The following is a 56,643-nucleotide window of genomic DNA, read 5'->3' as shown; positions in this document are numbered from 1 at the left end:
CGACTGCGCCGGGTGCTCGTCGCCTCGATGCGCGAGGCCGTGCGGATCGCGCACGACTCAGGCATTCGCTTCGGCGGCGCGCAGGGGCTCGACGACAGCATGCTGACCGTGCTGGCCGAGGCACCGGCGGTCACGGCCGAATTCGTTCCGCTGCTGCTGGCTCAGCGCATGGGCGACGTGCCGAACACCGGCTCGACGCTGCAGTCAGTCGTCAGCGGCCGCCCCACCGAGATCGATCACCTGCACGGAGCGGTGGTGCGCGCAGCCGAGCAGATCGGCCGACGTGCGCCCGTCAACGCGCTGTTGGTGCGGCTCGTGCACGAAGTCGAGAACGCCGCCCGGAGCGTTGACGGCAGGCCGGCGTTCCGCACGATCGACCAAGTCTGGGCCGAGGTCGAAGACCTGCTCTGACCGAGGCTTGTTCAGGCCTGACCTGCCGATTCGTCCTCAGACTCTTCGCCCGGCTTGCGGTAGGGATCGGCCTCGCCTGCGAAGCTCGACCCCTCTGAGGCCTTGCGTGCCGCATCGTCGCGCTCGTGCGCCGTCTGCAGCAGCGCCTCGATGTGTGCGGCGTTCTCGGGAATGGCGTCGAGGATGAACTCGATCGACGGGGTCAGTCGCAGCTTGATGTTGCGCCCGATCTCAGTGCGGATCATGCCGGTCGCGCTGCGCAGCGCGGCCTCGGTGTCAGCGCGCTCCTCGTCTGTGCCGAGCACCGTGTAGAAGATGCTCGCGTGCTGCAGATCGCCGGTCACCTTCACGTCGGTCACCGTCACGAAGCCGAGTCGAGGGTCTTTGACGCCGCGATCAAGCGTCTGAGCGACGACGACCTTGATGCGGTCGGCGACTCGTTCTGCGCGGCCAGCGGTCTGAGCCATGATGTTCTCCTCAGTTCGGTCTGTCGGGGCGATGGTGTCGGCCCCGTGTCGATGGTAGTTCACTCCCGGTCTCGCCGTGAACTGTGCGCAGAACGGTGGTCGCGGGGTGCGGCCGGTGACAGAGAAGCGCCCGCACCGCCGGGTTCCGGTGGTGCGGGCGCTTCGGTCAGAGCCTCAGCCGCTCAGGCTGGGTTCAGTCGCGCGGCTTCTCGCGCATCTCGTAGGTCTCGATCTCGTCGCCGACCTGGATGTCGTTGAAGCTGCCGAGCCCGATGCCGCACTCGACGCCCTTGATCACCTCGGTGACGTCGTCTTTGAAACGACGCAGCGATTCGATCGTGAGGTTGTCGCCGTGCACGACGCCGTCGCGCAGCACGCGCGCCTTCGAATTGCGCGTGACCTTGCCGGTCTGCACGAGCGTACCGGCGATGTTGCCGAACTTCGACGAACGGAAGACCTCGCGGATCTCGGCCGTACCGGTGTGCACCTCTTCGAACTCCGGCTTGAGCAGGCCCTTAAGTGCCCCCTCGATGTCGTCGATCGCATCGTAGATGACCGAGTAGAACCGGATGTCGACGCCCTCTTTGTGCGCGGCCTCACGAGCCTTGCCGTCAGGACGCACGTTGAAGCCGATGACGATCGCGTTGTCGACCGTGGCCAGGTTGACGTCGCTCTCGGTGATCGCGCCGACACCACGGTGGATGATGCGCAGCTGCACCGAGTCGTCGACCTCGATCTTGAGCAGCGACTCCTCCAACGCCTCGACGGCACCGGAGACATCGCCCTTGATGATGAGGTTGAGGGTCTCGACCTTGCCTTCTTCGAGAGCCTTGGTGAAGTCTTCCAGGCTGATGCGCTTGCGGCTCTTGGCGAGCAGGGCGTTGCGCTGGGCGGCTTCACGCTTCTCGGCGATCTGACGGGCCGTACGGTCGTCTTCGGTCACCAGGATGTTGTCGCCGGCGCGGGGCACCGAGGTGAGCCCCAGCACCTGCACCGGACGCGATGGCCCGGCATCCTGCATGTTCTCGCCGTTCTCATCGAACATGGCGCGCACACGACCGTAGGCGGTGCCCGCAACGATGGCGTCACCGACGTGCAGGGTGCCGTTCTGCACCAGCACGGTGGCGACCGCACCGCGACCCTTGTCGAGGTTCGCCTCGATCGCCACGCCGCGCGCCTCACGCTCGGGGTTCGCGACCAGATCAAGCCCGGCATCCGCCGTCAGCAGAATCGCGTCGAGCAGATCGTCGATGCCGATGTTGCTCTTGGCCGAGACGTCGACGAACATCGTGTCGCCGCCGTACTCTTCGGCGACCAGGCCGAACTCGGTCAGCTGCTGGCGGATCTTCGCCGGATTCGCATCGGGCTTGTCGATCTTGTTGACGGCGACCACGATCGGCACGTCAGCGGCCTGGGCGTGGTTCAGCGCCTCGACCGTCTGCGGCATCACGCCGTCGTCAGCGGCCACCACCAGCACGGCGATGTCTGTCACCTTGGCACCGCGGGCACGCATGGCGGTGAACGCCTCGTGACCAGGGGTGTCGATGAAGGTGATGGCACGTTCGTGACCCTCATGCTCGGTCTGGACCTGGTAGGCACCGATGTGCTGAGTGATGCCGCCGGCCTCACCGGCGAGCACCTTGGTGTGCCGGATCGCATCGAGCAGTCGCGTCTTACCGTGATCGACGTGCCCCATGACGGTCACCACCGGAGGACGCTCCACGAGATCTTCGGGATCGTCTGCGTCTTCGAGGTCGATGTCGAACTGCTCGAGCAGCTCTTTGTCTTCGTCTTCAGGGCTGACGATCTGGATCTTGAAGCCGAGCTCGGCCCCAAGCAGCTGGAACGTGTCTTCGTCGAGCGACTCGGTGGCCGTGGCCATCTCGCCCAAGTGGAAGAGCACGGTGACCAACGATGCCGGGTTCGCACCGATCTTGTCGGCGAAGTCGGTCAGAGAGGCACCGCGACGCAGACGAATGATCTGCTCGCCGTTGCCGCGTGGCACCTTGACGCCGCCGAGCGTCGGGGCCTCCATCTGCTCGAACTCTTGCCGTTTCGTCCGCTTCGACTTGCGAGACTTGCCCGAGCGGCCTCCGCCGCGTCCGAACGCACCAGCTGTGCCGCCACGACCGCGACCACCGGGGCCGGGACGACCGCCGCCACCGCCGCGATTCGCGAAGCCGGGACCGCCACCCTGACCAGGACGATGCGGCCCACCGCTGAAGCCGCCCTGACCGGGACGCGGCCGAGCGCCGCCGCCCTGGCCGACGCGGTGCGGACCGCTGCCGCTGCCGCTGCCAGCGCCGCGACGCGGACCGAAGCCCTGCCCCGGACGCGGAGCGTGCGGGCGAGGACCGCCGCCGGCACCGGGACGCGGGGCGTGCGGACGAGGACCCGGACGGGGACCGCCGCTGTGCTTGGGCGAGAACGGGTTGTTCGCCGGTCGTGGCGCGCGCGGGCGCGGAATCGAACCGGGCGAAGGCCGCGGGATCGGCGAATGCGGCTTCTGCCCGTCGGAGTCAGACGTGCCTGCCTCTGCGGCCTGCGGTGCCGGACGGGCCGGTGCTGGAGCGGCAGGCGTACGCTTCTCGGCAGCGGGCTTCGGCGCCGCCGGAGATGCCGGTGCCGACGGAGCCGGCTGAGCCGAGCGCCCGGGACGAGCGGCTCTGGGAGCCGGGCTGGGCGTCTTGTCCGGAGCAGATGCCGTATCGGCCTCGGCTGCTGACTTCGCAGCAGTCGTGCGGGCGCCGGGCTTCGGCGCCGAGCTCTTCGCCGCCGTGCTGCGAGCAGCAGGCTTCTTGGCCGCGGCGGGCTTCTTGTCGTCTGCGGATTTCTGCTGCGGGAAGGCAGCCTTCAGTTTGCGCACGACTGGTGGTTCCAGGCTCGAAGAGGGGCCCTTGACGAACTCTCCCATGTCGTTGAGCTTGGCCAGCAGCTCTTTGCTCGTGACGCCGAGTTGCTTCGCAATCTCGTGTACGCGTGGTTTTGCCACAATTCTCCTGTCTCAGGTCTGCACCCGAGAGCGGGAGCAGACAATTACCTCTGACGTCTCATTTCGAGCCGTTCATTATGCGTCCATAAGCCGAATCAGCCTGTTCTGTGTGGATTCCGACATGCACATCGGGCACATGTCCAGTACGTCATCCTAGCGTGTTCTGGCTCAGACGCACAGCACCGGCGTGCCGTCTCGTGAAGACGGACACGCCGGCGCCTCGCGAAACCGAATCAGTTGTCGGCTTGGATGTCGATCTTGGCTCCGGTGAGCTTGGCCGCGAGACGGGCGTTCTGCCCCTCTTTTCCGATGGCCAGGGAAAGCTGGCTCTCTGGCACGAAGGCCCGCACGGCCCGCTGATCGGCGTCGAGCACCTCGGTGCGCGTCACCTTGGCGGGCGAGAGCGCACTGGCCACGAAAGCACCCAGGTCGTCGTTGGAGTCGACGATGTCGATCTTCTCGCCGTTCAGCTCTGCGGTCACCGCGCGCACACGCTGCCCCAGCTCGCCGATGCAGGCGCCTTTGGCGTTGATGCCGGGCTCGGTCGCACGAACCGCGATCTTGGTGCGGTGACCCGCCTCACGTGCGAGCGAGGTGATCTCGACGGCACCGGCGTGGATCTCAGGCACCTCGAGCTCGAAGAGCCCGCGAACCAACCCCGGATGGGTGCGGCTGACGGTGATGGTCGGCCCTTTGGCCGTGCGTGCGACCTGCGCGATGAACACGCGCAGGCGATCACCGTGGCGGTAGTGCTCGCCGGGCACCTGTTCTTCGGGCGGAAGCACACCTTCGGCCGACCCCAGGTCGATCGGTATCAGACGAGGATTCTGTCCCTGCTGCACCACGCCGGCGGCGATGGTGCCCTCGCGATCTTTGTACTCGCCGAGCAGACTGTCGTCGGCCAGCGCGCGCAGGCGCTGGTTGATCTCCTGCCGAGCGGCGAGCGCGGCGACGCGTCCGAAGTCGTGCGGGGTGACATCGGTCTCACCGATGTCGTTGCCGTCTTCATCGGTCTGCCGTTCGAGAACGGCGACCTGCCCGGTCTTGCGATTGATCTCGACTCGGGCCGCAGACGTGTGGCCGGTGTGCTTCTGGTATGCCGTGAGAATCGCCTGCTCGAGAATCTCCAGCAGTTCGTTCAGGGGAATACCCTGTTCGCTCTCGAGAAGACGAAGTGCACTCAGATCGATATTCATACCGCCTCCTCTATTCAGCTGAGATGTTCAGTGTCGAACACTCTATCTTAGCGGGTCGTCAGACCTGCCGCTCCATGTGCGCCGGCAGCTCAGTCGCGACCGAGACGACGACGCAGCTCAGCCACGGCATCCTCGAGCGCGATCGGCTGCTTCGTGCCGGCGCGACGATCCCAGAGCTCGAGCTGACCATCGGCGAGACCTTTGCCCACCACGAGCACGTGCGGCATGCCCAGAAGCTCGGCGTCTTTGAACTTCGCTCCGGGCGAGACCTTGGGCCGATCGTCGAAGAGCACCTCGATGCCGACGCGCTCCAGCTCGTCGGCCAGATCGGAGCCGACGCGGTAGACATCGTCGCCCTTGCCGGTCGAGACAATGTGCACCTGGAACGGAGCGACCGCCTCTGGCCAGACCAGCCCTTTCTCGTCGCGATTCGCCTCGGCGAGAACGGCGAGCAGACGTGTGACCCCGATGCCGTACGACCCCATGGTCACAGTGACGAGCTTGCCGTTGCGATCGAGCACCTGCAGCCCGAGGGCCTCGGCGTACTTACGACCGAGCTGGAAGACATGCCCGATCTCGACGCCGCGCGCAGCCCGCAGCGGGCCTGACCCGTCGGGAGCAGGGTCGCCGTCGCGCACGTTCGCCACATCTGCGATGCCGTCGGCGACGAAGTCGCGACCGGCCACGACGTGCAGCGCATGGCGGCGCTCGGCATTCGCGCCGGTGACCCACTCGGTGCCGGCTGAGACGCGAGGATCGACCAGATAGCGGATGCCGTCGACCGAACGCTCCCCCAGCGCGTAGGTGCCGGTCTCATCGGCCTGCGGACCGATGTAGCCGCGCACCAGGCCCGGATGGTGCTCGAAGTCGGCTTCGACAGCGGGTTCGACCTCTGCCGGAGCGAAGGCGATCTCGGCACGTTTCAGATCGACGTCGCGGTCACCGGGCAGGCCGACGACCACGAGCTCGCGCTTGCCGTCAGGGTGTGTGAGAGCGAGCACGACGTTCTTCAGCGTGTCGCCCGCCTGCCACTGTCCGTCGTGTTCGTCTGCATAGCGGTCGTTCAGCAGTGCGACCAGCGACTCGATCGTCGGGGCGTCAGGGGTGTCGACCGTCTGTGCCTCAGGCACGTGGCTGGCGTCGACCGGGTCTGCCGGATGCACGCTGACGGCCTCGACGTTGGCGGCGTAGCCGGCGTCGGTGTAGACGAAGGTGTCTTCGCCGATCGGCGACGGCGAGAGGAACTCCTCGCTCTTCGAACCGCCCATGGGCCCCGCGTCGGCCTTGACTGCGACGTATTCGACGCCCAGTCGGGTGAAGATGCGCTCGTAGGCGTCGCGCATGATCTGGTAGCTCTCATCGAGCCCCGCGTCGTCGACGTCAAACGAGTAGGCGTCTTTCATGACGAACTCTCGGCCGCGCAGCAGACCGGCGCGAGGGCGCGCCTCATCGCGGTACTTGGTCTGAATCTGGAAGAGGCTGACCGGCAGGTCTTTGTAGGACGAGTAGAGATCTTTCACCAGCAGCGTGAAGACCTCTTCGTGCGTGGGGGCCAGCAGATAGTCGGCCTCTTTGCGGTCTTTGAGCGTGAAGATGTTGTCGCCGTATTCGTCCCAGCGCCCGGTGACCTGGTAGGGCTCACGCGGCAGCAGCCCGGGAAAGTGCACCTCCTGCGAGCCGGCGGCCTCCATCTCGGCGCGCACCACGGCCTCGACCTTGCGCAGCGCGCGCAGCCCCAGCGGCAGCCATGCGAAGATGCCCGGCGCCTCGCGTCGGATGTAGCCGGCGCGCACGAGCAGTTTGTGGCCCGCCACCTCGGCATCGTTGGGGTCTTCGCGCAGGGTGCGCAGGAACAGGTTCGACAGGCGTGTGGGCACTGGGCTGGGTCTTTCTCTGAACGGTCTGGGCTGTTCGCTGTGAGCAGCCAGCTCTCATCGTACAGCGTCGACCCAGCCGTCTCACATGAAGCGGTCGGGCAGGTTCTCCGGGTCTTTCTCAGGAGGCGGCCCTTTGAAACGAATCGCTGCGCCGAGCAGGATCACGATGCAGAGACCGTCGAGAATCCACCACAGCCACATCTGCATCTGCCAGAGCGGCAGGAAGACCAGCGCCACGAAGCTCAGGGCGACGCCCCATGCCCGATGCTGTGTGCGATACATCAGCGAGGCCATGATGATCGACATGACCACCACGGCCATGCCGAAGATGCGGTGCAGCAGCACCGCCTGACCGTCGAGCTGCACGAAGACGAGCACGATGCCGATGGCCGCCGACACGATGCCCATCGGCCGAAAGCCCCGCATGCCGTCGGGAACATGACTCTGATCGCTCATGCCGTCACCACCTCTACTCCGGAACCTTCACTGGGGGTCATGCCCTCGGCGAGACGGTTCGCCTCGGCGATGAGCGTCTCGACGATGTCCGCCTCGGGCACCGTCTTGACGACCTCGCCCTTAACGAAGATCTGCCCCTTGCCGTTGCCGCTGGCCACTCCGAGATCGGCGTCGCGAGCTTCGCCCGGGCCGTTGACCACACAGCCCATGACGGCCACGCGCAGCGGCACCTTCATGCCTTCGAGGCCCTCGGTGACGCGTTCGGCCAGCGTGTAGACGTCGACCTGTGCGCGGCCGCACGACGGGCACGAGACGATCTCGAGCTTGCGCTCTCTGAGGTTCAGCGACTCCAGAATCTTCAGGCCCACGCGCACCTCTTCGATCGGCGGTGCCGAGAGCGACACACGGATCGTGTCGCCGATGCCCTGTGCCAGCAGCACGCCGAACGCGACCGACGACTTGATCGTGCCCTGGAACGCCGGCCCTGCCTCGGTCACACCGAGGTGGAGCGGCCAGTCGCCCTGTTCGGAGAGCATGCGATAGGTCTCGATCATCACGACGGGGTCGTGATGCTTGACCGAGATCGCGAAGTCGTGAAACCCCACTTCTTCGAAGAGCGACGCCTCCCACACGGCAGACTCGACCATGGCCTCCGGAGTGGCCTTGCCGTACTTCTGCATCAGTCGTTTGTCGAGTGAGCCGGCGTTGACGCCGATGCGCAGCGCGACCCCGGCATCCGACGCCGCCTTGGCGATGTCGGCGATCTTGTCGTCGAATTTGCGGATGTTGCCGGGATTCACGCGCACCGCAGCACAGCCCGCCTCGATCGCCTGAAAGACGTAGCGAGGCTGAAAGTGAATGTCGGCGACCACGGGGATGTTCGACTGCTGCGCGATGATCGGCAGCGCGTCGGCGTCGTCCTGGCTGGGCACGGCGACACGCACGATGTCGCAGCCCGCCGCGGTGAGCTCGGCGATCTGCTGAAGTGTGCCTCCGATGTCGGTGGTCTTGGTGGTGCACATCGACTGCACGCTGATCGGAGCGTCACCGCCGACGGCGACCTTTCCGACCTGGATCTGACGGGTCTTGCGTCGGGGCGCCAGCACGCGGGCCGGCCCCTTGGGCATCCCGAGATCGACAGCGGTCACGATGGCCTCCTTCATTCGGCGCGCGATGCGCCGATGCTCTGCAAGTCTAGAACGCCCGACCGATTCGATCTGCTGAGATCAGGCTGATGGGTGTCAGCCTCGTCAGCCGAGCACCTGGATCGGTTTCACGAGGTCGGCGTAGATCAGCAGCACACCCATCAGGGTGAGCGCGCCGAAGACGACCAGGGTGAGCGGCATCAGGCGGGCAGTGTCGAACGGCCCTGGGTCTCGACGCCCGAAGAGTCGCGCGAGGCGGCGACGCAGCCCTTCGTAGAGCGCCCCGACGATGTGCCCGCCGTCGAGCGGCATCAGCGGAATCATGTTGAACGCGAAGAGCGCCACGTTGAGCGATGCGGCCAGACCGACCAGGCTGGCCACCTTGTCGGTCAGGCCGATCTGGTCGCTCGAGGTGAGCTCACCGGCGACCCGGCCGACGCCGACGATGCTCATCGGCCCGTCGGGGTCGCGGGCTTCGCTGCCGAAGGCGGCCTGGGCGGCTCCGACCAGCTTCTGCGGCATCGAGATGATGCCCTCCCACGCCAGCTGCAGGTTGTCCCGCATCGCTGGAACGGCTGCGGTCACCGGCTGACGCACGCGTTCTGACGTGGGTGTGATGCCGATGAAGCCGACCGTCTCGGTCTTCTTCTGCCCATCTGCGTCGCGTTCGACTCGACCGAACTTGTCGTAGACGAATCGCTCAACCGGCTGCGGGGTCAGGCTCACCGTCTGCACCTGCCCGTCTCGAAGCAGGGTCACGCTGACCGTCTGCCCGGCGAGCGGCTGCACGATCGACTGCACGTCGCTCCACCGTTCGACGTCGTCGCCGTTGATGACGAGCAGCTGGTCTCCCGGCTTCAGGCCGGCTTCGGCACCGGGTGCCGCCGGGTCGTCGGGTCGGCAGTCACTGCGCTGCTCGGTCGTCGGCAGCACGCACTGGCTGACGCTCGACAGCGACGTCGTCGACTGCACCGTGCCGAAGGCGCTGACCAGCACGGCGTAACAGACCAGAGCGATGATCAGGTTCATCAGCGGCCCGCCGAACATGATCAGCAGTCGCTTCCAGACCGCCTGTCGGTAGAACGCCCGATGCTCTTCGCCGGGCGGGATGGTCTCTGCGCTGGCACGCCGTGCTCCGCGCACCATCTCGGCCAGTCGCCCCCGGGAGACCCGCACCGGCTCGCCGTCCGGCCGCGCGTCTGGGGCCGGCGGGTACATGCCGATCATCGAGATGTAGCCGCCGAGGGGAATCGCTTTGAAGCCGTACTCGGTCTCGCCGCGCCGCCACGAGAAGAGCGTCGGCCCGAAGCCGATCATGTACTGGTTGACGCGAATGCCGAAACGCTTGGCCCAGAAGAGGTGCCCCAGCTCATGCAGGGCGATCGACGCTGCCACGACGAAGGCGATCGCGACGATGCCGATGATGTACCAGAGAACCTGCATGATGACCGAGCCTAGACCTGATTGCTGTGAGCGAGCTGACGATTCGAGACGTGCTCAGACCTCGCCGAAGGTGGGTGCACCGACGCCGGCGACGACGGCGTGCGCCGCCCGTCGCGCCCACCGATCCGCGGCGAGCACAGCCTCGACCGTGAGCTCGGCATCCGGCTGACGCCACTGTTCGAGCACCCGGGAAATGCCGTCGACGATCGTGGTGAAGCCGATGCGACCGGCGAGGAACTCGGCCACCATGACCTCGTTGGCGGCGTTGAAGACCGCCGGCCAGCTGCCGGCGCGCTCCCCCACCTGCTTTGCGACGCGTACCGCCGGAAACGCGTCGTGATCGATCGGCTCGAACGACCACTGCTGCGCCTGAGACCAGTCGACGGCGGGCACCGCGTCGGCAAGCCGGTGCGGCCAGTCGAGCGCCATGCTGATCGGCAGTCGCATGTCTGGCGGCGAGAGCTGTGCGACCGTCGCACCGTCGACGAACTGCACCATCGAGTGCACGATCGACTGCGGGTGCACCACGGCGTCGATGCGTTCGTACGCCGTGTCGAAGAGGTAGTGGGCCTCGATGATCTCGAGGCCTTTGTTGACCATCGTCGCCGAGTTGACGGTCACCAGCGATCCCATGTTCCAGGTGGGGTGGCGCAGTGCCTGCTGCGGCGTCACGTCTTCGAGTTCGGCTCTGCTGCGACCCCGGAACGGGCCGCCGGATGCGGTGAGCACGAGTCGCGAGACCTCGTGGCGGCTGCCGGCGCGCAGGCACTGGGCGATCGCGGAGTGCTCGGAGTCGACGGGCACGATCTGTCCAGGTGCGGCCGCCGCCGCGACCAGGTCGCCGCCGATGACCAGGCTCTCCTTGTTGGCCAACGCCAGGGTCGCGCCGCAGTGCAGCACGGCCAGTGTCGCCGCCAGACCCGCTGCGCCGTCGATGGCGTTCAGCACCACGTCGGCCGTCACCTCGCGCACCAGACGCACGGCGGCATCCGCACCATGTCGAATCGTGACCGACGGGTCGACGCGACCGGCTTCACACTCGTCGACGCTCGGTTCGGCGACGGCGAGATCACGACAGCCGTGACGCCGGGCCAGGTCGCGAAGAGCTGTGGTGTCATGGCCTGCGGCAAGGCCGACGACCTCGAACCGATCAGTCGCAGCGATCAGCTCCGACGCCTGTCGGCCGATCGACCCGGTCGCGCCCAGAATGATGACTCTGCGGCTCATTCGGCGCCGTCGCCTCGCCTCTCGACGCTCTCGACCGGTGCGACCTTCTCCGTCGCCTGTGGCGTCTCAGGCTGTGCCTGAGGCTCGGCACCCGATGTCGGTTCCGTCGCCGGGTCTTCTGCAGTAGCGGCCGACGGCGCGGTGACGGTGGAGTCGACGACGATCACCGAGACGTTGTCACGCCCGCCGTTCTCGAGGGCCTGCTCGACGAGGCGCTCTGCGGCGGCGAACGCTTCGTCGTTGTCGCGCAGAATCTCTTCGATGCGTTCGTTCGAGACCTCTTTTGTGAGCCCGTCGGAGCACACCAGCAGCCGCACCTGAGGCACGAGGTTGAGATGCCAGAAGTCGGGCCGCGGATCCATGCCGAAGCCGATGGCGCGCGTGATCGAGTTGCGCGCCGGGTGGCGTTCGGCGTCTTTCTCGCTGATCTGCCCGCTGTCGACCAGCCCCTGCACGACCGAATGGTCATGCGTGACCTGACGCAGCTGCCCTTCGTAGAAGCCGTAGGTGCGCGAGTCGCCGATGTTGAAGACGAGCCAGCCGGGCTCGTCTTTGACGACGTCGAACGCCACGCCGGTGACCGTGGAGCCGGACTGCCCGCCCGATGCGGCCGAGATCTGCTCGACGTCTTCGCTGGCGCGTCGCAGCGCCGCATAGATGTCTTGTGGCTGAGGGTCGCGCTCGAGCTGCGAAAGCTCTTCGACGATGGCTGCCGATGCCCGGTCGCCGGCTTCGTGCCCGCCCATGCCGTCGGCGACGGCGAGCACCGCTTCGGTCGCGACCACACTGTCTTCGTTCCGCTGACGCAGCAGGCCCGTGTCGGTCAGCGCTCCCCAGCGGGCACGCAGCCGGCTGCCGTCTGACAGTCTCGTCTCGAAGCTGCCTTGTGCAGCGCCAATCAGGGTCATCGATTGCCTTTCCCAGTGGGATTAGAGATGTCTGAGGCGCGGCGGCCAGGCCTCCGGCGAAGACAGACACCTGTCTCAGTCTACGGGTGATCGCCCAGATCAGCCTGTCGACGGGCGCAGTCGCACGCGAACCGACGCTGATATTCAGCAGATGATCACCCCTGATCATGCATGGATCCCGCTCACCACGCCCTTTTCACAGCGAGTCTTCCCTTTTGAGGGTCGCCTAACCTAGACTGTGGTCGTTATGAGTATCGAGTATTCAGCGTCAGCGTGGCATCCTTCGCAGTCACGGCGCTTCATGATCGCCGGAGACGACAGCGACCTCGCTGTGATCCAGCTCATGCTGTCAGCTCTGCCCCAGCGCGCCCATGGCCAGGTCTTCATCGAATACTCGCCCGAACACTCCGAGCCCGTGGTTCTGCACGGGCCGACACGCGTGAGCGTGCACTGGATTCCCACTCGCGACGACGCGCATGGCGAAGCCCTTGCGCAGGCCATCGATCTGTGGCGCAGCGAGTTTCTGACCGCGCCCGACTTCGACGACCCGAGCGAGTTCAAGGTCTGGATCGGCTGCGCCAGCTGCCCGATCGTCGCCGAGCTGAATCGCCAGATCGAATCGCAGATCCAGCCGCTCTGAGCGCACGTTCGGGCTGGCCGCGCACGCAGTTTCGCGATCTTTCGGTGAAAGCCGCTCCACAGATCGTCCTCAGACGATGCTGGGCCCTTCTCACTCTTCCTTGGTCTCCAGCAGCCAGTCAGTGCCCTCACCGCCACAGATGAGTCGCGCCCCGATACGATCGGCCGCCGCGACCAGCAGTGACTGATCGCTCTCGGTTCCCGTCGCCTCCGCCGCACGCTCTTCGGCACACTCGGCCAGAGCCCGGGTGAACGCGCCCTTCGACTTCTTGTTGAAGTGATTCAGCGGCCGATGCCGCCCGTCTTCGTCGCGCACCACGACTTCGACGACGTGGGCGTTCGGGTGCTTCGGCAGAGGTGCGAGCGCCGCGTAGGCCTTGGAGCGCAGGTCGATCACAGTCGCTCCGTCTGCGAGCAGGCGGTGCAGCACGGCCGCGCACGGCTCGTGCCAGACGGCGCTCAAGTCGTAGACCGACTTTCGGGTGCCGGCGGAAAGCCGGTAGGCCGGTATCTCGTCACCGAGCGAGATCAGCCCGAAGAGCGCAGACTGCACCAAGACATGGTCACCGAGCCAGGAGCGCATCTGTGGGGTCAGCGTCTGCTCACCGATCGCGTCGTAGAGCACGCCGGTGTATCGCTGCAGGGCAGGTTTCGTGGCTGCCTCGGCAAGGTCGCGATCGTCTTCGAGTGAGCGGGCCTGGCGCGCAGTCAGGCGCAGCGCCTGCGCCGCCGCATCGGGATCTCGACAGAGCTGAGTCAGCCAGCCGATCGTCTGTCTGCGTGCAGCCGTGAGCTCCGGTGCGAACGAGAGTCGTGCCGTGTCGAGTGCGAGCCCGCTGCCTCCCGTGGACTTGGTCTCGCTCGGCGGCAGCAGCAGCATGATGTCGGGCTTCTGCTGCGGGGACGGGGTCGCTGATGCGGCCGCAGAACTGGGCGAGACACTCCGCTGCACGCCGGGCTTGGTGCTGCTGGGTTCGGTACGTTGCATGGCACTGCGGGGTTCGGTACGCTGCTTCGCACTGCTGGGTGAGATGTTCTGCTGGGTCTGCACGATCTGGTGCTCCTGTACGTTTCACGCTCTCGGCTCAGTGACGCGGATTGGACGATATGGCCGCCGTTTGCAGGGAATCGGGCGATTTCGTCCAGTCCGTGGCGGCCCGGTCCAATCCGTGGTGGTGGCTCCGAGCGATCCGCGGTGAGGCTGCGGGGACATGCAAGAAGGGCGCCCACCCAGAGGTGGACGCCCTTCAGACACATCAGAGCAGAGCACTCGGCTCCGGCCGGTGAGCTCAGGCAGCGAGCTCGGCCACGCGAGCGACGACTCGCACAGCGTGGCGCTCGACCGAGAGGAAGCCGTCAGCGGCGGTCGCCTCGACCGTCTTGCCGTCTTCCAAGGTCACTCGAACGGGGCCATCGCCCAGCACGGCCAGCAGAGGCTCGTGGCCAGCCAGAACGCCGATCTCGCCCTCGATGGTGCGGGCGGTGATCTGCGTGGCACGGCCAGACCAGATGAGCTGCTCTGCCGAGACGATCTCGACGTCGAATGACTGAGCCATGGTTTACTCTCCGAGTTCCTTCTTGATCTGATCCCACTTGCGGAACACATCGTCGAGCGGGCCGACGTTGTAGAAGGCCTGCACCGGGATGTTGTCCACCTCGCCGTCGGCGATGGCGCGGAAGCCCTCGATCGTGTCTTTGATCGGCACGGTCGAACCCTCGACGCCCGTGAACTTCACGGCGGTGTAGGTGTTCTGCGACAGGAACTGCTCGATGCGACGTGCGCGCTCGACTACGATCTTGTCTTCTTCAGAGAGCTCGTCGACACCGAGGATGGCGATGATCTCCTGGAGTTCCTTGTTCTTCTGCAGGATCTGCTTGACGCGGATGGCCACGTCGTAGTGCTCCTGACCGACATACTGCGCATCGAGGATGCGCGAGGTCGAAGCGAGCGGATCGACAGCGGGGTACAGACCACGGCTGGCCAGGTCACGGGTCAGGTTCGTCGTCGCATCGAGGTGCGCGAACGTCGTCGCCGGGGCCGGGTCGGTGTAGTCGTCTGCGGGAACGTAGATCGCCTGCAGCGACGTGATCGAGTGACCACGCGTCGAGGTGATGCGCTCCTGCAGCAGACCCATCTCGTCAGCCAGGTTGGGCTGGTAGCCCACGGCCGAGGGCATACGACCCAGCAGGGTCGAGACCTCAGAACCGGCCTGAGTGAAACGGAAGATGTTGTCGATGAACAGCAGGACGTCCTGGGCCTGCTCATCGCGGAAGTACTCCGCCATGGTCAGGGCAGAAAGCGCGACGCGAAGACGCACGCCCGGCGGCTCATCCATCTGGCCGAAGACCAGGGCGGTCTTGTCGAGCACCCCTGCGTCGTCCATCTCGTGGATCAGGTCGTTGCCCTCACGGGTACGCTCGCCGACACCGGCGAAGACCGAAACGCCGTCGTGGTCTTTGGCCACACGAGCGATCATCTCCTGGATCAGCACGGTCTTGCCGACACCGGCACCACCGAACAGACCGATCTTGCCGCCCTGCACGTAGGGAGTCAGCAGGTCGATGACCTTGATGCCCGTCTGGAACATCTGGGTCTTCGACTCGAGCTGGTCGAAACGCGGGGGCTCGCGGTGGATTGACCAACGCTTCTCGAAGGTGATGTCTTCGCCTTCGGCTGCGTTGAGCACGTCGCCGGTCACGTTGAACACGTGGCCCTTGGTCGCGTCGCCGACCGGCACCGTGATCGGTGAACCGGAGTCGAACACGACCTGGCCGCGCACGAGGCCGTCAGTCGGCTTCAGCGCGATGGCGCGCACGAGATCGTCGCCGAGGTGCTGAGCAACCTCGAAGGTGATCGTGTACGTCTCGGCGCCGACGGTGACCTCGGTGCTCAGAGCGTTGTTGATCGGGGGCAGCGCGTCGTGAGCGAACTCGATGTCGACCACCGGGCCGGTCACTCGCACGATGCGCCCGACGTTACCGGTGGCCTCGGCCGCCGGCGTCTGGGTGCTTGATGCAGTTGCCATGTCTCTCTTCTCTTCTGTGTCGTCGTCTAGTTGGCGAGGGCGTCGGCGCCACCGACGATCTCACTGATCTGCTGGGTGATCTCGGCCTGTCGAGCGTTGTTCATCAACGTCGAGTAGGTGCGGATGAGCTTGTCAGCGTTGTCAGAGGCCGACTTCATGGCCTTCTGGCGACTGGCGTGCTCGCTGGCTGCGGATTCGAGTCGCGCATGGTAGATGCGTGATCCGATGTAGCGCGGCAGCAGCAGGCTGAGCACCTCGTCGGGATCCGGCTCGAACTCGTAGAGCGGCTCTTCGCGCTTCTCGGCGGGATCCGCACCCGCGTCGACGAGCTCGAGCGGCAGCAGTCGCAGCACGTCTGGAGTCTGCGAGACCCGGTTGAGGAACTTCGTGTAGACCAGATGAATCTCGTCCACGCCGCCCTCTGCCCCACCCTTGAGGTAGGAGTCAACCACTGCGCTGCCGATCTCATGAGCGACCTCGGTGCTCGGCTTGTCAGTGTCACCCGTCCAGCTGCGCACGAACTCGCGATCACGGAACTGGAAGTAGCCGACCGCCTTGCGCCCGATCAGGTAGAAGTCGACCTCACGCCCGTTCTGCCGAAGCATGTTGGCGAGACGATCGGTCTCCTTCAGGATCGCTGAGGAGAAGGCACCGGCCAGACCGCGGTCAGAAGTGAACACGACGACCGCGCTGCGGCGGATCTGCTCCCGCTCGCGCAGCAGCGGATGATCGATGTCTCCCGACAGCGCCGCCACCGCACCGACCGCGCGAGTGATTGCCTCGTCGTACGGTCGGGCGGCGTCGGTGCGCTGCTGAGCCTTCTGAATGCGGGAGGCTGCGATGAGCTCCATGGCGCGGGTGATCTTCTTAGTCGTCTGAGCAGACTTGATCTTCTGCTTGTAGACGCGAAGCTGCGCTCCCATGTGTTACTCCCTCGTCTCTCGACTACTTGCTCTGCTTGACGAGCTTGGCCTGGCCGACCTTGCTCGCGTCAAGCGCGGCGTCGTCTTCTGCGCCCGGAGCCGAGAGCCCCTGCACATCTGACTCGACGAAGTTCTTCTTGAACTCCGTCACAGCCGACTCGAGCTTCGCCTTGGTCTCGTCTTCGAGCTTGCCCGAATCGCGCAGAACGTCGAGCACGTCGGTGTTGCGCTTCAGGTAGTCGAGGAACTCGCCCTCGAAGCGCAGCACGTTCTCGACCGAAACGTCGTCGAGCTTGCCGGTGGTGCCCAGCCAGATCGACACGACCTGGTCTTCGACCGGGTACGGCGAGTACTGCGGCTGCTTGAGAAGCTCGGTCAGGCGCGCGCCACGATTCAGCTGCTGCTTCGACGCGGCGTCGAGGTCTGACGCGAACATCGCGAAGGCCTCGAGGTCACGGTACGAGGCGAGCTCGAGCTTGAGCGTTCCTGAGACCTTCTTGATGTGCTTGCGCTGAGCGTCGCCGCCGACTCGAGACACCGAGATGCCGACGTCGATGGCAGGACGCTGGTTGGCGTTGAAGAGGTCGGACTGCAGGAAGATCTGGCCGTCGGTGATCGAGATCACGTTGGTCGGGATGTAGGCCGACACGTCGTTCGCCTTGGTCTCGATGATCGGCAGTGCGGTCACCGAGCCGCCGCCAAGTTCGTCAGAGAGCTTGGCCGCACGCTCCAGCAGGCGGGAGTGTAAGTAGAACACGTCGCCGGGGTATGCCTCGCGGCCCGGCGGACGACGCAGCAGCAGCGAAACGGCACGGTAGGCCTCAGCCTGCTTTGACAGATCGTCATAGACGATGACGGTGTGCTTGCCCTGGTACATCCAGTGCTGGCTGAGTGCGGAACCGGTGTATGCCGAGAGGTACTTGAAGCCGGCCGGGTCTGACGCGGGCGAAGCGACGATGGTGGTGTACTCCATCGCGCCGGCCTTCTCGAGCGCCGCCTTCACGCTCGCGATGGTCGAGCCCTTCTGACCGATGGCGACGTAGATCGCGCGCACCTGCTGCTTGGGATCGCCCGACTCCCAGTTCTTACGCTGGTTGATGATGGTGTCGATCGCGATCGCGGTCTTACCGGTCTGGCGGTCGCCGATGATCAGCTGACGCTGGCCTCGACCGATCGGGATCATGGCGTCGATCGCCTTGATGCCGGTCTGCAGCGGCTCGTCGACGCTCTTGCGGCTCATCACGTTCGGAGCCTGTAGCTCGAGTTCGCGGCGGGTCTCTGCCTTGATCTCGCCGAGACCGTCGATCGGGTTGCCGAGCGGGTCGATGACTCGCCCGAGGAACTCGTCGCCGACGGGCACGGAGAGCACCTCGCCGGTGCGCTCGACGCGCTGGCCTTCGGCGATGCCGACGAACTCACCGAGAACGACGACGCCGATCTCATGCTCGTCGAGGTTCTGGGCGAGGCCCAGCACACCGTTCTCGAAGCGCACCAGCTCGTTGGCCTGCACACTCGGCAGGCCCTCGACGTGGGCGATGCCGTCGGCGGCACTGAGTACGTAGCCCACCTCGGCCTTCGTCGAGGAGGCTGGCTGGTACCCCTCGGCGAATTCCTTGAGAGCACCCCGGATCTCTTCGGGGCTGATTGCTACTTCTGCCATCATCTTCCTTACATTCGGTGGGGCCGCCGGCCCCGATCTACACCTGTTCAGTACCTGTCGAAATCGACTACGCGATGGCCTGTCGAAGCTGGGTCAGCTTCGTGCGAGCCGATGAGTCGATGAGGGTGTCGCCGAGACGAACGACGACGCCGCCGACGAGGGCGGGGTCGACTGACACGTTGACATGAACGGGGCCGCCCGCCTCGTTCTGCAACGCCTGAGCCAGAGCGGCTCGCTGCGGCTCGGAAAGCGGGCGCGCCGAGGTCACGTCTGCGACCTGTCGGCCGGCGACCGCTGAGACCCGCTCTGCGATCTCATGAAGTCGACGTGCGACCTTGCTGCCACGCACGCTGCTGACCGCACGGGTCGCCAAAAGCGTGGTCGCCGGCAGAGTCTGCTGCCCGAAGAGCCGATCCACGAGCTGGCGTTCAGCCTGTGGGTGCTCGCCCGGGTGTGAGAGGCTCAGCTGCAGCTCACGGCTGCCTTCGAACACCTGGGCGACCTGAAAGAGCTCATCTTCCAGGCGCTCCAGATTGCCCTCCTGCTGGGCCGTCAACGCCACCGCCGTCTCGCCGAGAGCCTCGATCGATGAGACGAACTCGTCGTCACTCGACCAGCGCAGTGCGGCGGTCTTCTCGACGAATGCGACCACGACATCCGCCACTTTGCCGGTGAACAGCCGGGTGATCAGACCGACACGCAGCTGTTCGTCAGTCGAGGGGTCGGCGATGAGTCCGCGAAGCTGAGCGCTCTCGCCCAGTGCGTCGGCGACCTCGAAGATTCCCTCTGCGGCGTCCAGGCCACGAACCTGGGTGTCGACGGTCAGAATCTCTGCGGCCCGCTCGAGTGAGTGTACGGTGGCGCTTCCCATGCCTACTTGGCCTCCGACTTCTCGAGGTCAGCGAGGAAGTGATCGACGACGGCCTTCGACTTCTGGTCGTCTTCGAGCGACTGACCGACGACCTGTGATGCGAGGTCGACCGACAGCACGCCGATCTCACTCTTCAGCTGGTCGAAGGCCGTCTTGCGATCTGCAGCGATCTGAGCGTGAGCCTGATCGCTGATTCGCTGGGCCTCGGTCGTCGCCTGCTCTTTGAGCTCGGCGACGATCTGCGCACCCTCTGATCGGGCGGCGTCCCGAATCTTCTGAGCCTCGACGCGTGCTTCGGCCAGCTGCGCGTTGTAGGCGTTCAGTGCGGCCGCGGCCTCTTCCTGAGCCTTCTGCGCCTGCTGGATGCCACCCTCGATCTTCTCTGAGCGCTCGTCCAGCGTCTTCTGCAGCTTGGGTACGATGACCTTCCACACGAAGATGAGCAGGACGAGGAAGATGATGAGCGACAGCGACCAGTCGTAGACGGCGGGGAAAAGAATGTTGTGCTCTTCCTCGGCGGCCTGTACGCCTGCTGTCAGCGCGAATTGAGCCATATTAGTGCCTTACGTCTGAGGTGGGTGTCGACTTACTGGAAGATGAAGCCCGCAGCGAGGCCGATGAGGGCCAGCGCCTCGGTGAATGCCACCGCCAGGAAGAAGGTGGTCTGCAGTCTGCCAGCGAGTTCGGGCTGACGAGCAATCGCCTCGACGGTCTTGCCGCCGGCGATGCCGATACCGATACCGGGGCCGATGGCTGCCAGGCCGTAGCCGACGCTGTTGATGTTGCCCGAAATCTCAGCGAGTGTGTTGATATCCACGGGTTTTCGTTTCCTTCCATAGTGTGGCCGGAGGTTTCCGGCCGCTTAGTGCTCTTCTGCCAGCGACGACTGAATGTAGGCCGTTGTCAGAAGAGTGAAGATGTATGCCTGCAGGGCTGCGACCAGAATCTCGAAGAGAGTGAACGCGAAGCCGAAGGCGAATGTGACGACGCTGAAGCTCTTGAGAATGCCGTCAGCGCTGAACAGGAAGAACCAGGTGGCACTGAAGCAGAGCACCAGGATGAGGTGGCCGGCGACCATGTTCATCAGAAGTCGAAGGGTCAGCGAGACCGGACGAATGACGAAAGTCGAGAGAAACTCGATCGGGGTGACCAGAAGGTACATCACCTTGGGCACTCCGGCCGGGAACAGGGCGTTCTTGAAGTACCCGGCGCCATGCTTCTTGATGCCTGCGTAGATGAAGACGATGTAGGCGACGAGTGCCAAGACCAGCGGAAAGCCGATGGTCGCCGAAGCTGCGAGGTTCAGGCCGGGAACGATGCCGGTGATGTTGAAGCCGAGCACCACGATGAAGATGGTGAACAGCAGCGGCACAAAGCGCTTGCCGTCTTTCTTGCCGAGCATCTCTTCGGCGATGTTGACCCGCACGAAGTCATATGCGAACTCGAGCATGCCCTGGCCGCGACCGGGAACGAGCTTCAGCTTGCGAGTTCCGAACCACAGCAGCGCGATGATCACGAGCATCACCAAGATGCGGATCAGTGCGATGCGGTTGAGCTCGAACGGCGTGCCCGCGAAGAAGATTGGTTCGGGGAAGAACTCGCTGATGCTCGGTGCGTGGAACTCGCCGTCAGCGGCGAGAGTCGGCGTTGTCAGCTGGGTCAGCGCGTGAATCAAAAGATCATTCTCCTGAGCGATGTCCGCAGTCTTCGCCACGGCGCGTATTGAGTGATTCGGCGGCCAGTGACAAGACCACCACGGGACATACTAGCAACATCTGGCCGCGAGTGCGGAACCGACTGTGCGGTTTGGGTGAGTTCGGGAGGGCCTGGCTCACTGCGGATCGTCGACATACGGCACCTTCGCACGCATCGCGGCGAAAGAGTCGGCGGCGAGAGAGCCGAGCACGGCGGCGACGATCGAACCGAAGAGCACGCCCTTCACGACGAACGGCGCCGAGGTGATCAGAGCGAGCAGCCCGATGAACACGATGATCTTGACGATCCATCCGCCGAGCACGATGGCCAGAAACGAGATGCCTCCCTGGCGGGATCCGAGCCACAGACTGCCGGCCGTGATCGCTGCGAAGGCGAGGGTGAGTGCAGCTCCGACAAGTGCGCTGAGCACGCCGTTCCAGCCGGCGACCGACCACCCGATGAGGCCTCCGACGATGGCGACGAGCACGGCGAGCGCCGCCGTGAGCAACAGCGAGAGTCGAAGCACGCTGACCAGACCGGGTGCGGCCTGTCTCTTCACCGGCTGCTCTTCGTCGTCTACCACGAATTGCTCGTCGAATGCGGATGCGCTCTGGTCGTCTGGGTGCTGGGCGCGGTCTTCGGGGGTGGTCATGCGGTCTCCTTCTTGCGGATGCGTCTGGCCGTCAGCTGCAGTTCGTTCGGTATCGGCGGCCCCCACCCCAGCTGGGGCTGCAACACGGGCCAGAACGTGAGCACGATGCAGCAGAGGATGCCGATCACGGCGAAGACCACGACGAACGGCCAAGGCCACACCATGAACAGGAAGCATGAGAGGGACAGCACGATCGTCCAGCTGTAGAACACCGCCACTGCAGTGTACGTGTTGTGGCCGAGACCGAGCAGACGATGGTGCAGATGCTTGCGGTCCGGGCTGAACGGGCTCTTTCCTGCACCGACGCGCCTGATGACCGCCAGAGCGAAGTCGACGAAGGGCAGTGAGAGCACGACGACGGGCACCAGCAGCGGCAGCCAGACGCTTGAGTCCGAGAGCGTCTGCGGGTCGATCTGACCGGTGACCGAGATCGCGCTCACCGCCAGCAGCATCCCCAGCAGCATCGCGCCGGAGTCACCCATGAAGATCTTGGCCGGGTGCCAGTTCCAGGGCAGAAAGCCGACGCATCCACCGATCAGCAGCGCGGCGACCAGCGTCGCGAGGTTGAAGTAGTCGGTCGGCGAGGTGCGCACCGTCAGCAGATAGACGTAGAGGAAGAACACGCCTGAGGCGAGCAGGATGACGCCTGCGACCAGCCCGTCGAGCCCGTCGATGAAGTTGACGGCGTTCATCGTGAGCACGATGAGAATCGTGGTGAGCAGCGCGCTGACGACCCCCGAGCCGATCAGCGTGCCGCCGATCGGCAGCGACACGATCTGAAACCCCTGCCAGGTGAGAATGCCGGCGGCAAGAAACTGTCCCGCGAGTTTGGCGTACCAGACCATGTCATAGAGATCGTCGAAGACACCGATGAAGACGATCAGCAGGCTGGCCGCCGCCAGAGCGGCCATCTGACCCGGGTGTCTGAACACCTCGCTGAACCACTCAATGCGGCTCGCCGTGAACAGCCCGAGCATGATGCCGATGAAGATGGCCACTCCCCCGAGTCTGGGCGTCGGGCGGGTGTGCACATCTCGCGCTCTGATGGCGGGATAGATGTGAAAGCGCAGCGCGAAGCGCAGCACCACCCAAGTCAGCCCCCACGTCGCGACAGCCGCGACGAATGCGACCAGTGCATAGCCCTTCACTCGGTCAGCACCTTGCCGTCGCCGATCACCTCGGCGAGCTGCTCAGGGGTGACGCCGCCCTGCCGCACGATCCGCACCGCGCCGTTCACCTCGAAGAGCGTCGCATCAATGATGGTCGACGAGAGTCCGCTGTGACTGGTGCCATGGTCGAGGTAGACCTCGACGCTGTCGCCGAGCTGCTGCTGTGCGTCGTCGATCGTGGTCGCGGCCGGCTGGCTGTGCCGATTCGCCGAAGACACCGCGAGGGGCCCCGTCTCCTCGAGCACGGCGAGGGCAACCGGCTCGTCGGGAATACGCAGCGCAACCGTGCCCTGCGTGTCGCCGAGATCCCAGTTCAGGCTGCTGCGTGCGTTGAGAATGATGGTGAGCGCGCCCGGCCAGAACTTCTCAGCTGCCCGTTCGATGGGTTCGGGCACGTCTTCGGCCAGAGCATGCAGGCTGTTCAGACTCGGAATCAGCACCGGCGGCGGCGACTGACGTGTGCGCCCCTTCGCCTCGAGCAGCGCGTTGACCGCGTCTGGAGAGAAGGCGTCGGCGGCGATGCCGTAGACCGTGTCGGTGGGCATCACGACCAGTCGTCCGCGCCCGATGGCTCGGCGGGCCTCTCTCGTTCCGGTCAGTAGCTGCTCAGTGTCGCTGCAGTCGAACACGCTGCTCATGTCGAAGTCTCCTCGGGGTGTCTGTAGCAGTCTAGTCGCCGAGTCTGCGTGTGCCCTGTGTCGACTCGCGACCGAGTGCGTTCAGCGGCTCAGTGGCGCGACGGGTGTCGGGCTTCGGTGAATCGATCACGACCGGTCAGATCACGATGCGTCTGTGCTGCCTCGAACCCCGCCGTTTCGAGCAGCATGCGCACGTCCGAGCCCTGCTGCTCGGTGTGCTCCAAGAGGATGCTCCCTCCGGCCCGCAGCGCGGCGAACGCGGGCGCGACCAGCTCACGGATGAAGTCGAGACCGTCGGCGCCGGAGTAGAGCGCCGTGTCGGGGTCGGCTCGTGCCTCGGGCTCGAGCGGGATGTCTCCCGTCGGCACGTATGGCGGGTTCGACACGATCAGATCGAACGTGCCTGCTGACTCTGCCACGGGCCGGCCAGGCGTCATCTGCGCTGCCGCCTGTGCCCGTGACCGTGGGTGCGCTGGCAGCAGCGATGAGGAGGCGACGGCGAGGTCAGCGATCGCATCACCGGCGACGAGCTCGACGGTGCTGTCGGCCGCTGCCAGGGCATCGGTGTAGGCGACGATGTTGCGCCGCGCCCACGCTTCGGCGGCGGTCTCGAGTTCGACGGTGCGCACGTGCGTGTGCGGCAGCTCGGTGGCGATCGCGAGGCTGATCGCGGCCGAACCGGTGCCCGCTTCGAAGACTCGGAGGCGTCGTGGGGCGACGTCGCGTCGAGTGCCGTCTGTCAGGGCCTGGTCGACAGCGGCTGCGTCGTCACGGTCAGAGTCGGAAGTCTGCTCGGCGGCACGACGCTCGCTCAGCAGTTCGAGTGCGCGTTCGACCAGCAGCTCGGTCTCTGGGCGCGGCACGAACACGCCCTCCCCGATTGACAGATCAAGCGCGCGAAAGGGCGCCCTGCCGAGCACATGCTGCAGCGGGATGCGCCGCGCGCGTCGTTCGGTCAGCGTCTCGATGGTGTGCATCTGCTCGGCGCTCACCCGGAGTCGACCGGTGAGCTCGGCCAGGCTGAGGTCACCCAGGCTCACGTCGAGCACGTGCGCGACGATCTGTCGAGACTCGGCCCGAGCCGGGCCGATACCGGCCTCGGCCAGCCGCTGCAGCATCCGCAGGACCACCGGCCCCACCTCGCTGCCGCCAGCTGGATCGGTCACTGCCCCAGTGCCTCGAGACGGTGCGTCTCATCGGCGGCCACAGCTGACTCGATCACGGGATCGAGCTCGCCGTTCATCACCTGATCGAGGTTGTAGGCCTTGAACCCGGTGCGGTGGTCGGCAATGCGGTTCTCTGGAAAGTTGTAGGTGCGGATGCGCTCCGAACGGTCCATCGAGCGAATCTGACTGTGGCGCTGCTCGCTGGCTGCGGCGTCGAGCTCTTCCTGCTGTTTGGCGAGCAGGCGGGCCCGCAGCACGCGCATGGCGGCGTCACGGTTCTGGATCTGGCTCTTCTCGTTCTGCATCGACACCACGATGCCGGTCGGCAGGTGGGTGATGCGCACCGCCGAGTCGGTCGTGTTGACCGACTGACCGCCGGGGCCGGACGAACGGTAGACGTCGATGCGCAGATCGTTCTGATTGATCTGCACCTCTTCGGGCTCGTCGACCTCGGGGAACACCAGCACTCCGGTGGTCGAGGTGTGGATGCGACCCTGGCTCTCGGTGACCGGCACACGCTGTACGCGGTGCACGCCGCCTTCGTACTTGAGGTGCGCCCAGACGCCCTCAGCCGGGTTGTTCGAACGACCCTTGATAGCCACCGAGACGTCTTTGTACCCGCCGAGGTCGGATTCGGTGGAGTCGAGCATCTCGACCTTCCACCCCTTCTTCTCGGCGTAGTGCATGTACATGCGCAGCAGGTCGCCGGCGAAGAGGGCGGACTCCTCGCCGCCCTCACCGCCTTTGATCTCCATGATCACATCACGGCCGTCATCGGGATCGCGCGGAATCAGCAGTCGACGCAGGCGTTCGGCCGACGCGGTGAGCTCGGTCTCAAGACCGGGCACCTCCTCGGCGAACGAATCGTCTTCTTTGGCCAGCTCACGCGCGGCCTCGAGGTCTTCGTCAGTCTGCCGCCAGTGCTCGTAGGCGACCTTGATCGCATTGAGCTCGTTGTACCGACGACTGAGCTTTTTGGCCAGGGCCGGCTTGGTGTGCACCACCGGGTCGGCCAGCTGCACCTGCAGATCAGCGTGCTCGGCGAGCAGTTTGTCGACGGAGTCGAACATCGAGCTCACAGTCGAGGCCTCGCTCAACGCTGGCGCAGGCCGGGCACGTCATGTGCCTGCATGCGCATCAGGAACTCGACGTTCGACTTGGTCTCTTTCAGACCGTTGAACACGATCTCGATGGCCTGCTGCGGTTCGAGGCCGCCCAGTGCGCGACGCAGCTTCCAGACGATTTTGAGCTCGTCGGCCGGCAGCAGCAGCTCTTCGCGACGGGTGCCCGACGCGTTGACGTCGACCGCCGGGAAGATGCGCTTGTCGGCCAGCTGACGCGACAGGCGAAGCTCCATGTTGCCGGTGCCCTTGAACTCCTCGAAGATCACTTCGTCCATCTTCGAACCGGTCTCGACCAGCGCCGAGGCGATGATCGTCAGCGAGCCGCCGTTCTCGATGTTGCGCGCGGCGCCGAAGAAGCGCTTGGGCGGGTAGAGCGCCGAGGCGTCGACACCACCGGAGAGGATGCGACCCGAGGCCGGCGTCGACAGGTTGTAGGCACGGCCCAGACGGGTGATCGAGTCGAGCAGAACAACCACGTCGTGACCAAGCTCGACCAGGCGCTTTGCCCGCTCGATGGCCAGCTCGGCGACCGTGGTGTGGTCGTCGGCGGGGCGGTCGAACGTCGAGGCGATGACCTCGCCCTTGACCGTGCGCTGCATGTCGGTGACCTCTTCGGGGCGCTCGTCGACGAGTACGACCATGAGGTGCACCTCTGGGTTGTTCACCGTGATCGCGTTGGCGATCTGCTGCATGATGATCGTCTTGCCGGCCTTCGGCGGTGCGACGATCAGACCACGCTGACCCTTGCCGATCGGTGCGACCAGATCGATGACGCGACCGGTGAGCTTCTGCGGCTCGGTCTCGAGGCGCAGACGCTCTTGGGGGTACAGCGGCGTGAGCTTCGAGAACTCGACGCGCTGACGCGCCTCTTCGACCGTGGCACCGTTGACGGTGTCGAGCTTGACCAGTGCGTTGTACTTCTGACGGCTGCTGTTCTCGTTCTCACGCGGCTCTTTGATCGCGCCGACGACCGCGTCGCCCTTGCGCAGACCGTAGCGCTTGACCTGTCCGAGCGAGACGTACACGTCGTTCGGGCCGGGCAGGTAGCCGCTGGTGCGCACGAACGCGTAGTTGTCGAGCACCTCGAGCACACCTGCGATCGGAATCAAGGTGTCGTTCTCGGTGTACTCGGGCTCGTCTTCACGGCCGCGACGCTTGCGGTCACGGTTGCGGTTGCGGTTGCGGTTGCGGCCACGACGCTCGTCGTTGTCGTGATCGTCGCGACGCGAGTTGTCGTCGCCCTTCTCACCGCGTTCGCGACGGTCGCCCTTCTCGTGGCGGTCGTGCTTGTCATTCTTGTCGTTCTTGTCGCTGCGATCGTTCTTGTCGCTGCGGTCGTTGTTCTCGTCTTTGGCGTCTTTGCCCTCAGCCGACTCGTTGTCGTTCTGACGGTCGTTGTCACGCCCACGGCCACGCCCGCGCCCACGGCTGCGACGCCCTTCGCGGTGCTCATTGCGGCCCTCGTGGCCCTCGGTCTCACTGTCGGCGCTCTCGCCGTTCGACTCTGCTGAGGTGTTCTCTGCGTCAGTGCGCTGCTCGCTGCGGCGACCGCGCTTCGATTCGCGCTGCTCACCTGCCTGCGCCGTCTCGGACTGTGCGTTCTCAGCCGGCTCGTCGCTCTGAGCCGTCGCGTCTGCGGCGACCTCGTCGTGCGTGGCGTCGCTCTGGCTGCTGTCGGCATGTCGAGCGGCGGTCTGCTTCGAGCTGGCACGACGCGGGGCGCGCGCCTCGGTGCGCGGTGTCTCGGCCGTGCTCTGCTCAGCCTGAGCGCCGGGTGCGTCGAGCACCTCGACGGTGACCTCGGCGTTGACGCCATCGGCCACATCGGTCGTGGGCAGCGTCGCCCGACGCGAGCGGCGACCCGTGGTGGCACGGCGTGTCTGCGGCGCCTCGGCGGCTGCGGCGGCCGGCTCGGCCTCGGCTGTGGCGGCGGCCGCAGTGGGCTGCTCGGTGGTGCTCGCTGCAGCTGCTGGCTCAGCGTCTCTGGTGTTGGTCGGCTCAGCGTTCGATGCGCCGGCCAGCTCGGCACGGCGATCGGTGATCGCTGAGATCAGTTCGCTCTTGCGGAGCTTCACGCCTGAGAGCCCCAGCTCTGCGGCGATGCTCTGCAGCTCTGCCACGCGCAGGGTGGTCAGCTTCGGCGTCTGGGTGGTGTTCTTGACATCAGTCACAGGAGGTTTTCCTCTCGCCTTGCCGTTTCGGCCAAGGAGATTCATCGATCGGTGGTCCCGATCGTCATTACAGAAGGGCACACATCTGAGAAAACGTGAGGTGCCGCTGGATCATGACCGAGAGCAGAGCTCTCAAAGTCACAGCTCTACTGTAGCACCCTCAGCGGCGATCGCCACCCGATGCGACTTCCATCGCACGGGCGTGTCATTCGAGGCGGAATCGACCAGGCCATCCGCCGCTGCCACGGCGTCGGCCTCAGCCGAGCTGGTCGCGAGCACGAGCACGGTCGGCCCCGCCCCGCTCAGCGCAGCCGCATGCCCCCGCGTGCGCAGATCGGTGATCATGCGGTCGGTCGCCGGCATCGCCTGCGCACGGTACGGCTGATGCAGGCGGTCTTCGGTCGCTTCGAAGAGCAGGCTCGGGTCTTCGCCGAGAGCATGCACCAGCAGCGCCGAACGCGACAGGTTGAACACGGCGTCGGCGACCGGCACGCTCTCTGGCTGGAGCATGCGCATGGCGCTCGTCTTGGTCGTGTAGTCAGGCACCAGCAGTACCGCGTGGATGCTCTCGTCGACCGTCATGGAGGCGCAGCGAGGGAGCCCCTCGGCATCGGTGTAGGCGATGGTCGCGCCGCCGTAGACGGCCGGAGCCGCGTTGTCCGGGTGCCCCTCGCAGGCGCTGGCCAGCCGGAAGACCTCGTCGCGGTCGGGCTGCCCGCCGGTGTGCAGTGCGAGCGCCGCGGCGACTCCGGCGACCACGGCCGACGCCGACGATCCGAGCCCTCCCGACTGCGGCACGCCGTTCACCGCACGCAGATGCGCCCCAGAGAGGCTGCCTCCGAGCTGCGCAGTGGTCTGCAGCAGGATGCGCACGAGCAGGTTGCGGCGGTCGCGCGGCAGCCACTTCGCCCCCGCGCCCTGCACGTCGACCGTGAACCGGCCGGAGTCGTTCGGAACGACCTCGACTTCGTTCCACAGGTCGACGGCGATGCCGAGCGAGTCGAAGCCTGGCCCCAGATTGGCGCTGGTGCCCGGAACACGGACGCGCACAGACATGTCAGTCTCCCTCGACGCGCATGACGCCGATCACGGCGCGTACGGCAGAGGCCTCGGCCAGCTGCTCGACGGTGCGCTGCAGTCGGCCTTCTGTGGCACGGTGCGTGACCACGACGAGGCTGGCGTCTGCGGCGGAGTCGGCCAGCTGCTCCTGGTGCAGCGCACGAACCGAGATCTCGTTGCCTGCGAAGACAGCCGAGATCTGTTCGAGCACGCCTGGCTCGTCGGCGACGTGCAGGGTGATGTGCCAGCTCGACTCGACCTCTGAGATGTCGGCGATGCGCAGGTTCGCGTCGAAGGAGACGAACTCCGCCGGAGCACCGCGCACGATGCGCTTGGCGGCGAGCACGAAGTCGCTGAGCACCGTCGATGACGTCTCGACACCGCCGGCTCCCGCCCCATAGAACATCAGATCGCCGGCGTCGAGAGCCTCGACGAAGATCGCGTTCTTGCCGCCGTGCACCGCGGCGAGCGGGTGATCTGCCGGCACCATCGCCGGATACACGCGCACGTTGACCGCATCGCGTTCGCCCGGTTCCGCAGGCAGCCGCTCGGCGATCGCCAGCAGCTTCACCACGTAGCCGTCGCGTTTCGCGGCGACCAGCTGTTCGGTGGTGAGCTGCGTGATGCCCTCGGTGTGCACTGCAGACCGAGGCACGTGCGTGTGGAACGCGAGACCGGCCAGAATCGTCGCCTTGGCTGCTGCGTCATGCCCCTCGACGTCGGCACTCGGGTCGGCTTCGAGGTAGCCCAGACGGCTGGCCTCGGCAAGGGCCTCTTCGAGCGTGATGCCTGCGGTGTCGATGCGGTCGAGGATGTAGTTCGTGCTGCCGTTGACGATGCCGAGCACGCGGTTGATGCGGTCGCCCACGAGAGAGTCCTGCAGCGGCCGAATGATCGGGATCGCGGCCGCCGCGGCCGCCTCGTACCAGGTTTCGGCGCCGCCGCGGCGCCCGGCCTCGAAGATGTCGACCTGATGCGCGGCCAGCAGAGCCTTGTTCGCGGTGATGACGTCTTTGCCGTCGCTGAGCGCGCGCTCGATGTACGTGCGTGCTGGCTCGATGCCGCCGATCAGCTCGATCACGATGTCGGCCTCGTCGATGAGGCGGTCTGCGTCGGTGGTGAACAGCTGCTGTGGCAGCTCGACGTCACGGTGACCGTGCAGGTTTCGAACCGCGATGCCGATCAGCTCGAAGTCGGCACCGATGCGCTGCGCGAGCTCGGCACGCCGCTCGATCAGCTGGCGGGCCGTCTGAGCGCCGACCGAGCCGGCACCGAGCAGGGCCACTTTCAGCGTGCGGTGAGTCATCTGTCCTCCGTCTTGTTCGTGATCTCGAGACCGGCGTCACGGCGCAGCAGCGTCTCGATGCTCTCACCGTGCACCAGCAGGTGCGCGGCTCCGTCCCAGACGCCCACGACTGCCGGGCGCGGAAGCATGTTGTAGTTCGACGACAGCGAGAAGCAGTACGCTCCGGTGTCGGGCACGGCGAGCAGGTCGCCCCGCCGCACGTCTTCGGGCAGGTAGTCGGCCTGCACCACGATGTCGCCGCTCTCGCAGTGTTTGCCCACCACGCGCACGAGCACCGGCTCGGCGTCGCTGGTACGCGAGGCGAGTGCGGCCTGATAGTCGGCGCCGTACAGCTCGGGGCGCGGGTTGTCGCTCATTCCCCCGTCGACGGCGATGTACCGACGCGTATTGCCGGCAAGATGATCGACCTGCACGTCTTTGATCGTGCCGGTCTCGTAGAGCGTCACACCGGCACGCCCCACGATCGAACGACCCGGCTCGATTGCGATGTGCGGCACCTGAACGCCCTGAGCGAAGCAGGCACGCTGCAGGGTCGATGCGATGTTCTCGGCCATCTGCTCGATCGGTCGCGGCTGGTCGGCCTCGGTGTAGGCGATGCCGAAGCCGCCGCCCAGGTTGAGTTCGGGAACCGGTCCGCCTTCGAGCAGCCGCTTCTGCACCTCGATGAGACGCGTGATCGCTTCGTCGAACCCGAGCGCGTCGAAGATCTGCGACCCGATGTGCGAATGCATGCCCACGAATTCGACGCGGTCGATCGCGCGCAGACGGCGCACCGCTTCGTCGACATCGGCGAGCGCCACCCCGAACTTCTGGTCTTCGCGCGCGGTGGCCAGGAACTCATGCGTCGACGCGTGCACGCCCGTCGTCACACGCAGTCGCACGCGCTGTCGATACGACGGGTCGGCCAGCGGGCTGGACGCAGTAGGCGAACCGGCTGCCGCATCCGCCGCCGTCTCGGCGACCGCGTCTTCGATCACGGCCTGCAGCAGATCGATCTCGTCGAGCGAGTCGACCACGATCGTGCCCAGGCCGATGCCGACCGCGGCGCGCAGCTCGGCATACGACTTGTTGTTGCCGTGCAGGCCGATGCGCTGCGGCGGCATTCCTGCGGCGACGGCGATCGCGAGCTCGCCACCGCTCGAGACGTCGACGTTGAGCCCGGCGTCGCGCATCCAGCGCACGACATCTGAGGTGAGCAGGGCCTTCGAGGCGTAGTAGACGGTGACGTCGGTGCCGATCGCAGCGAGTGCGTTCGCGAATGCGTCACGGATGCGCGTGGCCTGTGCGACGGCGGTGGTCCGATCGACCACGTAGAGCGGCGTGCCGAAGGTCTCTGCGAGCTCGACGACCGACACTCCCCCGATCTCGACCGCCCCAGCGGCATTTCGGGTCGCGGTGTCTGGCCAGATGGAAGGGTCGAGGGTGTTCAGGTCTTCGGGAATGGCGAGCCATTCAGGAGCCAGCGGTTCGATGTGATCTGAGTGTGAGGGCACCCGCATATTCTACGTGGTCGACGCAGCGGCCTGCCCCAGCAGGAGCAAACCTACGACCCTGCCGCCGAGAGTGCGGAAGATGTGGTGTTCGGCGATGAGCCGGAGCCGAGTCGATGCCGAGAGTACAGAAGGTGCGGCCATCAGAGACTGATAGCCACAAGTTCTGCCAACTCGACGCGAAACCGATCAGAACCGCGGACGACACCGCCCGGAACCCGAAGTCACACCGCCGAGAGTACAGAAGGTGCGGCCATCAGAGACTGATAGCCACAAGTTCTGCCAACTCGACGCGAAACCGATCAGAACCGCGGACGACGCGCACCAAGAGTCTGCCGCTATCCTGCGCGCAGACGGAATGACCTGCAGCCAGGACCACCTGCTGCCAGAATCAGATGCTCACATGCGCTCTGGGGCAGAGACGCCCAACAGATTCAGGCCGTTGCGCAGAACCTGTCCCGCGGCATCGTTGAGCGCCAGGCGCGCAGCATGCACCGGCTCGACCGCTCCGTTGCTGAGCGGAATCACGCGGCAGCTGTCGTACCAGCGGTGGAAATCGCTTGCGAGCTCTTCGAGATAGCGGGCCACGCGGTGCGGCTCGCGGAACTCCGCAGCCTTCGCCACCACGGCCGGGAACTGCGCGATCTTCGCGATCAGCTCGGTCTCGGTGGCGTGCGTGAGCGTCGATGGGTCGAAGTCGAAGGCCGAGACGGTGACCCCGGCAGCCGCCGACTTCGCAGCCGCGGCGCGCACCTGTTCGACGTCCTGCCCGGGCAGTGCAACGGCGATGCCCGCGGCAGCGGCGTTCAGCCCCACGTTATGCGTGCGGGCATGCGCGTACTGCACGTAGAACACCGGATTGTCATTGGTACGGCTGCGCAGTTTCTCGCCGTCGAGATTCAGCGGAGAGTCTGCGGGGTACCGCGCCAGCCAGTAGCGCATCGCGTCGCTGCCGATCCAGGAGAGCAGATCGTCGAGCTCGATGATGTTGCCCGCGCGCTTCGAGAGCTTGGCTCCGTTGAGGTTTACCAGCTGCCCGATCAGCACGCTGATGTTCGTCTCGGGATCGTCGCCCGCCGCGGCCACGATCGCCTTCAGCCGGTTCACGTACCCGTGATGATCGGCGCCCAAGAAGTAAATGGCCTGCTCGTACCCCCGGCGACGCTTGTCGAGATAGTACGCGGCATCGGCGGCGAAATACGTCTCTTCGCCGTTGGAACGCACGACCACGCGGTCTTTGTCGTCGCCGAAGTCAGAGGTGCGCACCCAGGTCGCACCCTCCTGCTCGAAGACGCGACCCTGATCTCGCAGGTGCTGCACCGCATCCTGAATCAGGCTCGTACCGGTCTCGGGGTTGATCGCGTGCAGGCGACGCTCGCTGAACCACACGTCGAAGTGCACGTTGAACGTGTCGAGCGAGTGCTTGATCTCGGCGAGCTGCTTCGCGTAGGCGAGCTCGCGTGCGGTCGAGAGCTGCTCGTCGGCCGGCAGATCGAGAATGTCGGGTCGCTCGCCTTTGACGTAGGCGGCGAGGTCCTGGATGTACTGCCCCGGGTAGCCGCCCTCGGGCGTGGGCTCACCCTTGATCGCGGCGAGCACCGAGTCGGCGAACCGATTCATCTGACTGCCGGCGTCGTTGATGTAGTACTCGCTGACGACCTTCGCGCCGGATGCCCTGAGCAGCCGAGCGATCGAATCGCCCAGCGCCGCCCACCGGGTGTGCCCGATGTGCAGCGGACCGGTCGGGTTGGCCGAGACGAACTCGAGGTCGATCGAGTGACCGGCGAGCGCCTCGTTGTCTCCGAAATGGTCACCCTGGTCGATGACCGTCGGCAGGATGCTGGCTCCCGCAGCAGCGTCGAGCGTCACGTTGATGAACCCCGGGCCTGCGACGTCGACCTCGGCGATGCCGTCGACGTCGCGCAGACGCCCGGCGATCGTCTCGGCGAGCGCACGCGGAACCAGCCCGACGCGCTTGGCGTGCTGCAGCGCGACGTTGGTCGCCCAGTCACCGTGGTCGCGGCTCTTCGGCCGGTCGATGCGCGGGGCCGGCACCGAGGTGAGCTCGGCCGGCACGTCGCCTGACTCGGCGAGGCCGTGCAGGATGTCGACGATGGTCTGCGAAAGATCTTCAGGGGTCACGAGGGCCTATTCTAGCGACTGCGAGCGCGCCGCGCCCTGCATGGGCTGCGATGGATGCTATTCTGATGGGCGTCTGTGTGCGCCTGCGATGTGGGTGCGTGCGGTCTGCGCCCATAGCTCAGCTGGATAGAGCGTTGGTTTCCGGTACCAAAGGTCAGGGGTTCGAATCCCCTTGGGCGCACCGAATACTGATAGAAGGTGTACCCGGCGGTGTGCCCAAGGTGCAGCCGAGCCGGTGCTCGGTCAGCCCGACACCGGCTCGGCACTTCTGCTCCTCGCGCGTTTCTAGCGCCTCATTCCCCTGTCGAGGTCGAGGCGTCGCTGGCCGGCCCGGTCGAATCGATCGTGAGCACGAACACCAGAGCCTCATGCTGCATCACCGCTCCGTCGCTGCTGCCATACGCCTCTGACGGCGGCACCACCGCCACCACCGTCGAGCCGACTTTCTGCCCGACCAGCGCCTTCACGAATCCGGGAATCAGCCCTGACTCGTCTGCAGTGCTCGATGCCGCGTCGCCGCCGTAGTTGCTCTCGACCTGCTTGCCGTCGCGCAGCTTGGTGAGCTGGTAGTGGAACGACACGCTGTTGCCCGCCGCCACCGTTTCTCCGTCACCCTGCTTGATGACCTTGACCTGTGTGGTCTTCGGCGTGACACCGGTCGTGATCGTGGTCGTGGGGTTTCCGGAGTCGTCGAGGGTCACAGTCGGAAAATCGGCATCGCCGAATGTGTCAGATAGCTCGGGATCGCTCGACTGCACGAGCCCGATGACGTCGACCACCATCGCCAACGGGGCGGAGTCGTCGAGACCGAAGTAGCTGCTCGCATTGCCCGCGCCGAGAAGGTCGGAGGCACTGCCGGTGATGCTCAGGCGAGTTCCGATCTTCTTGCCGTCGATCTGATCGGGCAGCGAGCTGAAGTACTGCTTCCACGACGCCAGGCTCGACGTGGTGTTGTAGGGCGAGAGATCTTTCTGATTGGTCGGGTCGTAGAGTGCCAGCCCGATCTCGACGTTGTCGTCCTTGCCGACGGTGTCGCCGTCGCCGTCGCCGTCGATCAGCGTCTTGACCTGCACCTTCGAGGTGTCGACGTCGCCCGAGACGCTGACGGCCGCCGCCGTGCCGAAGTCACCCGTGACGTCGACGCCGTTCGACCCGTTTGAGCATCCGGCCAATCCCACCATCGTCGCCGCGATCACTCCGGCTGTGAGCAACTTGCGCACGCTACCACTCTCCTGTCTCTGGCCATGTCGCAGCATGGCCTCGTCATCGTCTCAGATTCTGCTTCGATCGCTCCGTTCGGCGGATGCCATGGAGCCCACGGCCTTTCGGCTGGCGCGGGCCAGCAGGTCTGAGGTGTTCGATCAATCCTGACCGCTGCGCATTCCGGTGACTCATGACTGCACTGTGAATTCGCTGAGCGTCTGTGCGCAGAGTGCGGTCCGAAGCGCGCCGCCTCGGCACGGCAGCAAAAAGGGGCGCCGGCGAAAGCCGACGCCCCCTTCTGCCTCAACGAACGAAGCTCGGGCTCACTTCTTGGCGCCGGCGGCCTCGCGCTCGGCTTTCGCCTTGAGCTCGCTCGCAGCGGCCTGCGCACCGTGCGCCTCGCGTTCGTCGCGCGTCAGGCGGCGCAGCTGCGTGACGTGGCCGGGGTTCAGTTCGTCAAGCGACGAGACGCCGAGCAGCTTCATGGTGCGGATGATCTCGTCGCGCAGAATCTGGATCGTGCGATCGACGCCCTGACGGCCACCGGCCATCAGCCCATACAGGTAGGCGCGGCCGATGAGCGTGAAGTTCGCGCCCTTGGCGATCGCCGCGACCACGTCGGCTCCAGACATGATGCCGGTGTCGACGCCGATCTCGGTGCGGTCGCCGACGGCTTTGACCACGTCGGGCAGCAGCTGGAACGGCACCGGGGCACGGTCGAGCTGGCGGCCGCCGTGGTTCGAGAGCACGATTCCATCGACCCCCGCAGCGACCAGGTTCTTCGCGTCTTCGACGTTCTGCACGCCCTTGATCACGAGTTTGCCGGGCCACATCTCACGAATGACGTCGAGGTCATCGAAGCTGATGGTGGGATCCATGGCGCTGTCGAGCAGCTCGCCGACCGTACCGCCGGTCGAACTCAGCGAAGCGAACTCCAGTTCAGGAGTGGTGAGGAAGTCCCACCACCACCATGGCCGCGGAATCGCATTGATGACGGTGCCGAGCGAGATCTGCGGCGGAATCGAGAAGCCGTTGCGCTTGTCTCGCAGACGCTGCCCGGCGACCGGGGTGTCGACGGTGAAGAACAGTGTGTCGAACCCGGCTTTGGCCGCGCGACGAGTGAGCTCGTAGCTGATCTCACGGTCACGCATCACATAGAGCTGGAACCAGTTGCGCCCGTTGGGGTTGGCCGCTTTGACGTCTTCGATCGACGTGGTGCCCAAAGTCGACAGAGTGAACGGGATGCCCGCGGCGCCAGCAGCGCCGGCACCGGCGACCTCGCCCTCAGTCTGCATCAGGCGCGTGAACCCCGTCGGCGCAATGCCGAACGGAAGCGCAGACGAACCGCCGAAGATCTCGCAGCTCGTGTCGACATCCGTCGCCGGGTGCAGCACAGACGGATGCAGCTCGATATCGCGGAACGCCTGCCGGGCACGACGCAGCGAGATCTCGTCTTCGGCCGCGCCATCGGTGTAGTCGAAGGCGGCTCGTGGGGTGCGCCGCGCTGCGATGCGGCGCAGATCCCAAATGGTCAGCGCCGAGTTGAGCCGCCGGCGGCGACCATTCAGATCGATAGGTTTGAAATGCAGCAGATCGAAGATCTCGCTGGGCTTGGGAAACTGCCTCGTCACCATGTTCGCCACTCTCCTATGAATCGCTGTCAGCGGCCCGCACGCCGATGTGGTCGGGCCACCAGTTCGTTTCGGTCAGCCTAATGAGTGGCAACGACGAAAGAAAGGGTTGCCTCGCCTCACTCATCACGGTATGAGTTGGTTCGCACTCTTCGGCCGGCGGTCAGCAGTTCGCGTCGTCGTCGAGAACGACGGAATGCCAAGAAAGAGCAGACGGGCTGTCCACTGCCGCTTGACTCTGCCGCGACGTCAACCGACAGAGTGGTAACCATGAACACGAACGCCGAGCCGTCAGGAGCAGTGACATGCGCGAATGGCCGATCAGAGATGTCGCCCGAGCTACTGGGCTCACCAGCAGAACCCTTCGACACTACGAGCAGATCGGGCTGCTTCGGCCCGCACGGGTGGCCCCAAACGGCTATCGCTTCTATGGCGAGCCCGAGCTGTCCCGTCTGTACAGGATTCTCTCGCTGCGCGCGCTCGAGCTGCCGCTTTCCAGCATTCGGATCGCTCTCGACGACGAAACGGCACTCGCCGACGTGGTGCGATCTCATCTCACACTGCTGGAAGACAAGAGAGCACGAGTCGAGCGACAGATCACTGCTGTCGAACAGACGCTCAGGGCGATCACAGAGGGAGAGAATATGACCATCAGACAGATGTTCGCCGGCTTCGACCAGAGTGAGCACGAGACTGAAGTGCGGCAGCGCTGGGGCGACGAGGCTTGGGACCGGAGCGCGAAGCGTCGGCAGCGCCTGAACGATCAGGAGCGACGCGCCGACGACGAACGCAGCCTCGAGATCAACGGGGCCCTTCGTCGCGCAGCCGAAGCAGGCGATGACCCCGCAGGAGAACCGTTCCAAGCGCTCGTGGCCGCGCACCACCGTTGGGTCACCGACTTCTGGGGCGGCCGAGTCCCGGATCAGGCCGCCTACATCGGCCTCTCAGAGCTCTATGTCGCCGACGACCGATTCGCCGCGGTGTACGGAGGCAGAGAGAACGCAGAGGTCATCCGGGCCGCCATGCAGACCTGGATCACGCAACGGCCTGAGTCAGCGAACTGAGTCAGCGAACTGGGTCAGCGGCCTGGGTCAGCGAACTGGGTCAGCGAACTGGGTCAGCGGCCTGAACACGCCGACGCGTCGCGGTGCGTGACGGGGATGCGGGAGTCACCCTGGTGGGTCTGCCTCCAGAACTGGGTCAGGCCGTTGTCGACCTGCTCGACATCACGCTCAGTGCCCAACAGCTCGAACCGATACAGTTCGGGCACCTGACACTTGGTCGCGATGATCGGCCCGGCATAGCAGTAGTACTCGCCGAAGTTCGTGTTGCCCGCGGTGATCACGCCGCGCAGCAGGCCTCGATTGACCGGGTCGTTGAGAAAGCGGATCACCTGTTTGGGCACGGCGCCATTGCGCACGCCGCCGCCATAGGTCGGCAGCACCAGCACGAAGGGACGCGAGACGCGCAGCATGCCCTCGGTGCGTGGGCGCAGCGGGATGCGCACAGCGTCGTGGCCCACACGCTCCACGAAACGACGGGTGTTCTCAGAGACGCTCGAGAAGTAGACCACCTCGGGTGACTCGTCTGCCCGAAGCTCTCGCACCGTCGCGGTGGTCGTCGACTGCATCACTTGTCCGACCTCATCCGTCTGCCCGACCTCATCCGTCTGCCCAACCTCCATATGTAGTGCCTCAGGCTCTCGTAACCCACAACATGTAGTATCCGCCGTTTCTCTGCGAAACAGATCAGGCGCTCCGAAGAGAACGATCTGGAATGCCGCACTTCGTGCGGGAAGAACAGGCCGATGACGACGACTCTGTGGGATCGTCGGCATCGGCCTGTGGTCTGGGATGCGCGCTGTCGCCTCGGCGACTCAGCGCGTCGATCCGAGCCGCGCGTCTTCGTTCTTCTCACGAAGGGCGGCTTCGGCCTCCTCTTCGCTGTGATGACGACGCAGTATCGTGAACAGCGCACTCGACGGCCCGAACAGGTACACGATGCCGAACGCGACGCCCAGCACCACACCGATCATGCCGCCCGACGAGGTGTCGAACGCATAGCTGAGCAGAATGCCGACCAACACGCAGACGGCAGCGATCAGCGGTGCCAGCCAGAGCATCCGCCAGATGCTCGACGTGAGCAGACGGGCGGTCGCACCGGGCACGATCAGCATCGACACCGCAAGGATCACGCCGACCGCCTGGAACGACACGACGACGGTCACCGCCAGCGCACCGAGCAGCAGACTGCTCAGCACGCGCGTCGACAGTCCCAGCGAACGGGCGTGAGTGGGGTCGAAGGCGAACAGGGTGAGGTCACGACGCTTCAGCAGCACGACGACAACAGTGATCGCACCGAGAACGATCACCTGCCACATGTCTGTCTTGGTGATGCCCAGCAGGTTGCCGAAGAGGATGTGATTCAGATCGGTCTGGCTGGGAGTGATCGATATCAGCACGGTACCGAAGGCGAACAGCGTCGTAAACACGATGCCGATCGCGGCATCCTCTTTCACCAGCCGCTGCCCGCGCATGCCTCCGATCAGGGTCACGGCGATCGCAGCGAAGAGCAGCGCGCCGACGGCGAAGGGAACTCCCCAGATGTACGCGAGCACCACGCCGGGCAGCACCGCGTGCGAGATCGCGTCACCCATCAGCGACCAGCCGATCAGCACCAGCCAGCAGCTGATCACGCCGCAGACGAGGGCGGTGACCATGCCGACGATCAGCGCGCGCTGCATGAAGGCATACTGCCAGGGGTCGACCAGCAGCGAGATCAGGTCGTTCATCGGATCACCTCTCTGGCCTCGTCGGCGCTCAGGTCGAACGCGCGGGCCAGGTTCTGCGGCTCCAGCACCGTCTTGGTCTCGCCATGCATGAGCACCGTGCGGTTGATCAGCACCGACTCGGCGCAGAGCGCAGGCAGCGAGTGCAGGTCATGTGTGGCGACCAGAATCGTCGCGCCATCGGCGACGAGATCGTGCAGCACGCTGACGATCGTGGCCTCAGACCGCTTGTCGACGCCGGCGAAGGGCTCGTCGAGCAGCAGCACACGTGCATGCTGGGCCAGGGCCCGGGCGACGAAGACGCGTTTGCGCTGACCGCCCGAGAGCTGCCCGATCTGTCTTTTGGCGAGACCGGTGAGTTCGACGCGCTCGATCGCCTCGGCGACCGCCTCACGGTCGACCGCGCGCGGGTGACGCAGCCAGTTCTGGTAGCCGTAGCGACCGAGCATGACGACGTCCTGCACACTCAGAGGAAACGTCGTGTCGATGTCGTCATGCTGCGGTACGTATCCGATCATGCCGGCGCGGCGCGCCTTGACAGACGGCTCCCCGAGAAACGAGAGCCTGCCGCTGTGAATCGGAATGACGCCCATCAGCGATTTGAAGAGCGTCGACTTGCCGGCACCGTTCATGCCGACCAGACCGCAGATGCGGCCGGGCCTGATATGCACCGAGACGTCTCGCAGGGCACGCACTGCGCCATATGAGACGTTCAGATCGTCGACGGAGATGCCGTCGACAGCGGAGTCGATGCTCACTGGGCGCTGGCTCCGGTCAGACCGTCGGCGATGGTGTCGGCGTCGTGCTTGAGCAGGTCGACGTATGTGGGCACCGGACCGTCTTTCTCAGACAGAGAGTCGACGTAGAGCAGGTGTTCGGGATCAGTCTCGAAGCGAGCGCCGGTGGCCTCGGCCACCTGTTCCATCGCCGAGGTGTTGACGGTCGACTCGCAGAACACCACGGGCACGTTTGCGGCCTTCACCTTGTTCTCGACGTCGGCCTTCTGCTGCGGCGTGCCCTCTGACTCGGCGTTGACCGGCCACATGTAGATCTCGTTCAGCCCCGAGTCACGGGTCAGGTACGAGAAGGCTCCTTCGCAGCTCACCAGAGTGCGCTGCCCCTCGGGAACGCTCGACAGGCGCTGCTCCAGACTGTCTGAGACGCCCTGGAGCTGCTTTTTGTAGTTCTCACCGTTCTGTCTGTAGTCGGCGGCGTGGTCGGGGTCGAGGTCGCTGAAGGCCTTGACGATGTTGTCGACGTAGATCTGCCCGTTCTTCGGCGACATCCAGGCATGGGGGTTCGGTTTGCCGCTGTACTCGCCCTCGCTGATGTCGATCGGATCGACGCCCTCAGAGAGGTCGGCGCGCTTGGCCTTCGAGTCAGAGGTGAACTTCTCGAACCAGCGTTCCAGGCCCAAGCCGTTGTTCAGAATCAGGTCTGCCTTCGAGGCCTCTTTGATATCGCTCGGGGTCGGTTCGTAGTCGTGGATCTCAGCGCCGGGCTTCGTGATCGACTCGACTTTCAGATGGTCGCCGGCCACGTTCTCGGCCATGTCGTCAAGCACGGTGAACGTGGTGAGCACGAGAGGCTTGCCGTCGCCGTCAGCCGACTTCTGCTCACTGCCGCCGTTCGAAGTGCAGGCGCTCAGAGATGCGACCACCACCGTCGCGGCGGCAGTCGCGGTCACGACGCGCAGGAGTCTTGATTTTGCCCACATATACAGGTGTCCTTTCACAGACGATCGAGTATTCGCTTTTCATGCCAGCGCACCCAGTCGGGATTGCAGCGACAGCATCCACCGTAACTCAAACTGTTCGGTTACCCGAACTTTTATTTCAATGTGCTAGAACTAATTGCAGATGGACGTGCAAGGCTCGCCCACCATGCGCGAGCCTGCGGCTCGTGATCACCGGGAGTGCATGTAGAGGAGCACGCGAAATGTCCATCGAATCTGAGACGCGTCCGAAACGGGCAGACGGGTCGCGCAGGCGACTGATTCAGCCGGCGAACGGGCCGTCGCTGCAAGAGATCAACTCGACCGTGCGCACACCGCCCGCCCATGCCGGGTTCTGGCGAACGCTCGCCGCCTACAGCGGCCCCGGTGCGCTCGTCGCGGTCGGATATATGGATCCCGGCAACTGGGTGACCTCGATCGGCGGCGGCTCGCAGTTCGGCTATCTGCTGCTCAGTGTGATCCTGATCTCGAGCCTCACCGCGATGCTGCTGCAGTACATGGCCGCGAAGCTGGGCATCGTCACGGGCATGGACCTTGCCCAGGCGACGCGGGCGCACACAGGGCGAAAGACGGGCTTCGTGCTCTGGATCGTGACCGAGCTGGCCATCATGGCCACCGACGTGGCCGAGGTGATCGGCGCGGCCATCGCTCTGCACCTGCTCTTCGGCATGCCTCTCGTGGTGGGCGTCATTCTCACGGTGCTCGACGTGTTTCTGCTGCTCCTGCTGCTGCAGATCGGCTTTCGCAAGATCGAGGCCATCGTCGTCACGCTCATCCTCACGATCATGGTCGTCTTCATCTACGAGGTCGTCATCGCCCAGCCTGATCTGCCGCAGGTGTTCGCCGGCTTCGTACCGAAGGCCGACATCCTCAAACCTGAGCAGCTGACTCTCGCCCTTGGCATCGTCGGCGCCACCGTCATGCCGCACAACCTGTACCTGCACTCTGCCATCGTGCAGTCGCGCGACTACGCCCGCGAAGACGACGTCGAGAAAAGGCGTGCGGTGCGCTTCGCGACGTGGGATTCAAACATTCAGCTGTCGGCCGCGTTCATCATCAACTGTCTGCTGCTGCTGCTCGGTGCGGCTTTGTTCTTCGGCGTCGAGAGCGACTTGGGCACGTTCGGCGCGCTGTACGACGCGCTCAAGGATTCCAGCCTCGCCGGTGCCGTCGCCAGCCCTGTGCTCAGCACGCTCTTCGCCGTCGCCCTTCTCGCCTCGGGCCAGAACTCGACGATCACCGGCACGCTGACCGGTCAGGTCGTGATGGAGGGGTTCATCAAGATGCGGATGCCGCTGTGGGCCCGCCGCGTGATCACCCGAACGATCGCGGTGATTCCGGTGATCATCTGCACGGTGATGTACGGAGGCGACGAGCAGGCCCTCGACAACCTGTTGGTCAACTCTCAGGTGTTTCTCTGCATCGCACTGCCCGTGTCGATGGTGCCGCTGGTCTGGTTCACCTCGTCGAAGAAGATCATGGGCAGCTTCGCGAACCCGCGGTGGGCCGTGGTGCTCGGATGGCTCGCGACCGGCGTGCTGACCGTGCTGAACATCAAACTCATCTTCGAGACCGTCGGTGATATGTTCGGGGCGTGATTCTGACCCTTGCCGGCGCGCAGATCGATATGTTCGCCGTCACCGTTGCGCGCGAAGTCGGAATGCTGCGCCACGACTGGGCCCTGCTCGATGCAGACGAACGGCGCCGAGCTGATCTACTGCGCTCTCCCGCTCGGCGTGGCCTCTTCGTCGCCGCGCACGCTCGGCTGCGTCGAGAGGTCGGTGCACGTCTCGACTGTTCGGCCGCTGAGGTGCCTCTCGCACGGATGCCCTGCTCGCGCTGCGGCAGTTCGGCTCACGGCCGTGGGTCTGGGACCCCGAACGGTCAGCCGGTCGCGCATGTGGCCTTGGCCGTGTAGCGATATGTGAGGCGAAGCCGTCACTACCCCACGAATTTCGCTACACGGCCCCGCGAATACGGCTTGGACAGGCAAACAGACAGTGCAGAGAAAAGAAAACAGAGCGGACAAGCAGGTTTCGCTCGATGACGACCGATGACAGTACGGAGCGCCGCAGCGCGGACTGAACGGACTGAACGGAGGACTGCACGGGCTGCGCGGACTGCACGGGCAGGGCGGACTGCACGGACTGGGCGGACTGCACGGACTGGGCGGACTGCACGGACTCTACCGGGATTGGACGGAATCAGCCGAAATTGGACGGAATCAGCCGTTTTCGTCCGATCCAGGTCAGTCTGAGGCAATCGCCGCAGGTGCCCCCTTCGGCCGCACTGCAGTGCGCACGGCCGCATTTCAGTGCGCACGGCCGCGCTGCTCGGTGCCGTGCTGCTGATCTGGTTCACGCCCGAGCGAGTCGAGCGCAGCCTCGCGGCGAGGTGATGATCGGGGGGGCGCGGGTGCGTGGCCGGGGCCGGGGCCGGGGCCGAGCCTGATGTCGGCGCCCAGTGGCAGAATGTTCGAATGACCATCATCGCCTCTGCAGACGGATCAGCTCTCGGCAACCCCGGCCCCGCCGGCTGGGCCTGGTACGTCGACGACGACCACTGGGCGGCCGGGGGCTGGGAGCACAGCACCAACAACCGCGGCGAGCTGCAGGCCGTGCTCGAGCTGCTGAACGCGACGGCAGACCGCGACGAGCCGCTGCGCATCCTCTGTGACAGCCAGTACGTGATCAACTCGGTCACGAAGTGGATGCCCGGCTGGAAGCGCAAGGGCTGGAAGAAATCCGACGGCAAGCCGGTGCTCAACCGCGACCAGCTCGAGCAGATCGATGCGGCGCTGCAGGGGCGAGACGTGCAATTCGAGTGGGTCAAGGGGCACGCCGGGCATCACATGAACGAGGCCGCCGACGAACGCGCGCACGGTGCTGCCCTCGCCATCCAGGCGGGGCGTGCGGTGGATGCCGGGCCCGGTTTCGCCGCATCGGCTGCCCCGTCGTTCGCAGATACCGCGGCCGCGTCGACCGCAGATACCCTGGCAGATACCCCGGCGGACACCCCGTCAGACACCCCGGCAGACGCCGCCCCATCGAGTTCGGCTGCCTCGGACGCACTCGCAGCCGAACGACTGCTCGCCGACGCACGTGGCGCCCGCGACATCGCCACCGGCCGCAGCCTGCTCGACGAGGGATGCCGCATCATCGGCTCACGCGCCCTGCTGCCGGCCGCAGGCGATCAGCTCAGGTCGGCTGCGGCATCCGCCGTCACCGACGACGTCACCATCGTCACCTACGAGACCCGGTCACCGACGGTGGCCGCCCATTCGTCGGTCTGGGTTCGGCGCGAGGGGCACTGGCTGCTGAGCCTGCACCATGTCTCGTCCGGCGGGCTGGCCTGAGTCTGCCTCTGGTCACAGGTTCAGCGAAGCCCACCAGATCAGCAGCATGGTGACGCAGAACCCGCAGGCATAGTTGATCGCCAGAAAGCGCCGCCAACCGACGTTGGCCTGAGCCGAGCGCTCGTCGCTGATCGAACGAAACGGCCACACTGCGACGATGTACGGCACGACCAACAGCGCCCCCAGCGGCCCGGGCCAAGACGTGAAGAGCGTCAGCACGCCGGCCGCCGACCAGAGCCAGATGGCCAGCCGCACCGTTCGCCCCGCCCCCAGCACCGTCGCGATCGACGAGATGCCGCCCTCGCGATCAGGAATCACATCCTGCACCGCACCGAACGCATGACTGGCCATGCCCCAGAGGCCAAAGGCCACCAGCAGCGCGATCAGCGGCCAGGTGAGCTCGACGCCGGCGAAGGCGAGACCGCATACCGCCGGGGTGACGAAGTGCAGGCTCGAGGTGATCGAGTCAACGACGGGCCGCTCTTTGAACCGCAGCCCTGGCACCGAGTAGGCGACCACGAGAAACAGGCTGACGGCCAACGTGATCGCGCCGGCGACCATGGTGCCCAGATGCCAGGCGGCAACCAGCATGAGCGAGACGAACGGCGCTGCCGAGATCACGCCGCTGAGCACCACAGTGCGATGCAGTCGGGGCTCCAGCAGGGCGCCTTCCGCCCCGCCCTTGCGAGCGTTGCGCAGATCGCTCTCGTAGTCGAACACGTCGTTGATGCCGTACATGAGCAGGTTGTACGGCACCAGGAAGAACAGCGTGCCAGCCACCAAGCCCAGAGTCGACCAGGAGCCGGCAGCCGACACGGCGCTCAGTTGTGGGTCGCCGCCGCCGACGCCGAGAGCGAATGCGGCGGCGAACGGAAACGCCGTGTTGATCCAGCTCAGGGGTCGTGACGAGAGAAGCACCGTGCGTGCGGTGCGCTCATGATCACGCACGAAGACCCACAGTGCCGGCAGCAGCAGCAGCGCGGCGAGCGGGTAGGCGAAGTCTTCGATCGGAGCTCGGCCGATCTGCCAGCCGGTGCGCCCTTGGTCGGCGTAGGAGAAGAGCCCTGCCGAGATCATCACGTTGTCAAAGACCGCGGTGAGCAGCACGAGCCCCGCCAGCGCGATCGCGAATGCGCTCAGCACGCGGGTGATGCGCGGCCCCGACGAGGGCAGCGCTCCTGAGCCCGGCGCATGCTGCGGAGGCTCCGAAGCGCGTCGAGCGCGGATGCGGCGTGCCAGCAGGCAGAGCACCGCGGCTCCGGCGGCGACGGCGAGCATGACCAGGTTGAGCTGCGGATAGGTCATCGCTGCCGCCGTTCGAGCAGCCGCACGGCGGCACACCACAGCAGCATCGCAGACCAGCAGAGCAGCAGCAGGAACACCGGCTCTTCGATCGGCAGCTCTGGCGCGAGCAGCACCCCGAGCTGCCAGGGCCCGTCTGCCTGCCGAAAGTGTCCGTTTGCGATGCCGAACAGATCCCAGAGCACAAAGAAGGCGACACCGCTGACGAGCACCATGACCGCCGTGACCGGCGCCCGCCAGACGAACAGTCGCCACCGTCGGTCGAGCAGGGCGACGCCGAGCAGTGAGAGCAGCAGCAGAATCAGATACGCGGCGCTCATCGGTCGCTGCCTGCCGTCGGGCTGGGTGATGGTTCGGGCAGCGGCCCCAGCGAGGAGTCGCCGCGCACGCGCTTCAGCATGATCTCGGCGCTGATCAGACACATCGGCAGACCGACCCCTGGAATGCTCGATGTGCCGGCATAGTAGAGCCCCGCCACCTTGCGCGAGGAGTTTCTGGCGCGCAGCAGCGCACTCTGACGCAGTGTGTGTGCTGGCCCCAGTGCGCCTCCCTGCCAGGCGTTGAGATCTCTCGCGAAGTCGGCGGGAGCGACGGTGCGACGCACGACGATGCGCTCGGCGAGGTCGGGGATGTCTGCCCACTCAGAGATCTGTGCGATCGCGCGGTCGACGGCGGCCTCCACGGCCTGGTCTCCGGTGCCGTCGAGCCCTCCGGTGCCGATGCGGGTGTCTGCCGCAACGGGAATCAGCACGAACAGATTCTCATGGCCCGCCGGTGCGACGGCTGCGTCTGTGGCACTCGGTTTGCAGACGTAGCAGGATGCGGGGTCGGGGATGCCTGCGCGATCGGCGAAGATGGTGTCGAAGTTCGCCTTCCAGTCTGCGGTGAAGAAGAGCGAATGGTGTTCGAGCTGCGGCAGCCCGCCGCGCACCCCGAGCATCGCCAGCACCGCGCCCGGCCCCGGGTCACGGCGCTGCCACCACGATGACGGGTAGGTTCGCAGCGGCGACGGCAGCAGCTCTGTCTCGGTGTGGTGCAGGTCTGCCGCCGACACCACGATATCGGCGAGGTGTCGACGACGACGACCGGTGTGATCGACGGTGGTCACGCCCGTCGCCTGAGCGCGCTGACGCCGTCTGCCGCCCTGGCTGCGGCCGCCCTGTGTGTCGATCGAGATCGCACGACGATCAGTGACGATGGTCACTCCCGCATCGCGGGCGACGCGCTCGACGGCTGCGATCAGCTCGGTGAAACCTCCCTGGGGGTAGAGCACGCCGTCGTCGAGGTCGAGATGGCTCATCAGGTGGTAGAGCGCAGGTGTGCGCTCGGGCGACGTGCCGAGAAAGACCGCCGGGTAGCCGAGCACTTGGCGCAGCCTGCGGTCAGCGAACCGCGCCCCCACGAAGGCCTCCAGCGTCTGTGTCAACAGACCCGGAAGACGCCGGATGTCACGCAGCACCGATGGCCGCAGCAGTGGCGTCAGCCGCTGCCACGATGTGTAGAGAAAGTGCTCCTTGGCGCTGCGGTAGGTCGCCGCCGACGAGTCCAGATATCGGCCGAGAGCCTTTCCTGCGCCGGTCTCGACGGCTTCGAACGCGGCCTGGTTCGCGCTGCGCGACCGGGCGACGTCGAGCCGCGAGGCAGACTCGCCTGACGCAGACGGTTCGAAGAACACCCGGTAGCCGGGATCGAGCGTCGTCAGTTCGACCTGTTCCGCAGCGCTGGTGCCGAACAGTCTGAAGAAATGGTCGAACACCTCGGGCATCAGGTACCAGCTCGGCCCGGTGTCGAAGCGAAACCCCTCATGCTGCCAGGTGCCCGCGCGGCCGCCGAGCACATCCTGCCCCTCGAGCAGCGTGACGGCGTGCCCATCGCGCGCCAGGAGCGCGGCCGACGCCAGACCAGCGATGCCTCCGCCGATCACCACGGCACGCTGCCGCTGGTTCTGTGGTGGTCGCTGGTGCTTCCTCATCGTCTGCTCCCGTCGAGTGGCATCGGCGCCTTCGATCTGTCAGCCTCGCGGCCGCGTCGCCTGGCAACGCGCTCGTGCAGCATGCAGCGCGCCACGATCTGCGCCTTACGCCATCCGGGCACCCGAGTGCGGCTGGTCACGAGCATCTCGACCGGCGTCTGTCGAAGGCGCCGGGACAGCTCGGAGAACAGCGCATGCGCAGTGGCGACCGCCAGTCTGCTGCCCGTTGGCAGGTCGGCGATCGCCTCGCCGGCCTGGGTGAGCTCGGCGTCGATGCCGTCGAGAATGCGATCTCGAGCGGTCTCGGTCAGGCGGATGCTGCGATGCGGGCGTGCTGCCGCATCCGTCGCCGGAAGGGTCGTCTGCGCAGCCGGCGACTCATCTGCGTCAGGCCGCACCGGCTGACGATCTTCGACGACCACGATGGCGTCCGGAAAATAGTTGCGACCGCGCAGGTGCACATCGTCGCCCAGGTCACGCAGGAAGTTCACCTTCTGAAACGCGGAGCCCAGAGCACGTGCCCCATCGCGCAGCCGTGCTCGATCGACGGGATCTTCGACGAAGCAGGCCAGGCACATCAGCCCGACGACCTCGGCAGAACCGTGAATGTAGGCCGGCATCTCTGCCGCAGTGAACGGGGCGGGGTCGAGGTCACGCCGCATCGAGGCGAAGAACGGCGCGATCAGCTCGGCGTCGATGCCGCGGCGGCGCGCCACGCTGGCGAAGGCGTGCACGATGGGATTCGTGCTGTGGCCGTCACGAATCGCCTCATACACTGTGTCTTCGAGCGCGTCGAGCGCATTCGCCTGCTGTGCTGTGGACATCCCCGCCTGCTCTGCGGCCCCGTCAACCGTCTCGTCGGCAATGCGCACCAGCGCATAGAGAGCCCTGATCTCGGGACGCAGCGCAGGTGTGAGCAGGCGACAGGCGAGCCCGAACGACGTCGAGTACCGCGCGACCACGAGTGCGGCGGCGTGCATCGCCGTGCGCTGGTATCGCTGTGCGTCGCTCTCTCTCATCGCTGCCGCCCTGCTATCGCGTCGAGGTGCGCCTGCATGCAGTCTCTGAGGCGCGGCGGCAGCGACTCGTCTTCGAGCAGGCTGCGGCTGAGACGCAGATGATCCCGCGCCCGCAGCTCGACCGCCGCACGGGCGCCGCAGGCGTTCAGCAGGTCGCGCGCTCGGGCCGCACGTGCGTCATCGAGTGTGGGGTCGCCGATCATGGTTTCGAGTTCGGCCCACACGGCTGTGTGCTGCGCGACGGCGATGAGCGCCGTGCGTGTGCCGCGCTGCAGGTCGACCTTGGTGCTTTTGCCGGTGACGTCGGCATCGCCGAAGACGCCGATGAGATCGTCGGTCAGCTGGAAGGCGATGCCGGCGTGGCGAGCCATGTCGCTGAGATTCGAGATCTGCCGCGCATCGGCGCCAGCCAGCATCGCGCCGATGCGCACGGGAGCAACGAAGCTGTATCGGGCCGTCTTGAGCTCGAGCGTCTGCTCGATCTGGCACAGCGCCTCGTCTGCCAGGGGCGGCACCGATGAGGTCTGAGCCGGGACAGTCGACCGCGACTGAGGGCGTGCGGTCTGCTGCACGGTCGAGCGTGTCGGCTCAAGCGGTGAGACGCCGGCATCGGCCGCAGAGAGACGGCCCGTCGACTGCGAGGCGTCTGATATGAGCGACTGTGTGACATCCGCCAGCTCGCCGGCAGCAGAGAGGTGAATCGTCTCGTCGAACTCATCAAGGAGCTGATCTCGCAGCCGGTCTTCGACCCGCACGCCGGCCAGACGGCGAATGGCCGAGCTGAGCAGCAGATCGCCTCCGAGCGTTCCCGCCGCAAGCCCCCAGCTGCTTCCGGCTCCTGCGGAATGTGCGTTTCCGCGTGCGGAGAACTCGGCGATGGCGTTCGGGCGACCACGTCGCAGCAGATCGCCGTCGATGAGGTCGTCGTGAAGAAGAAAGGCTGCGTGCAGCATCTCGAGCGCCGCTGCTGCCTCGATGCAGGCCTCGCGATGCTTCTCCGGGCCGCCCAAGGCTGTGAAGGTGTCGATCAGCAGCGCCGGACGAACCCGTTTGCCGCCCCCGATGCCCGATCGCAGTGCCTGCCACAGCTGCACGAAACGATCGTCGACCTGTGCCGCCTGCCGCAGACTCGCGTCCAGCCCCTGCTGCAGCCGTTCGTCGACGTCGGCCAAGGTGATCGGCGCTGCGTGCGGACGCGTCGGCTCGGCGACATGACGGTTGTCGGTGGTCGATGCCGGGCGGGCGGACATATGGTCTCCTTCATGATCCGGCGATGACTGCTGCCGTCTAATCAAACTATATCTAACTTAGTTAGAGTTCTAGCTCAGAACCGCGTTCGCCCAGTAGGCTCAGAACAGGGCGACGCGACAGGATGCGCATCGCTGCACAGAGGAGAACACGATGTCTGAGAGAACTGGGCAGACCACAGGCGCACCATCCCCACATCCCATCGCGGGAACTGATCGTCGCCCGCATGCCTACTGGTATGACGAGGACACTGAGACCGGTGCCCGCCAGGTGCTCGAAGCGGTTCGTCGTCTGCACCGCGCAGACCAGGCCATGCGCCATCGATCAGAGCGATACATGAGGCTCAATGCGACCGATATGGAAGCGCTGCGACTCATCATGGCACGCGAACGCTGCGGCCTGGCGACCACTCCGGGCGACATCACCGCGCACCTCGACGTCACCAGTGCGGCAACCACCAAGCTTCTGGGCCGCCTCGAGGCCACAGGGTTCGTCACCCGGTCGCGAAACCCCCTCGACGGACGCGGCCAGCTGCTGCAGTCGACAGAGTCAGCGCACCGCGAAGTGCGCAGTTCGCTGGGCGACATGCATACACGCATGATCGAGCTGGCCTCCACTCTCGACGATGATCAGCAGCGAGCCGTCATCGGCTTTCTCGACGCGCTCGCAGAGCTCTTCGACGGTGGCCCTCACACCGACGGCCGCAGCTGAAAGACCTGCCCTGAACGTCGACGCACGCAGCCGACTCCCCCTGACCAGCACGAATCCGAGAGGAACCGCCATGACATCCGCAGCACCAGCACCCGACCCCACACAGGCCGAGTCATCGCCCCTGACCGCGACGAGCACCGCACCCGTCGAGTTCTTCTTCGACCCGATCTGTCCTTGGGCGTGGATGACGTCCCGATGGCTCGCCGAGGTGCAGCAGGTGCGCGACCTCGACGTGACCTGGCGCGTGATGAGCCTCGCGCTGCTGCCGGCGAATGCCGAGCCCGACCCCGACCACGCCGACGGCATTCGACGGTCGAAAGAGTACTGCCCGCTGGTCGCTCTGGTCGCCGACCGCTTCGACAGCACTGCGGTCAAGGCGCTGTATGACGAGTTGGGCCGACGCATCCATCTGGACGCCCGCACCGACGTCGAGGCGGTGGCACGCGAGAGTCTGTCGGCGGCCGGGCTCGATGCCGCGCTCTTCGACGAGCGGCACGAGGGCGACGCGGCGCTGGCAGCGAACCAGGAGGAGGTCGCCAGGCGAGTGGGCACCGATGTCGGCACGCCGGTTCTGACGATCAACGAGCACTCGTTCTTCGGGCCGGTCGTGTCTCCGGCTCCGACCGGGGATGCTGCCCTGCGGCTGTACGACGGGCTCGCGCTGGCGACCAGCGTCGACGGATTCTTCGAGCTGAAGCGCTCACGCGACGTGGGGCCGATTCTGCGGTGACGCGGTGTTCTGCACAGAGGCACTGATGGCGTGGACCCGTGCACAGGCTGAGTGCGGCACTGTCGACAGAGCCTTCTGTCAGGCAGACTCAGAGAATGAATCAGATGACAGAGATGACAAAGGCCTCACCGCCGACAACTGACACCGCACACGACGAGGTGCGTCCCGCCAACGCCCTGCACCGTGATGAGCTGACATCGTCGGTCGTGTCGACGCCGATCGGCCCGCTGCTCGTGGCGACGACCGAGCGAGGCGTGGTGCGCGTCGCATTCGCCACAGAGGGCGTCGAACCTGTGGTCACCGAGCTGGTCGATCGGCTGCGTCCCGATTTGCTCATCGCCGACGACGAGGCCAAGCACGAAGCCGTCGATCACCTGGCCATCGCCGAAGCGCAGCTGCGCAAGTATTTCGCGGGCCGGCTGCAGGCGTTCACCGTGCCGATCGACGACGCACTATCGTCGGGGTTCTACCTCGAGGTGCGACAGGCGCTGCGCCAGGTGCCGTTCGGCACCACCACGACGTACACCGCTCTGGCCGAACGGCTCGGGCGCCCCAAGGCGGTTCGCGCCGTCGGCACGGGGTGCTCGGGCAATCCGATTCCCGTGATCGTGCCCTGCCACCGCGTGACGCGGGCCGACGGCAGTCTGGGCGGCTACCGAGGCGGCGCACCGGCAAAAGCGATTCTGCAGGCGCTCGAGGCTGACGCCCTCCGCTGAGCCCTGTTCTCGTCTGTGTCGACCGATGTGCACCCTGCGTTGCACCCACTTTCCGCTCGCAGGCGCGTCCTCGTGTCTGGTCACGCGAGCCCTGCGTCTTGGCCTGCATCCTCGTTCGTGAGCCTGCGCCCGTCATACTAGAGGTATGAGGGGATACACCGCCGAACAGATCCGCACTGCTGAGAAGCCGCTGCTCGACGCCGGGCTGCCGTTGATGCAGCGGGCAGCGACCGCACTCGCCCAAGAGGTTCGTGGCCTCTTGGACGACCACGGCACGGCGATCGACGATGCCCAAGTGCTCGTGCTCGTCGGGGCAGGCAACAATGGTGGCGACGCGCTCTTCGCCGCCGGGCGACTCGCCGATGCGGGCGCCGACGTGCGCATTGTGCCGACGGCTGACCGCGTGCATGGCTCCGGCCTCGCCGCCGCCGAGGATGCAGGCGCTCGACTGGCTGTTCCTGTCGGGGCCGCTGAAGAGGCGTGCGTCGACGCCGCTGTCGCCACGGCACGAACGAGCGATGTGGTCGTCGACGGAATTCTCGGCACCGGCACGAGACTGGGCGCCGAAGCAGCACTGCGTGGAACGGCTCGAGCCGTCGTCGAGGCCGTGAACGACGTGATCGCCGACCGCCGCAGCCTCCGGGTGCAGAGTCTCGACACCGCCTCGCTCGCCACACAGGCACCGGTGCCTGCGCAACGCTCACGCGACGCGTCGGGCGATCGCGACCAGGGCATCCGCCCGATGGTCGTCGCCGTCGACATTCCCAGCGGCATCAATCCAGACACCGGCGAGGTGCCCGATCCGACGGTGCTGCACGCAGACCTGACCGTCACGTTCGGCGCCGCCAAGGCGGGGCTGCTGCAGCCTCCGGCGAAGGCCTATGCCGGCGAACTCAGCGTGATCGACATCGGCATGCTCGGCGAGCTTGCCAGAGTGACTCCCGCCTACGAAGACTAGGGAAGGCCCAGTCTCGTTCACCGCAGCGCGCGAAACCCGTCAGTCGCCTCGATCAGGCCCGCAGCGATCCCGGCTTCGTTCGATCCGTGACCGGCGTTCGGCACGAAGGTGAGCTGTGACTGCGGCCAGGCACGATGCAGCTCCCAGGCGCTGCGCGGCGGGCACACCACGTCATAGCGCCCCTGCACGATCACACCGGGGATGCCCGCCAGGCGGTCGGCCTCGTCGATCAGCTGGTTCTCACGCATGAACCCGCCGTTGGCGAAGAAGTGGTTCTCGATGCGTGCGAATGCGAGCGCGAAGCGACGATGCTCAGCCAGCTGCAGCGTGGTTCGCGCGGGCTCTCCAGGAACGAGCAGATGGCTCGTCTGCGACTCCCAGTCAGACCACGCCAGCGCGGCCTGCAGCGCCACCTCTTCGTTTGGCCCGTTGAGCAGCCGATGGAACGTTGCGATGTGGTCGCCGGCGAGTTCTTCCGGCGCATGTTCGCGCAGCACAGACTCATAGGCGTCGAAGAGGTCGGGAAACAGGTTCTGTGCACCGCCTCGGTTGTAGTACCAGTCGAGCTCCCAGCGGCGCAGCAGGAAGATGCCGCGCAGCACGAGCCCGATCACGTGCTCGGGGTGAGCCTCGGTGTATGCCAGCGACAGCGTCGAGCCCCATGACCCGCCGAAGACGAGCCAGCGTTCGACGCCGAGGTGTTCGCGAATGCGTTCCATGTCGGCGACGAGCCGCGCGGTGTCGATGACGCCGAGGTCGGCGCCGTCTGCCGCATGCGGCGTGCTCTGCCCGCATCCGCGCTGGTCGAAGAGAATGATGCGGTAGACGGCAGGGTCGAAGAAGCGCCGCTGCCAAGGGCTTGTGCCGCCGCCGGGCCCGCCGTGCACGAAGACGACCGGCGTTCCCTGAGGGTTGCCCGACTGCTCCAAGTACAGGCGCTGCCCCTCGCCCACGTCGAGGTGCTCGATCTGGTGCGGCTCCAGCGCCGGGTACAGAATCTCTTCAAGACTGCGCGTCTCAATCGCTGCTGTGTGGGCTGAGGCGGATGCAGGGGTTGCGTCAGACATGCAGCCAGACTAGTCGTTGGCTCCCCTACGTCAGCGACCGGTGGATCGTGCCGGGACAAGTCCCCGCTGGCAATCCAGCCGCCCGAAATGCGGCCCCACAACATCCAGACATGGAACTTGGCATGGATGGGTGTTCTCACCCGACATTTGGCATGAGTCGATCGCACCGGCTGACATTTGGCATGAGTCGATATGCACCTAGAGCAATTTGCAAAGGCATCGCACGCGTACTTGGGTTCATTACTTGACTAATGAACCCAAGTACGCGACACTGATGGAACAGAACCGAGCAACAGAGAGCAGGTGATCCGTGGCATTCGACAACGACCGGCCGATCTTCATCCAGCTCGCTGACCAGATCGCCGACGACATCGCCAACGGCGCATACGCCGAAGGCACAGCGGTTCCGTCGACCAACGAGCTGTCTGCATTTCACCGCATCAATCCGGCGACAGCGGGCAAAGCGCTCAATCTGCTCGTCGACCGTCAGCTGCTCGAGAAGCACCGGGGTCGCGGCATGTTCGTCGTCACCGGCGCCCGAGCACAGCTGCTCGCCGAACGCCGCAGCCACTTCGCAGAACAGTTCGTCGCGCCGATGCTGCGAGAGGCGCAGCGCCTCGGGCTCACCCCCGATGAGGTGCGCAGCGCGATCGCACAGACAATCCAGACCACGCAGAGTGCCCAGGCATCACACACCCACAAGCCCGACCTCGACAGGAGGCCCCAATGAAGAACCCCATCATCTCAGTGGCCGACGTCACCCGCCGATACGGTGACGTCGCAGCCCTCGACGACGTATCGTTCACCATCGAGCAGCCCAGCATCATCGGGCTCCTCGGTCGCAACGGCGCAGGCAAGACCACCCTGATGGCGCTGCTCACCGGGCAGGATCGCCCGACTGCGGGCAGCATCCACGTCACGGGCGGCGACCCGTTCGAGTCGGCGCCCGTACAGGACGACATCAGCTTCATCCGCGACAACCAGCGCTACCCCGACGACTACCAGCTGAAGCATGCGCTGCGCATCGCACCGCTGTTCCACCCGGCGTGGGATGCTGCACTGGCGGCCCGCCTCGTCGAGGCGTTTCGACTGCCGGCCAAGACCAAGGTCAAGAAGTACAGCCGCGGCCAGCTCTCGGCGCTCGGCGTCGTCATCAGTCTTGCCTCGCGAGCGCCGATCACGTTTCTCGATGAACCGTACCTCGGGCTCGACGCGACGGCCCGGCAGCATTTCTATGACGTGCTGATCGAGGACTACTCGGCGCACCCACGCACGATCATCGCCTCGACGCATCTGATCGACGAGATGGCGCCGCTGTTCGATCACGTGTTGGTGCTCGACCGCGGGCGGCTCGTGCTCGACCGCAGTGCTGACGACCTGGCGGGCTTCGCGTTCACGCTGAGCGGCGTCACCACACGCGTCGAGCCGTACCTCGAGGGCAGAGATGTGCTGCACTCACACGAAATCGGCGCCTTGAGCACGGTGACCGTGCGTGGGCAGGCCGGCCGCGAGCTCGTTGCAGCCGCCGGGGCCGACGGCGTGGATGTTCGACCCGCGTCGCTGCAGCAGATCGTCAGCGCGCTCGGTGCGGGTTCGCTCACAGACGCACGTGCTGCCCGCCCGACCACAAACCTCGACGCTTCGCGCGCCACAACTGTCTAAGGAGTGATCATGACTTCCCCAGCCTTCTCTTCCCGCCTCGACGGCACCGTCGACTCCGACCCGGTACGTCCCGGGCCTTCCGTCAGCCGCCCGACCCCATTGCAGCGCATCGCCCGGGTCACCCGGCTTCAGCTGAACGTTCCGTCGAGCAGCGTGCTCACCCCGGCGCTCATCTTCGGCTTGGTGTTCGTGGTCTCTGTGATCATCTCGCTGACGATTCAGCGTGCGACCGGTGGCAGCCCAAGCGACCCGGAGTTCGTCAGCGGGCTGCGCAACAACTCGGGTGCGGCGTGGTCCCTACCCGGATTTCTGATCTACCTGGGTGTCGCCTCGGTCTCGACGACCTTTCCGTTCGTGCTTGCTTTGGGCAGCACACGCCGCTCGTTCACGCTCGGCACGCTGGCGTTTCATCTGCTGATGGCGGTCTACGTCGCACTTCTGGGCGGTGCGCTTCTGCTGCTCGAAATCGCCACGAACCACTGGTTCATCGGCGTCTATGTCTTCGACACGCTGCTGTTCGGCTCAGGGTCGCTCTGGCAGCTCCTCGTGACCTTGTTCTTGGGCACGCTCGCGTCGCTGTCGATCGGCGGAGCCTTCGGCGCGATCTGGGTGCGCTTCGGCAATAAAGGCCCGACGATCGTGGCCATCGCACTTGCCCTGATCGTCGCACTCGTGCTTCTGCTGTCGGTCCCG

At 65.8% G+C, this 56,643-nt stretch carries 53 protein-coding genes and 1 tRNA gene (2 of these 54 running past the window's edge); 14 read left to right on the top strand and 40 right to left on the bottom strand.

Annotated elements, in window-relative coordinates; genetic code table 11:
* Positions 1–411 carry the final stretch of a ketopantoate reductase family protein gene (locus F8O08_RS02500; RefSeq protein ID WP_158042459.1) on the top strand. The gene continues 708 nt to the left of window position 1, outside the view, so only the last 411 of its 1,119 coding nucleotides appear in the window; its start codon lies off the left edge, out of view; its stop codon occupies positions 409–411.
* 11 nt (positions 412–422) lie between these two features.
* Here F8O08_RS02500 and rbfA read toward each other — a convergent pair whose 3' ends face one another.
* The 9 genes from rbfA to F8O08_RS02455 form a co-directional block, all read right to left on the bottom strand.
* Positions 423–878 (bottom strand): 30S ribosome-binding factor RbfA, encoded by a 456-nt coding sequence (gene rbfA, locus F8O08_RS02495; RefSeq protein WP_158030921.1) that lies wholly within the window; start codon positions 876–878, stop codon positions 423–425.
* A 193-nt stretch (positions 879–1,071) separates the two neighbouring features.
* A complete protein-coding gene (infB, locus tag F8O08_RS02490; protein WP_158042458.1) occupies positions 1,072–3,870 on the bottom strand; it encodes a translation initiation factor IF-2 in 2,799 nt (932 codons plus the stop codon).
* 233 nt (positions 3,871–4,103) lie between these two features.
* The gene (gene nusA / locus F8O08_RS02485) at positions 4,104–5,066 is read right to left on the bottom strand and encodes a transcription termination factor NusA (protein WP_158030919.1); all 963 of its coding nucleotides are present in this window, start codon (positions 5,064–5,066) and stop codon (positions 4,104–4,106) included.
* A gap of 89 nt (positions 5,067–5,155) precedes the next feature.
* A complete protein-coding gene (locus F8O08_RS02480) occupies positions 5,156–6,943 on the bottom strand; it encodes a proline--tRNA ligase (protein ID WP_192496634.1) in 1,788 nt (595 codons plus the stop codon).
* An 81-nt stretch (positions 6,944–7,024) separates the two neighbouring features.
* A complete protein-coding gene (locus tag F8O08_RS02475) occupies positions 7,025–7,399 on the bottom strand; it encodes a hypothetical protein (RefSeq protein WP_158042457.1) in 375 nt (124 codons plus the stop codon).
* Positions 7,396–8,526 carry a flavodoxin-dependent (E)-4-hydroxy-3-methylbut-2-enyl-diphosphate synthase gene (gene ispG, locus F8O08_RS02470; protein ID WP_158031788.1) on the bottom strand — a complete coding sequence of 377 codons (1,131 nt, stop codon included), beginning with the start codon at positions 8,524–8,526 and terminating at the stop codon, positions 7,396–7,398. Before ispG ends, F8O08_RS02475 begins: the two co-directional genes overlap by 4 nt.
* 123 nt (positions 8,527–8,649) lie before the next feature.
* Entirely contained in the window at positions 8,650–9,987 is a 1,338-nt protein-coding gene (locus F8O08_RS02465; protein ID WP_158042456.1) for a M50 family metallopeptidase, read from the bottom strand.
* A 54-nt stretch (positions 9,988–10,041) separates the two neighbouring features.
* Positions 10,042–11,214 carry a 1-deoxy-D-xylulose-5-phosphate reductoisomerase gene (gene dxr / locus F8O08_RS02460; RefSeq protein WP_158042455.1) on the bottom strand — a complete coding sequence of 391 codons (1,173 nt, stop codon included), beginning with the start codon at positions 11,212–11,214 and terminating at the stop codon, positions 10,042–10,044.
* Positions 11,211–12,122, bottom strand: a complete 912-nt coding sequence (locus F8O08_RS02455) for a PP2C family protein-serine/threonine phosphatase (protein ID WP_158042454.1) — start codon at positions 12,120–12,122, stop codon at positions 11,211–11,213. Before F8O08_RS02455 ends, dxr begins: the two co-directional genes overlap by 4 nt.
* Positions 12,123–12,369: 247 nt before the next feature.
* On the opposite strand from F8O08_RS02455, the gene F8O08_RS02450 reads away from it, so the two are divergent.
* Positions 12,370–12,762 carry an SIP domain-containing protein gene (locus F8O08_RS02450; RefSeq protein ID WP_158030914.1) on the top strand — a complete coding sequence of 131 codons (393 nt, stop codon included), beginning with the start codon at positions 12,370–12,372 and terminating at the stop codon, positions 12,760–12,762.
* 90 nt (positions 12,763–12,852) lie between these two features.
* Here the strand turns inward: F8O08_RS02450 and F8O08_RS02445 are convergent, their stop codons facing one another.
* From F8O08_RS02445 to argS, 19 genes are all read right to left on the bottom strand, one after another.
* A complete protein-coding gene (locus F8O08_RS02445; protein ID WP_158042453.1) occupies positions 12,853–13,749 on the bottom strand; it encodes a YaaA family protein in 897 nt (298 codons plus the stop codon).
* Between the two features lie 301 nt (positions 13,750–14,050).
* Complete coding sequence (locus F8O08_RS02440; RefSeq protein ID WP_158030912.1) at positions 14,051–14,317, bottom strand: F0F1 ATP synthase subunit epsilon; 267 nt, start codon at positions 14,315–14,317, stop codon at positions 14,051–14,053.
* A gap of 3 nt (positions 14,318–14,320) precedes the next feature.
* On the bottom strand, positions 14,321–15,787 hold the full coding sequence (atpD, locus tag F8O08_RS02435; protein WP_158030911.1) for a F0F1 ATP synthase subunit beta: 1,467 nt from the start codon (positions 15,785–15,787) through the stop codon (positions 14,321–14,323).
* 26 nt (positions 15,788–15,813) lie between these two features.
* Positions 15,814–16,710, bottom strand: a complete 897-nt coding sequence (locus F8O08_RS02430) for a F0F1 ATP synthase subunit gamma (protein WP_158038720.1) — start codon at positions 16,708–16,710, stop codon at positions 15,814–15,816.
* Between the two features lie 22 nt (positions 16,711–16,732).
* On the bottom strand, positions 16,733–18,370 hold the full coding sequence (gene atpA, locus F8O08_RS02425) for a F0F1 ATP synthase subunit alpha (protein WP_158038721.1): 1,638 nt from the start codon (positions 18,368–18,370) through the stop codon (positions 16,733–16,735).
* Between the two features lie 67 nt (positions 18,371–18,437).
* Positions 18,438–19,241 (bottom strand): F0F1 ATP synthase subunit delta, encoded by an 804-nt coding sequence (locus tag F8O08_RS02420; protein ID WP_158038722.1) that lies wholly within the window; start codon positions 19,239–19,241, stop codon positions 18,438–18,440.
* 2 nt (positions 19,242–19,243) lie between these two features.
* Positions 19,244–19,795 carry a F0F1 ATP synthase subunit B gene (locus tag F8O08_RS02415; protein ID WP_158030907.1) on the bottom strand — a complete coding sequence of 184 codons (552 nt, stop codon included), beginning with the start codon at positions 19,793–19,795 and terminating at the stop codon, positions 19,244–19,246.
* A gap of 32 nt (positions 19,796–19,827) precedes the next feature.
* Complete coding sequence (atpE, locus tag F8O08_RS02410) at positions 19,828–20,058, bottom strand: ATP synthase F0 subunit C (RefSeq protein WP_158038723.1); 231 nt, start codon at positions 20,056–20,058, stop codon at positions 19,828–19,830.
* Positions 20,059–20,103: 45 nt separating this feature from the next.
* Positions 20,104–20,955, bottom strand: a complete 852-nt coding sequence (atpB, locus tag F8O08_RS02405) for a F0F1 ATP synthase subunit A (RefSeq protein ID WP_412973466.1) — start codon at positions 20,953–20,955, stop codon at positions 20,104–20,106.
* Positions 20,956–21,072: 117 nt separating this feature from the next.
* Positions 21,073–21,588, bottom strand: coding sequence for a hypothetical protein (locus tag F8O08_RS02400; RefSeq protein WP_158042452.1), 516 nt, complete (start codon positions 21,586–21,588; stop codon positions 21,073–21,075).
* The gene (locus F8O08_RS02395; RefSeq protein WP_158042451.1) at positions 21,585–22,736 is read right to left on the bottom strand and encodes an MraY family glycosyltransferase; all 1,152 of its coding nucleotides are present in this window, start codon (positions 22,734–22,736) and stop codon (positions 21,585–21,587) included. Before F8O08_RS02395 ends, F8O08_RS02400 begins: the two co-directional genes overlap by 4 nt.
* The gene (locus F8O08_RS02390) at positions 22,733–23,395 is read right to left on the bottom strand and encodes an L-threonylcarbamoyladenylate synthase (RefSeq protein WP_158042450.1); all 663 of its coding nucleotides are present in this window, start codon (positions 23,393–23,395) and stop codon (positions 22,733–22,735) included. The genes F8O08_RS02395 and F8O08_RS02390 overlap by 4 nt, the downstream gene beginning before the upstream one ends.
* An 89-nt stretch (positions 23,396–23,484) precedes the next feature.
* Entirely contained in the window at positions 23,485–24,561 is a 1,077-nt protein-coding gene (locus F8O08_RS02385; protein WP_158042449.1) for a N5-glutamine methyltransferase family protein, read from the bottom strand.
* Positions 24,558–25,631 (bottom strand): peptide chain release factor 1, encoded by a 1,074-nt coding sequence (gene prfA, locus F8O08_RS02380; RefSeq protein WP_158030901.1) that lies wholly within the window; start codon positions 25,629–25,631, stop codon positions 24,558–24,560. Before prfA ends, F8O08_RS02385 begins: the two co-directional genes overlap by 4 nt.
* Positions 25,632–25,654: 23 nt before the next feature.
* The gene (gene rho, locus F8O08_RS02375; RefSeq protein WP_225733542.1) at positions 25,655–27,856 is read right to left on the bottom strand and encodes a transcription termination factor Rho; all 2,202 of its coding nucleotides are present in this window, start codon (positions 27,854–27,856) and stop codon (positions 25,655–25,657) included.
* A gap of 138 nt (positions 27,857–27,994) precedes the next feature.
* Entirely contained in the window at positions 27,995–28,912 is a 918-nt protein-coding gene (thrB, locus tag F8O08_RS02370) for a homoserine kinase (RefSeq protein ID WP_158042447.1), read from the bottom strand.
* 1 nt (position 28,913) lies between these two features.
* The gene (locus tag F8O08_RS02365) at positions 28,914–30,221 is read right to left on the bottom strand and encodes a homoserine dehydrogenase (RefSeq protein WP_158042446.1); all 1,308 of its coding nucleotides are present in this window, start codon (positions 30,219–30,221) and stop codon (positions 28,914–28,916) included.
* Positions 30,218–31,714: a diaminopimelate decarboxylase family protein gene (locus F8O08_RS02360; RefSeq protein ID WP_412973467.1), complete on the bottom strand. Its 1,497-nt coding sequence runs from the start codon at positions 31,712–31,714 to the stop codon at positions 30,218–30,220. The genes F8O08_RS02365 and F8O08_RS02360 overlap by 4 nt, the downstream gene beginning before the upstream one ends.
* Before the next feature lie 396 nt (positions 31,715–32,110).
* Positions 32,111–33,853, bottom strand: a complete 1,743-nt coding sequence (gene argS / locus F8O08_RS02355) for an arginine--tRNA ligase (protein WP_158042445.1) — start codon at positions 33,851–33,853, stop codon at positions 32,111–32,113.
* Between the two features lie 107 nt (positions 33,854–33,960).
* On the opposite strand from argS, the gene F8O08_RS02350 reads away from it, so the two are divergent.
* Positions 33,961–34,034: transfer RNA gene (locus F8O08_RS02350), tRNA-Arg, on the top strand.
* A gap of 112 nt (positions 34,035–34,146) precedes the next feature.
* Here the strand turns inward: F8O08_RS02350 and F8O08_RS02345 are convergent.
* Entirely contained in the window at positions 34,147–35,073 is a 927-nt protein-coding gene (locus tag F8O08_RS02345) for an FKBP-type peptidyl-prolyl cis-trans isomerase (RefSeq protein WP_192497691.1), read from the bottom strand.
* A gap of 306 nt (positions 35,074–35,379) precedes the next feature.
* Positions 35,380–36,690 (bottom strand): alpha-hydroxy acid oxidase, encoded by a 1,311-nt coding sequence (locus tag F8O08_RS02340; protein ID WP_158042443.1) that lies wholly within the window; start codon positions 36,688–36,690, stop codon positions 35,380–35,382.
* A 302-nt stretch (positions 36,691–36,992) separates the two neighbouring features.
* Here F8O08_RS02340 and F8O08_RS02335 point away from each other — a divergent pair, with 302 nt between their 5' ends.
* Positions 36,993–37,751: a MerR family transcriptional regulator gene (locus F8O08_RS02335; RefSeq protein WP_158042442.1), complete on the top strand. Its 759-nt coding sequence runs from the start codon at positions 36,993–36,995 to the stop codon at positions 37,749–37,751.
* A 53-nt stretch (positions 37,752–37,804) separates the two neighbouring features.
* Here the strand turns inward: F8O08_RS02335 and nrdI are convergent, their stop codons facing one another.
* From nrdI to F8O08_RS02315, 4 genes are all read right to left on the bottom strand, one after another.
* A complete protein-coding gene (gene nrdI, locus F8O08_RS02330) occupies positions 37,805–38,317 on the bottom strand; it encodes a class Ib ribonucleoside-diphosphate reductase assembly flavoprotein NrdI (protein WP_158038798.1) in 513 nt (170 codons plus the stop codon).
* A gap of 246 nt (positions 38,318–38,563) precedes the next feature.
* Positions 38,564–39,478: a metal ABC transporter permease gene (locus tag F8O08_RS02325; RefSeq protein WP_158038736.1), complete on the bottom strand. Its 915-nt coding sequence runs from the start codon at positions 39,476–39,478 to the stop codon at positions 38,564–38,566.
* A complete protein-coding gene (locus tag F8O08_RS02320; protein WP_225733541.1) occupies positions 39,475–40,233 on the bottom strand; it encodes a metal ABC transporter ATP-binding protein in 759 nt (252 codons plus the stop codon). Before F8O08_RS02320 ends, F8O08_RS02325 begins: the two co-directional genes overlap by 4 nt.
* Entirely contained in the window at positions 40,230–41,192 is a 963-nt protein-coding gene (locus F8O08_RS02315) for a metal ABC transporter substrate-binding protein (protein WP_158042441.1), read from the bottom strand. Before F8O08_RS02315 ends, F8O08_RS02320 begins: the two co-directional genes overlap by 4 nt.
* 221 nt (positions 41,193–41,413) lie before the next feature.
* Here F8O08_RS02315 and F8O08_RS02310 point away from each other — a divergent pair, with 221 nt between their 5' ends.
* The 3 genes from F8O08_RS02310 to F8O08_RS02295 all read left to right on the top strand — a co-directional run bounded on the left by F8O08_RS02310 (position 41,414) and on the right by F8O08_RS02295 (position 44,565).
* Entirely contained in the window at positions 41,414–42,808 is a 1,395-nt protein-coding gene (locus F8O08_RS02310; protein WP_158038738.1) for an Nramp family divalent metal transporter, read from the top strand.
* Complete coding sequence (locus F8O08_RS02305; RefSeq protein ID WP_158042440.1) at positions 42,805–43,128, top strand: hypothetical protein; 324 nt, start codon at positions 42,805–42,807, stop codon at positions 43,126–43,128. The genes F8O08_RS02310 and F8O08_RS02305 overlap by 4 nt, the downstream gene beginning before the upstream one ends.
* Positions 43,129–43,689: 561 nt before the next feature.
* Positions 43,690–44,565, top strand: coding sequence for a ribonuclease H family protein (locus F8O08_RS02295; RefSeq protein WP_158038740.1), 876 nt, complete (start codon positions 43,690–43,692; stop codon positions 44,563–44,565).
* 12 nt (positions 44,566–44,577) lie between these two features.
* Here F8O08_RS02295 and F8O08_RS02290 read toward each other — a convergent pair whose 3' ends face one another.
* Genes F8O08_RS02290 through F8O08_RS02270 form a run of 5 tightly spaced genes read right to left on the bottom strand, consistent with a single transcriptional unit; the run spans position 44,578 to position 50,108 of the window.
* Entirely contained in the window at positions 44,578–45,870 is a 1,293-nt protein-coding gene (locus tag F8O08_RS02290) for a prenyltransferase (RefSeq protein ID WP_318655631.1), read from the bottom strand.
* Entirely contained in the window at positions 45,867–46,187 is a 321-nt protein-coding gene (locus F8O08_RS02285) for a lycopene cyclase domain-containing protein (RefSeq protein WP_158042439.1), read from the bottom strand. The genes F8O08_RS02290 and F8O08_RS02285 overlap by 4 nt, the downstream gene beginning before the upstream one ends.
* Positions 46,184–47,839 carry a phytoene desaturase family protein gene (gene crtI / locus F8O08_RS02280; RefSeq protein WP_158042438.1) on the bottom strand — a complete coding sequence of 552 codons (1,656 nt, stop codon included), beginning with the start codon at positions 47,837–47,839 and terminating at the stop codon, positions 46,184–46,186. Before crtI ends, F8O08_RS02285 begins: the two co-directional genes overlap by 4 nt.
* The gene (locus F8O08_RS02275; RefSeq protein WP_158042437.1) at positions 47,836–48,858 is read right to left on the bottom strand and encodes a phytoene/squalene synthase family protein; all 1,023 of its coding nucleotides are present in this window, start codon (positions 48,856–48,858) and stop codon (positions 47,836–47,838) included. The genes crtI and F8O08_RS02275 overlap by 4 nt, the downstream gene beginning before the upstream one ends.
* A complete protein-coding gene (locus tag F8O08_RS02270; protein WP_158042436.1) occupies positions 48,855–50,108 on the bottom strand; it encodes a polyprenyl synthetase family protein in 1,254 nt (417 codons plus the stop codon). The genes F8O08_RS02275 and F8O08_RS02270 overlap by 4 nt, the downstream gene beginning before the upstream one ends.
* A gap of 151 nt (positions 50,109–50,259) precedes the next feature.
* On the opposite strand from F8O08_RS02270, the gene F8O08_RS02265 reads away from it, so the two are divergent.
* The 4 genes from F8O08_RS02265 to F8O08_RS02250 all read left to right on the top strand — a co-directional run bounded on the left by F8O08_RS02265 (position 50,260) and on the right by F8O08_RS02250 (position 53,221).
* On the top strand, positions 50,260–50,817 hold the full coding sequence (locus F8O08_RS02265) for a MarR family winged helix-turn-helix transcriptional regulator (RefSeq protein WP_158038745.1): 558 nt from the start codon (positions 50,260–50,262) through the stop codon (positions 50,815–50,817).
* Between the two features lie 70 nt (positions 50,818–50,887).
* Positions 50,888–51,547 carry a DsbA family protein gene (locus tag F8O08_RS02260; RefSeq protein WP_225733539.1) on the top strand — a complete coding sequence of 220 codons (660 nt, stop codon included), beginning with the start codon at positions 50,888–50,890 and terminating at the stop codon, positions 51,545–51,547.
* Positions 51,548–51,651: 104 nt separating this feature from the next.
* The gene (locus F8O08_RS02255) at positions 51,652–52,263 is read left to right on the top strand and encodes a methylated-DNA--[protein]-cysteine S-methyltransferase (RefSeq protein WP_225733538.1); all 612 of its coding nucleotides are present in this window, start codon (positions 51,652–51,654) and stop codon (positions 52,261–52,263) included.
* Between the two features lie 145 nt (positions 52,264–52,408).
* The gene (locus F8O08_RS02250) at positions 52,409–53,221 is read left to right on the top strand and encodes an NAD(P)H-hydrate epimerase (RefSeq protein WP_158038746.1); all 813 of its coding nucleotides are present in this window, start codon (positions 52,409–52,411) and stop codon (positions 53,219–53,221) included.
* A gap of 17 nt (positions 53,222–53,238) precedes the next feature.
* Here F8O08_RS02250 and pip read toward each other — a convergent pair whose 3' ends face one another.
* Positions 53,239–54,288 carry a prolyl aminopeptidase gene (gene pip / locus F8O08_RS02245; protein WP_158042435.1) on the bottom strand — a complete coding sequence of 350 codons (1,050 nt, stop codon included), beginning with the start codon at positions 54,286–54,288 and terminating at the stop codon, positions 53,239–53,241.
* A 310-nt stretch (positions 54,289–54,598) separates the two neighbouring features.
* On the opposite strand from pip, the gene F8O08_RS02240 reads away from it, so the two are divergent.
* The 3 genes in view from F8O08_RS02240 to F8O08_RS02230 are tightly spaced (at most 9 nt apart) and all read left to right on the top strand, a layout consistent with a single transcriptional unit that may run on beyond the window.
* Positions 54,599–55,018, top strand: coding sequence for a GntR family transcriptional regulator (locus F8O08_RS02240; protein WP_225733537.1), 420 nt, complete (start codon positions 54,599–54,601; stop codon positions 55,016–55,018).
* Positions 55,015–55,950 carry an ABC transporter ATP-binding protein gene (locus tag F8O08_RS02235; RefSeq protein ID WP_158042434.1) on the top strand — a complete coding sequence of 312 codons (936 nt, stop codon included), beginning with the start codon at positions 55,015–55,017 and terminating at the stop codon, positions 55,948–55,950. Before F8O08_RS02240 ends, F8O08_RS02235 begins: the two co-directional genes overlap by 4 nt.
* 9 nt (positions 55,951–55,959) lie before the next feature.
* Positions 55,960–56,643 carry the 5' portion of a hypothetical protein gene (locus F8O08_RS02230; protein ID WP_225733536.1) on the top strand. Its footprint extends 120 nt past the window's final position, so 684 of the gene's 804 nt are visible here — the first part of the coding sequence; it begins with the start codon at positions 55,960–55,962; its stop codon lies beyond the right edge, outside the window.

It is taken from the genome of Pseudoclavibacter sp. CFCC 13611, from assembly GCF_008831225.1.
Taxonomy (GTDB): Bacteria; Actinomycetota; Actinomycetes; order Actinomycetales; family Microbacteriaceae; genus Pseudoclavibacter_A.
The sequence above is the reverse complement of the archived record's forward strand: the minus strand, read 5'-3'. Positions and strand labels throughout refer to the sequence as shown.

Excerpts from the sequence above, each read along its gene's own strand:
- F8O08_RS02295 (WP_158038740.1), top strand. The coding sequence starts at position 43,690 with ATGACCATCATCGCCTCTGCAGACGGATCAGCTCTCGGCAACCCCGGC.
- F8O08_RS02340 (WP_158042443.1), bottom strand. The coding sequence starts at position 36,690 with ATGGTGACGAGGCAGTTTCCCAAGCCCAGCGAGATCTTCGATCTGCTG.
- thrB (WP_158042447.1), bottom strand. The coding sequence starts at position 28,912 with ATGTCTGTGCGCGTCCGTGTTCCGGGCACCAGCGCCAATCTGGGGCCA.
- crtI (WP_158042438.1), bottom strand. The coding sequence starts at position 47,839 with ATGAGGAAGCACCAGCGACCACCACAGAACCAGCGGCAGCGTGCCGTG.
- pip (WP_158042435.1), bottom strand. The coding sequence starts at position 54,288 with ATGTCTGACGCAACCCCTGCATCCGCCTCAGCCCACACAGCAGCGATT.
- F8O08_RS02445 (WP_158042453.1), bottom strand. The coding sequence starts at position 13,749 with ATGCAACGTACCGAACCCAGCAGCACCAAGCCCGGCGTGCAGCGGAGT.
- nusA (WP_158030919.1), bottom strand. The coding sequence starts at position 5,066 with ATGAATATCGATCTGAGTGCACTTCGTCTTCTCGAGAGCGAACAGGGT.
- F8O08_RS02475 (WP_158042457.1), bottom strand. The coding sequence starts at position 7,399 with ATGAGCGATCAGAGTCATGTTCCCGACGGCATGCGGGGCTTTCGGCCG.
- atpD (WP_158030911.1), bottom strand. The coding sequence starts at position 15,787 with ATGGCAACTGCATCAAGCACCCAGACGCCGGCGGCCGAGGCCACCGGT.
- nrdI (WP_158038798.1), bottom strand. The coding sequence starts at position 38,317 with ATGCAGTCGACGACCACCGCGACGGTGCGAGAGCTTCGGGCAGACGAG.
- F8O08_RS02440 (WP_158030912.1), bottom strand. The coding sequence starts at position 14,317 with ATGGCTCAGTCATTCGACGTCGAGATCGTCTCGGCAGAGCAGCTCATC.
- F8O08_RS02400 (WP_158042452.1), bottom strand. The coding sequence starts at position 21,588 with ATGACCACCCCCGAAGACCGCGCCCAGCACCCAGACGACCAGAGCGCA.
- atpA (WP_158038721.1), bottom strand. The coding sequence starts at position 18,370 with ATGGCAGAAGTAGCAATCAGCCCCGAAGAGATCCGGGGTGCTCTCAAG.
- F8O08_RS02415 (WP_158030907.1), bottom strand. The coding sequence starts at position 19,795 with ATGGCTCAATTCGCGCTGACAGCAGGCGTACAGGCCGCCGAGGAAGAG.
- F8O08_RS02275 (WP_158042437.1), bottom strand. The coding sequence starts at position 48,858 with ATGAGAGAGAGCGACGCACAGCGATACCAGCGCACGGCGATGCACGCC.
- F8O08_RS02290 (WP_318655631.1), bottom strand. The coding sequence starts at position 45,870 with ATGACCTATCCGCAGCTCAACCTGGTCATGCTCGCCGTCGCCGCCGGA.
- ispG (WP_158031788.1), bottom strand. The coding sequence starts at position 8,526 with ATGCCCAAGGGGCCGGCCCGCGTGCTGGCGCCCCGACGCAAGACCCGT.
- F8O08_RS02270 (WP_158042436.1), bottom strand. The coding sequence starts at position 50,108 with ATGTCCGCCCGCCCGGCATCGACCACCGACAACCGTCATGTCGCCGAG.
- F8O08_RS02285 (WP_158042439.1), bottom strand. The coding sequence starts at position 46,187 with ATGAGCGCCGCGTATCTGATTCTGCTGCTGCTCTCACTGCTCGGCGTC.
- F8O08_RS02430 (WP_158038720.1), bottom strand. The coding sequence starts at position 16,710 with ATGGGAGCGCAGCTTCGCGTCTACAAGCAGAAGATCAAGTCTGCTCAG.
- F8O08_RS02450 (WP_158030914.1), top strand. The coding sequence starts at position 12,370 with ATGAGTATCGAGTATTCAGCGTCAGCGTGGCATCCTTCGCAGTCACGG.
- F8O08_RS02335 (WP_158042442.1), top strand. The coding sequence starts at position 36,993 with ATGCGCGAATGGCCGATCAGAGATGTCGCCCGAGCTACTGGGCTCACC.
- F8O08_RS02465 (WP_158042456.1), bottom strand. The coding sequence starts at position 9,987 with ATGCAGGTTCTCTGGTACATCATCGGCATCGTCGCGATCGCCTTCGTC.
- F8O08_RS02260 (WP_225733539.1), top strand. The coding sequence starts at position 50,888 with ATGACATCCGCAGCACCAGCACCCGACCCCACACAGGCCGAGTCATCG.
- F8O08_RS02265 (WP_158038745.1), top strand. The coding sequence starts at position 50,260 with ATGTCTGAGAGAACTGGGCAGACCACAGGCGCACCATCCCCACATCCC.
- F8O08_RS02255 (WP_225733538.1), top strand. The coding sequence starts at position 51,652 with ATGACAGAGATGACAAAGGCCTCACCGCCGACAACTGACACCGCACAC.
- rbfA (WP_158030921.1), bottom strand. The coding sequence starts at position 878 with ATGGCTCAGACCGCTGGCCGCGCAGAACGAGTCGCCGACCGCATCAAG.
- F8O08_RS02420 (WP_158038722.1), bottom strand. The coding sequence starts at position 19,241 with ATGGGAAGCGCCACCGTACACTCACTCGAGCGGGCCGCAGAGATTCTG.
- F8O08_RS02310 (WP_158038738.1), top strand. The coding sequence starts at position 41,414 with ATGTCCATCGAATCTGAGACGCGTCCGAAACGGGCAGACGGGTCGCGC.
- F8O08_RS02250 (WP_158038746.1), top strand. The coding sequence starts at position 52,409 with ATGAGGGGATACACCGCCGAACAGATCCGCACTGCTGAGAAGCCGCTG.
- prfA (WP_158030901.1), bottom strand. The coding sequence starts at position 25,631 with ATGTTCGACTCCGTCGACAAACTGCTCGCCGAGCACGCTGATCTGCAG.
- F8O08_RS02325 (WP_158038736.1), bottom strand. The coding sequence starts at position 39,478 with ATGAACGACCTGATCTCGCTGCTGGTCGACCCCTGGCAGTATGCCTTC.
- F8O08_RS02455 (WP_158042454.1), bottom strand. The coding sequence starts at position 12,122 with ATGACCCTGATTGGCGCTGCACAAGGCAGCTTCGAGACGAGACTGTCA.
- F8O08_RS02315 (WP_158042441.1), bottom strand. The coding sequence starts at position 41,192 with ATGTGGGCAAAATCAAGACTCCTGCGCGTCGTGACCGCGACTGCCGCC.
- F8O08_RS02365 (WP_158042446.1), bottom strand. The coding sequence starts at position 30,221 with ATGACTCACCGCACGCTGAAAGTGGCCCTGCTCGGTGCCGGCTCGGTC.
- F8O08_RS02235 (WP_158042434.1), top strand. The coding sequence starts at position 55,015 with ATGAAGAACCCCATCATCTCAGTGGCCGACGTCACCCGCCGATACGGT.
- dxr (WP_158042455.1), bottom strand. The coding sequence starts at position 11,214 with ATGAGCCGCAGAGTCATCATTCTGGGCGCGACCGGGTCGATCGGCCGA.
- F8O08_RS02390 (WP_158042450.1), bottom strand. The coding sequence starts at position 23,395 with ATGAGCAGCGTGTTCGACTGCAGCGACACTGAGCAGCTACTGACCGGA.